Raw genomic sequence first — 53,845 nt, 5'->3', positions numbered from 1 at the left:
ATGTGCCGCCGCCACTTGGCAACCTTGCGCGCCACGGATTTCGGTCGTTCCAGCGTGCTGACATAGCTGGCGCCGTCCTCGACCAGCTGAGGCTGGGCGTGGGCCACGGCGGGGGCAGCGTGCGGCCTGGGCAACACCGCGTCGGCAGGACGGCGCTTGGCAGCGAGCGCGTGGATCCGCTCCGCGCGCGGATGATCGCCATAGCGCTCGAGCCACTGGACCAGTTCCTGGAAGCTGGCCTTGTAGTCCCGGTGATCGAGATAGCGCTCGGCCAGGAGGTGGCCCTGCAGCATCCGGTTGTCGACCAGCCGGAGCAGCCGGTCGACCATGTCGTAGCGCTCCTCCGCCTGCAGGGCAAACAGGCGCCGGTACATGTCAGCGTCGCTGGCCGAGAGCGGGCGCGGCAGCACGGTCCTGTCCGGCATTTCCCGAAGGAAGCCCGGGCTCAGCCGGGCCAGCTGGACATCACCCTGCTGCGCGGCCGCCGCCGGCGCATCCGGTATCGCGACATCATCGGCCAATGCCGGTGTGGCGAGCGGGATGCCCGCCAGGAGCATGCCGGTGAAGAGGTTGGAAGCGAGCCACGATCGCACCGACCAGGCGCGACCGGGTGGTCGTTCGAGCGCCATGGGATTTCCCCCTGTCGTGCCGCCCGGCCCCGCTGGCCGGACGCGCTGGTCCACCCGTTTGCGGTGAGCTAGTGCGGCCTCCCCTCCGGGCCACCCTGGCCCGAGATTGCGTCCAGACGCTGGCTGAGCTGCAGAAGGTCCCGCCAGACCAGCTTCTTCTGGGCCGGGTTGCGCAGGAGATAGGCGGGATGGAAGGTCACGAGGGTCCCGATCGGCGCTGGCGACCAGTCGGGGTGCCAGCTGCGCAGCGTGCCGCGCAGCCGGGTCACACCGGCTTCCAGCCCGAGCAGGGTGCGCGCGGCAGTGCCTCCCACGAACAGCACGATCTTCGGCTGCACCAGTTCCAGCGCCCGCTCCAGGAAGGGCTGGCAGACCGCCACCTCCTGCGGCGAGGGGGTGCGGTTGCCGGGTGGCCGCCAGAACAGGCAGTTGGTGATCCAGAAGCGGGAGCGGTCCAGTCCGATCGTCGCCAGCATCCGGTCCAGGAGGCGGCCGGACGGGCCGACGAACGGCTTGCCCTGCCGGTCTTCCTCGGCCCCGGGTGCCTCGCCGACCAGCACGAGCGGGCTCATGGGATTGCCGTCGGCAAAGCACAGCCGGGTGGCAGTGCGCCGCAGCGCACATCCTTCGAAGCCGGCGAGCGCGGCTTCCAGGGCGGTGAGGTCGGGGCAGGCCAGGGCGAGGCGGCGGGCAGCGGCGACGTCGCCCGTCTCGGGGCGGCGGGCGGGCGGTGCGATCGCCTGTGCCGGCATCCCCGGCAGGAGGTCGGCCAGAGGACGCAGGCCGGTAGGTTCGGCGGCTTCCGGCAGGGGCGAGGCGGTCGAGGGGAGGGCAAGGCTGCGTTCGGCCGGGTCACCGACCAGATCGACGGCGCCTGCGGCCTGCTGCCAGGCAAGCCAGGCGCGGAGCTGGTGCAGCCCGCGATCCACCGCCTCTTCTTCCCCCAGCCCGACCTGCAGACGCATCCACAGCTACTGGCACAGCTACCGGCATCGCCTGGAGCTGCACCGGCGGCCCGCTTCCTGCTCCACCTCCGGCCGGCCTCTCACCACGGGTGAACCGGCCGGCACCTAGACTATCCGTCGACGGCACCAGCCGTCGACCGCATCCTTCCGTGGCCCCGATCGGGGATCAGATGTCGCGGTAGGGAATCGGCCGGCCTTCGCGATCGGCCACCAGCTTGCCGCTCTCATCCTGCGCCGCTATGTAGCGACCATGGCCCACCGCGGTGCCGACATAGAGCGCCGGCTTGATCTTCTTGCCGTCGATCATCTTGGCGGGCTGGGCGGCGCCACGCGCCGTGGGGTCGTTCTTGCTCTTCGAGGTCTTAAGCATGGGTTCGGATCCGATAGCGCGACGTCGGTACGACAATAGCCTGCCCAGGACCGGCAGGTCGGCTGCGGGTCTCTTGACCGGATCGCCCGGCCACGTCAAGCGTCGGGGTCCGACGCCGGCACCGTGACGCCACGGCGCGCCGCTGCCGGGTGGCCTCGAATCCGGTGGGATCGGCCTGGTCCGCGGCCGGGACTGGGCCAATCCGTTCGCGACCTTCATCCCCACCACCATCGCCCAGCAGACAGCGCGGAGAAGCGGTTGAACGGCCTTCCGGGTGCTCCTGTCATGGAGCCGCATCTCGCTGCACCAGCCCTGGGCCGGCCGGTCGGACCGAAGCGCCGGTCCCGCCTGCCGGCCCTGCTGAGCGTGCTCGTGCCGCTGACCGCGGCCTGCGCTCCTGCCCTGCAGGCCAGCAATGGCGCGCTGGACGACCTGTCGCCGGCACCCGCGCTGATGGCAACCGCCCAGTCGGTCGAGAGCAGCGCCATTGGCGACTACCTGGTGGGCCAGTACGCGATGGACGCGGGCGACGTGGTGCAGGCGTCCGATGCGCTGGAACGAGCGCTCGCAGCCGACCCCGACGACCTGGACCTGCGCCGGCAGGTCTTCCTCCTGGACGTGGCCCGCGGCGACCTGCCCGGGGCCAGGGACCAGGCGCGCCTCCTGACCGAGATCGACCCCGGCGCCGACGAGGCCCACCTCGTCCTGTTCATCGACGCGCTGCAGGGCGGCCGGATCGCCGAGGCGCGCCGTGCCCTCGGCGCCCTGCCCGAGCGCAGCATCGGCGGGCTGATCGCCCCGGTGCTGCAGGCCTGGCTCGCCGTTGCCGAGGGTGATCCGCAGCGTGCGCTCAGCCGGCTGCCGGAGGTGGCGCCGGATGACCCGCTGTTCGCGGTGCTGACCTACCACCGCGCGGCGATCCAGGCCCTGGCGGGGCAGGCGGCGGCGGCCCGGGCTACCCTCCAGCCGCAGGCGCAGGAGGGCCAGCAGGTCCCGGTGCGCATGGCGCTGCTGACCGCACGCCTGATCTTCGAGGTGGACGGTCAGGCGGCCGCGCACCGCTATCTCCAAAGCGCGGCCGCCTTGCACGAGCAGCCCGCCGTGTTCGGCCGCGCGGTCGAGCATGTCTCGGCCGGCCAGCCGCCGGTGGCGGTGCTGGCCAGTGCCGGCGAGGGCACGGCCGATCTCCTGCTCGCGATCGTCGAGGCCCTGCGCCAGCAGGGAGCCGAGGGTCGCGCCATCGTCTATGCCCGGCTGGCGACCTGGGCAGCCCCCGAGGACGGCGAGGCGGTGCTGACCCTGGCGAGCCTGATGACCGCCCAGGGCAGCCCAGAACTGGCGATCGAGACGCTGGCGCAACTGCCCGGGGATTCGTCCTGGGCCTGGGACGCGAAGCTCGCCACCGTCGATGCCACGCTGGCGGCCGGCCGGCAGGACGATGCCGAGGACCTGCTCGAGCGCATGGCCGCAGAACGGCCGGAGCGGACCGATGCCCTGGTCAAGCTCGGCGACCTCGCGCGCAGCGGCGAGCGCTATGCGGAGGCGGAGCAGGCCTATGACCAGGCGATCGCGCGGGTGGCGGCACCGTCCGCCACCGACTGGCGCCTGTTCTACGCCCGGGGCGTGGCGCGCGAGCGGCTGGGTCGCTGGCCGGAAGCCGTGGCCGACTTCCAGCGCGCACTGGAGCTGGCACCGGACCAGCCGCTGGTCCTGAACTATCTGGGCTATTCCTGGGTCGATCGCGGCGAGAACCTGGAGCAGGCACTCGGCATGCTGCAGAAGGCCGTGGAACTGCGCCCGCGCGACGGATTCATCATCGACAGCCTGGGCTGGGCCTATTTCAAGATCGGCCGGCTGAACGAGGCGGTGAGCTGGCTGGACCGGGCCGTGGAGGCGGAGCCGGGCGACCCGGTGATCAACGAGCATCTGGGCGACGCCTACTGGCGGACCGGCCGGTTCCGCGAGGCACGCTTCCAGTGGCAGCGCGCCCTGACCCTTTCGCCGGATGCGGAGCTGGCCCGGCTGCTGCGGGACAAGCTGGCCAATGGTCTGGAATCTTAGACGGCAGGCGGCCGGGGGCACGGCGCCGGCCGAGACCGGGGCCGCCCGCAACGAGCTGGCGCCGGCCAAGATCAATCTCGACCTGCTGGTCACCGGGCGCCGCCTGGACGGCTATCACGAGCTGGACAGCCTCGTGGTGTTCGCGCCGGTCGGCGACCGGCTGGAGTTCGAACCGGCGGATACGGGCGGGCTGAGCCTGGAGGTGAGCGGGCCGTTCGCGCCGGCCGTGCCGCGGGACGGGAGCAATCTCGTCCTTCGGGCAGCGGAGCTGCTGGCCAGGCGCACCGGGACAGCGCTGTCCGGTCGGATCCGGCTCGACAAGCAACTGCCGGTGGGCGGCGGGCTCGGCGGGGGCAGTGCCGATGCCGCTGCCGCCCTGCGCCTGCTCGACCGGGTGTGCGGCACGAAACTGGGCAATGCCCGGCTGCGCGAGCTGGGTGCCGAGCTGGGTGCGGACGTGCCGGTCTGCGTCTATGCCCGGCCGGCGCGCATGCGCGGGCTGGGCGAGCGGCTCGACCCGGTGCGTGGCCTGCCGGCCCTGGCGCTGCTGCTGGTCAATCCCGGCGTGCATGTCGCGACCCCGCAGGTGTTCCGCGGGCTGCGCGAGCTGGGCCCGGAGCGCGAGGGCGGGCTGCAGCCTAATGGCGGCCCGCTGGTGCTGGCCCAGTACCTAGCGGAAAGCCGCAACGACCTGGAGGCACCGGCCGTGGCGCTGGCCCCGGCCATCGGCAAGGTGCTGCAGAGCCTGCGCGTCCTGGAGGGCTGCCTCCTGGCGCGGATGTCGGGCAGCGGCTCGACCTGCTTCGGCCTGTTCGCCGACGGCGTCCGCCTCAAGCGTGCCGCCACCATCCTGCGCGCGGCGGTGCCGGGCTGGTGGATCGAGCCGGTCCTGATCGAGCCCGGCCCGGAGTCCTGAGCGGCCAGGCCTGGCTGCTGCTAGCGGTTGAGCCCGCCTGCCGTTCGGCGTATCTCCAGCGCATCGTTGGGGCGTCGCCAAGCGGTAAGGCAGCGGATTTTGGTTCCGCCATGCGGAGGTTCGAATCCTCCCGCCCCAACCAGCTTTCTCGGGTGCATGAGTCTTTGAAATCCGAGAGGGCTCAAAGACTGACTTCAGCGCTCCAGCTTGCGGATCGCGGCGTCGGCCAGCTTCTTGGTGGGCTTCAGGTAGACGTCGATGATCCGCTGGGTCTCGGTGATCGAGTGCCCGGTGATGGACGCGATCTCGGGGATCGTGCAGCCGGCCTCGGCCAGCATGCAGACCGATGTGCGGCGCAGGTCGATGAAGGCCACGCCGGTCACGCCGGCCTTGCTCTGCGCCCGGCGCCAGGCGTTGCGGAAGACCGGATCGCGCCAGGGCGTGCCCTTGTTGTGCAGGACCATCAGGCTCTCGCGCTTGAGCCCGTTCAGGTGGTCGGCCAGCGGCCCGGAGATCGGGATCGAGACGCGCTTGAGGGTCTTGCTCTGCTGGATGTCGATCCGGCCGTCCCGGATGTCCGTCCAGCGCATCGCCAGCACGTCGCCCAGCCGCTGCCCCGTCCAGATGCCGAGCATCATGGCGGTGCGCATCTGCTCCCCGGCCACGGCGGCGAACGCCTGGATCTGCTCGGGCGACCAGATGGCGTCGCGGCTCTTGGGCATGCTGATGCCCGGGTTGGAGGCCGGGTTGCTGGCGAGCTCGCCGATCCGCACCGCATGTGAGAGCAGGATGCGCAGCACCTGCATGCGCATCGGCCCCTGCCGGGCGCCGATCTTCAGGCAGACCGAGCGGTAGGCGTAGACCGTGCGGGCGGTGATCGCCCGGACCTGATGGTTGCCGGCCCATGCCTTGATGGCGTCCAGGTGCCGGGCATAGTCCTTCTTGGTGCGCTCCCGGAGCTTGGTCCAGGCATCGGAGGCGCGGTACTCGCGGATCAGCCAGGCGAGGCTGCCGCGGATGGGTGCTGGCTCCTTCAGCGGCGTCTCGGCCAGGCCCTGGCGCCACAGATCGAGCTGGCGATTGAGCTCGTCAGCCTCGCGGTAGGCGTCGCGCCGATCGTCCGGCAGGCGCTTGCTGGTCCAGCCCTGCTTCCGCAAGGCCGTGCTCGGCTGCCAGTACAGCACCCCCGCGTTCTCGACGACGTACCGGGGCCGATGCCATAGCTTCCGCTTGGGCGATGAGCTCGGCTTCCTGGGCCGAGATGTCGTGGTCCGAGGCACGTCCGCCTGCTCTCCGCCTGATCTCGTCGATGGAAAAGCGGCGCCCGCCGCCGGGGAGGTGCAGGGGCGTCAGGCCCGCCAGGACGCGGCGGGCCTCGGACAGGTCCTGGATGCCCAGCATGTAGGCGGCCTCGACCTCGCCCACGGCAAGGCGCTCGCTCATGCCGCCGACCTCCTGTCCTCTGTCCAAACCTGCCGCTCGGTGAGCATGGCCGAGCACTGGTCGATCTCGTCCGGCTCCGGCGGCGCCATCCAGACGCGGCCGGTGGAGCGCTGGGTGAAGCGCATGCACTCGTGGCGCACGCGGCAGACGACGCCGAAGCTGCTGCCCTCACAGCGGGCCACGTCGCGCATCAGGAGGCGGTCGAGCGTGCTCATGGCTTCCTCGCATCATGCTGCACGGCCGCCGTGATCGCGGCTCTCACGCGATCCGGCCCGCCGGCCTGGTAGGTCTCCATCGCCTTGAGGCAGGCGGCGTCGCTCAGCCGGTAGTCCTGGGCGGCGAGCTGCCACCAGATGCGCGCCTGCTCCTCGGCCAGCACGTGCGGCAGGTTGCGGCGGATCCAGGCGGTGAGGGCGGTCAACGGGGGCATGGGTGGGCCTCCAGCAGCTTCGCCGCTCTGGCCACGCGCTCGTCCTGGGCAGCCAGGCGCTTCAGCTCCTCGGCATTGGCCTCCAGCAGGGCAGGGATGGCGTCGGCCGCCTCCGCTGCCCGCCAGTAGCTCCGCAGCATGTGCAGCCAGGAGCCGGGCGTGGTGATCATGGAGATCGTCTTGCCGCGGTGGTCGGTCAGGAAGGCGTCGATCACTTCCCACCTGCCCCCAGCAGGTCGGCCTGCTGCTCATTCTGCGGCGGGAAGAACTCGTCGCGCCGCTCCTTCATCGCCTCCTTGAGGACCGGGTCGGACTTGATCAGGTCCTTGTTGGCGTTCCACAGCAGCTCGAAGTCCTCGCCGTCGGCCAGTTCGTTGATCAGCTCCTTCAGCTTCAGCTTGGCCGGGCCAGGCGGGAGCATGAACACTTCACCGTCCGTGGCGGTGACCTCGACCAGGGCGTCGGGCGGCGCGGCAGGTCGGCTCTCTGTGGCCGGCGTGATGTTCTTCATCTCCGCCGGAGCCTCGCCCTGGTACTCGTCCGGGCCATAGACCCCGAGCATGACCTCCGGCAGGTGCCGGCGCGCCCAGAAGCGGGCGGCGAAGTAGCAGGACTGCTGCTCCGGGTCGGTCTTCCACAGCGTCGAGTTGCCGGCGACCGCCTGGGCCTTGGCGATCTCGATCCGGTAGATGCGCGGCTCCGTCTCGCCCTTGAGCGTGCCGCTGCAGATCACCGCCCGGCTCTGGCCGGTCCCTTCGAAGGTGAAGCGCAGGCCGCCCTGGAGGCGGCTGCTGGCGTTCACGACCGCGGTGACCAGCTTGCCCTCGAACAGGAGCTTGCCCTTCACCACGCTGGCGCACTGCGCCACCGCAAACGGGCTCATGCCCCAGCGATCGGCCTGCTCGGTGACGAGGAAGCAGTCGTCCGGCTTCCCCTGCAGGCATTCCGGCACGAGCTTGGAGCCGGCCATGATGTTGGCGATCCGGGCCATCACCTCGAACTTGTGCGGGTCGAAGACGGCGGGAGCCGGGGCGTGGAACGCCTGCTGCTCCTGGACGGTGAGGTCGGTGCTCATCGAATCATGCTCCGCTCTTCCAGGAAGAACTCGACGCCGCTCACGGTCGTCGGTCCATCCTTCTCCAGGGACTTCTTCAGCGACTGGCCATTGATCTTGATGTGCATGCGGATAGCCCGCGCCACGGCCTCGTCATCGAGCAGCGCGCCGACCAGACCGAGCGCCCCGACCTTGTCCACGACCCGGAACGCCACCTCGGTGCGCAGCGTGCTCATGGAGCCCGTGCTGGTCCGGGTGCGCGCCAGATCGGCGGAGGATGCCGCGGCCGCCTTCTCTGCAGCCTGGACGGCCGCCTGCGCCTGCAGGGTCTTCGCCTCCTCCTGCAGCACCGCCGACAGGTCGTCGTCGGTCTTCATGGCCGCTTCCCTTGCCGCCAGCTCGGCAGCGACCCGGGCGGCTTCCTCGCGCGCCAGGCGGGCCTCTTCCTCACGCCGAGCGCGCTCCTCAGCAGCCTTCTTGCGGTCGCGGTCCTCGATCTTGCGGACGACCGACTTCATGGCCCCTTCGAGATCGGCGGTCAGGCCGTTCTTCCAGGTGTCCACGGCGCGGCCGCCGTCGAGGTAGGGCTGCTTCTCCGCCTTGTGGATGTCGGCCACGCGCTTGATGTGCGGCCGGATCTGCTTGGCGACGAAGTCGACCGCCTTGGCATGCGTCAGGTCGTCGAGCTCGGCCGGCACGCGGCCGGCGGCCTCGACCAGGTCGCGGGCCCGGGTCAGCACATCGCCGTAGTCCTGGTCGAGCCGGCCGATGACGCTCTCCGCGTCGATGCCGGAGTTGTGGCCCATCTGGGCCGCTGCGGTTGCCATGTCGGGTTCCTAGAACAGGGTGGGTTCGAGGCTGAGGTCGACCTTCTCGCGGGCGCGGTGGACCAGCGGCCCGTGGCACAGAGCGTCGAACTCGCGTTGCGTGATGGGATGCAGGCCCGGCCAGACATCGAGGATGTGGCCGCGGTGGTGGGTGGTGGCGTCGGGCGTCCACATGCAGAGCAGGGGCGCTCGATCCGCACGCCGGCCCTCATCGTCGAGGGCGGGCTGGAGGAAGAGCTTCACCGGCTGCCAGGCCCCGCCCTTGACCAGCCTGCGCTTGTAGAGGCCGGGCGCCGGGCGGGTGATGTCCTTCACCGAAGGAACTGCCACACCAGGATCCCCACCAGCGCCCAGGCGGCCCCACCGATCAGGTACACCGGCCGGTGGTCGCGCTTGCGGTCCGCTTCCTCGCGGGCATCGGCCAACTCAGCACGCAGCCGGTTGGCGCTCACCCGCGCGGCGTCGAGCATCGAGATGAGCTGGTTGCGGTGGCCGGTCAGCCGGGCGTTGCGCTGCCGCAGCTCCAGGATCTCGCGCGAGGCGGCGATCGCCTGGTTCTTCCAGAAGCGGAAATGGGCAGGGCTGCCTTCCTCGTGGAGCGGGACGGGGGCGAGGTTGTCAGAGGGGATGCCGCTCATCTCAGTTCTCCGCGAACAGGCAGGCGAGCTCCGGGGTCATCAGGACCCACACGGACCAGGCACCGGTGTCAGGGTTGAGCGTCAGGATCACGGGCTTGGCGCCGATGTCGGTCTCGCCCTCGGAGCGGATGAACTGCCCGATCTTGGACGTGACCCGCAGGACCTCCTGGACTGGCTGGCAGATCGGCTCGGCGGCTTCCTCGGCCATCGCCGGCGTCGCCAGCAGCAGGGCGGCGAGCAGGGCGCTACGCAGCATCGCGGGCCTCCCCGAGCATCTGGCTCAGCCGGGCTTCGGCATAGGCGGCGGCCTTGCGCCGGTTGCGCAGGACCGTCTCGACGATGTGCTGCGCTCCCGACAGGGTGTTCGCCGCCTCGGTCAGCGACCGAGCATCGTCCTCGTGCTCGGCCTCGATCTCCGCGGCCACGTTCAGCTGCAGCTCGTGCCACAGGTCCTGCATGGCATCGTCGATCTGCTGGAGGGTCTTGGCCATCAGTGCACCTCCCAGGCCCGGGCGCGCTCGGCGTCCAGGTTGATGGCGCCCAGCACGTTCTCCTCGAGCTGCGCGCGGGCTTCCTCGACGCTGGCCAGGCTGATCGTGCGGAGGATGGCGTAGGCGTTCTCCAGGAGCGCGTAGGCGTTCTCCAGGCGCTGCAGGTCGGTCTCCACGACCTCGGGCAGCTCGCGCTCAGCCGGCAGGCCGGGGCGGTCCAGGAGGTCGAGGCGGGTGTGGATGCTCATGGCTCACGCCTCCTCGATCAGGAGGTCGATCAGCGGCCAGGCCACCATGACGTTGATGATCGCCCAGGCGGCGGCGATGCCGGCGAGTATCTGGAGTGCTTGGAACATCTCGTCTCCCCATCCGCGGTGCGGTGGTCGATGGGGAGATCGTATCGCAAAAGATTGCGAGGTCAACGATAATCGCAAAACTTTACGATGCCTTGAGCCGCAACAGATTGCGCATCTGTGGTTTCCGGGTCGGATACCTGGGCTACCGCAAGGGTCCCCTGAGGGTCCCCGCAGGGCTACCAAGGTATCCCGAATGGAAACCCTGCGGGACCTGGCACGGCCAGGTGCGGAAATGCGCGCTCAGAACGTCGATTTACGCCCGGCTAATTCAGATCCCGAGCAGAGCCGCGATTTCGTGCCGATAGCTGATGGCTGCGAACGCAAGAGCGACCACGAGAAGGCCCCAGATGCCCTCCGCGATCTCATTGCCGAGAACGAACAGAGCAGTGGCCGCGATGGCCAGCACCCCCAACCCAAGGATGCCCCAGCCCAGAAGCGGCGTCAGATCGACCGTCTCCGGCGCAGCCAGATCCAGCGTGTAGTCGCCGAGCTTGATCTTCATGGGGGACCTCGAAATGACAACGCCGCCCGGAGGCGGCGCTGGTGAGCGGGCTTGCTGGAGACCGTCAGGCTTTAAGGCGGCGAAGAAACCGACGGGGAGCCGGGACCCTTCCACCAGTCATACAGGCCTAGCTCCGACCGGTCAGTCGAGCTGGGGATCTGAATGATGATGGGCTGCGGTGCAGCGGCCGGCTGCGCGGCCTGTTGCCTCCCCTCGGCAACCGCCGAGAGCATGGTCTGCGCGGCTTGAGCCCAGCCATAATATAGGGCCACGCCGGTCCCGATGATGGTGAGGATGAGGCCGAGCGCCAGGCCGGCGGCAGTGATTGTATGTGCAAGGTTGTTGGACTTAACCTCGTCGATTCTGGCATCGACGTGCCGCCGCAGCTCCGTGACTGACTCACCCTGCTTGCCAACTGCCGCAGTCACCGCACGCACATCGTTGGCAAGGCTGGAGATGGTTGCCTCAAGGGTAGCAAAGCGGCCTTCGAGGCGACTGATATTCGCCTCCTGGCGAGCCTCCATGGCCTCCAGTTTCGCTTCGAACTCCGGCCTCGTCACCGCGTCGGCCACGGTACCCCCTTCGTCTCTATGCAGAGGAAATAGGGACCGGGGGTTCCATTGGGAAGCATCATTCGCCGGGGCGCCGCGCTGAGCCATCAGGGGAGCCCCGCGACGTCAGCGTTCACAAATGCAGCAAACCCGCAGTTGGAGCAATGAACCTGCAGATAGCCATATACTGGCCCTCCTAAATGAGGATTGCCTTCTGAAGTCAAGTTTACCGGCGCCATCATTCTGTCTGCAATGAGCCAAGCAGCAGCCCCACACATTGGGCAACTTCTTTCACCCCACTTTTCTGTAAGGTGTTTATGCGCCTTATCCATTTGCTCTACCGACATAATCGTCGGGTCTTTCTTCTCCGTCTCGTCCGTCAAACAAAATCCCCCGCCGTCAGGGTGGTCACGCCGAACAGCGTGATCGTGCCCGAGAACCCGCCTGGTGCCGCCTCCTGCAGCACCGCGAACTTCCCGATGTCGATCGTCAGGCTGTGCTTCGTCTCGCCCATGAAGGACTGCCAGTTGATCGAGATGGCCTCGTCCGCATCGGTCAGGATGCCGTTGCCGTTCGTGTCGAGGTCGGCGAAGTCGAAGGTGTAGTCGTAGGTCTCGCCAGCCGCGTAATCGTAGAAGATCGCGGATAGCTCCAGTTTGTCCTGGCCCCGCTGGAAGTCGGAGATGACGTCACTTGCGGTAGTAACAAGCTCCTCTGGATCCCAGGACATGGAATCGGTGGCATACTCAAAGTTGTACTCGAAGGTGTCCGCGCCATCCCCGCCCGTCAGGATGCTCCTGCCGCTGTCGGTCTGGCCGCTGATCAGCCGGTCATCCCCGCTGCCGCCCATGAGCCGATCCGCCCCCGTGCCGCCGAAGAGGGCATCGTTCCCGGCGCCGCCGTCCAGGCGGTCGTTACCGAAGCCGCCGTGCAGCTCGTCGTCGCCGGTCTCGCCGCGCATGTTGTCAGCACCGTTGCCGCCCCAGGCGCGGTCGTTGCCGGCACCGCCGAACAGCAGCACCGCACCATCGGTGAACCCTTCCTCCTCGGTGTTGAAGGGCATGATAATCCGATCATCCCCGGTCCCGGCGTAGACGGTGTCGTTGCCGCCCCCGCCCAGGATTAGGTCGTTGCCATCCCCGCCATAGATCAGGTCGTCACCGAGGCCGCCGTAGAGGTCGTCCGGCCCCTGCTGGCCCGAGAGCGTGTCGTTGCCGGCGTCGCCCCAGATCCGGTCGCGGTTGTCACCGCCGAACAGGATGTCGTCGCCATCCCCGCCGCTCATCAGGTCGAAGCCGGCATCGCCGTAGATGCGATCGTTGCCGGCCTCGCCGCGCAGCGTGTCGTTGCCCAGGCCGCCCTGGATGAAGTCGTCGCCGCCGCGACCCTCGATCAGGTCGTTGCCGGCCAGGCCCTGGATGGTGTCGCGTCCGGACGTGCCGAACAAGCGGTCGTTACCGACGGTGCCGGTGATCTTTGCCACGGTGAAGGCCCCTTGAGGTGGTTGGTGTAGGGGCTGAGGGCTCTGGCTTTGCTACTCTTTTGGCTTCTTCGGGGGACGAGACTTTGCGCTTTTCTCAGCCTCTTCGGCCTTCTCGATCGCTTTTGTCAGCTCTTCCATACGAGCGGCCATCGTCTGAGCGAATGTGAAAAAATCTACCTGCACGTTCTTGATGGCCTTTAAAATCAACTTCGAGTTATGCACGCCATCATCCCCGATCTGGCTGGAAAGATCGGAGGAAAGCACAGAATGCGGCGAGGTAGGATCTCCTTTTGCAAGGAATTCCTCCTCAGTCATCCCGAGCTTTTTACATATTCTTTGGATGGTTTCCGTATTTGGTCCCTTACCGTCCTTCCACGCTCTAAGAGTTCCCTCGCTCACGCCGACCGCATTCGCGAAGGCGTTCCGCGTCGAGCCGCTGGCCTGCCAGATCGCTTCGGCGGCTAGGTAGTATTTGCTTGCGGTCATGAGCGCATCATTGCCGCACCAAACCGCGAACGCATTCGTAATGGGATGCGAGCCGCTTGCATCTTCGCAAAACTTTGCGATATGCTCCGCGACATGCACAAGATCGACGCCCACATCGAGGAAGTCAGGAGCCGGCTGCTCGCAACGGGCATTCCGTGCGCTCGACTGTCCGTGATGGCAGGCCTGACGCCCAACGCTCTGCGTCGGCTCAAGGCCCCAAACTGGAGCTGCAGCATCAAGACGCTGCGGAAGCTTGAGGATCTGCTGAGCCGTCTCGAACAAGAGACCTCCAGTGCCGATCAGGTGGCCGCATGACCATTACCGGTACGTTACCGAACGGTAGTGATCAATATCACCGTCGGTATACGCCGGCGCGCCTGATGGCCGGCACACCACATCCGGATGCGCCGCGATGAGCGCGCCCCAGCTCGAGCGCGTCGCCGACCTGCAGGCCCTGGTGCTCGGCGCGCTGAAGCACATCGGGAAGTCCGTCGAGAGCGGCCACCGGCACAAGGCGGCCAGCCAGCTCCGTGAGCTGCGGATTGCGCTTGGCGACGATGCCGCGGCCCTGCCTGCCCCAAAGTCGGCGCGGGCCAGCAAGGGCATCGACTGGCCGTCCGAGTTGGCCCGCGCCGAGCGCGAGGGCCTGAGCCAGACGGCACTCGCCCGCAAGCTGGGCGTGGTCCAGGCGACGGTTTGGGCGGCCTGCCGGCGCTACGGCAAGACGCTGCCGGTCGATCCGGCCGCTCCGGCGAACCGGTTCAAGAACTGGCGGTCGGGGATGTCCAAGGCGGAGGTGGCGCCCAAGCCCGAGCCGCAGCCGCAGGAGCCCGCGCCGGTCGAGCCCAGGAAGCTCTCGGCGGCTCCCAGGCCCACTCTCCCGGTCAGCCAGCCGCGCTCGATCATGGACGGCTGGAAGCGCAACCGGATCCGGACCCTGCTCATGGGCACCCGGAAGCTCGACGAGATCGCCACCCTGACCGCGCTGCCGCTGGCGGTGGTCGAGGCCGAAGCCGTCGCCTGGAGAGAAGGGCGGTGAGCCCCACCACCGTCATCGGCGAGCAGGCTTCCCCCGGCCTGCTCACCGCTGCCGGATGGCAGCACGTCGAAGAGGCGTTTCCTCCCACCACTGGCCCGTCGTCCTTCGGGGCGGCGGGCTCCTTTTTGGAGCTGAGATGAGCCAACCAGACATCACGGTTGCTGAGAAGACGCTGCTGGGCGACCTGCGGGATGCCGTCTTGCAGGAGATCAAGGCGGCCGATGGCCGGCCTTGGGCGATGCTGGGCGAGAAGGCCCAGCGTGCGATGGTCGAGCGTGTCGAGGCCCGCCTGTTCGTCTCGATCCGGGCCGCCGTGCGCATCATGGCCGCTCGCGAGTGGCCGGTGGTGATCGCCGACGTCGAGAGCGTCACGATCAAGGACGGCCTCAAGATCGTGGCCAAGGCCAGCGCGACGCAGGCGAACGTCGAGGCCCTGGCATTCGGCACCGGCTCGGCCCTGATCGTGCGTGCCGATGCCGCCGACTACTTCGGCAAGCATGACGCCGCGATCGACCTGGACGAGCCGCAGCTCCCGATGGACGACGCTGCGTGACTGGCGCCGCCCCTGACCTGTTCGCGCCGGCGCCCGTGTCCCATTTCGCTGCGCGGAATGAGGCGGCGCCTTCGGTGCTCCGCATCGAGGTCCCCGGCGAGCCGCGCGGGAAGGGGCGGCCGCGCATCGGCAGGCTCGCCAACGGCCGGCCGATCGCGTTCACCGACGCCAAGACCGTCAGCTACGAGAACCTGGTGCGCTATGCGGCCAAGGAAGCGATGGTCGCCGCCGGTCTCACCATGTTCCCGGCCGGCGTGCCGCTGACGATCCGCATGCTGGCGAGCTTCACCGTGCCGGCCAGCAAGTCGAAGGCCTGGCAGCGCGCGGCACTCGCCGGCGGGCACCGGCCGACGAAGAAGCCCGACCCTGACAACGTCCTGAAGGTCATCGACGCGCTCAACGGCGTCGTCTGGCACGACGACGTCCAGGTGGTCGAGGTCTCCATCAGCAAGGTCTACGCGGCCGAGCCCGGCCTCGTGATCGAGGTGAGGCCGCTGTGAGCTCGCTGGGCGACGCCATCGTCTACGGCCTCGGCATGGCCACGATCTTCCTGGGCGCCGGCTGCCTCGGGCTCTTGCTCGGCAGCTGGATCATCGCGGCGATCGATCGGCGGGAGCAGGCCGATGATTGACGCGCCCACCTTCCGCGCCCGGCCGCACGACCCGGCCCGCCCGCGCTTCGGCTACCCGATCGCACAGTGGCACCGCTGGCTCGCCTGGCGCCCGGTCAAGTGCTGGGATGGGCGGATCGTCTGGCTCCGCATGGTCTACCGGCGGCGCTGCCAGCTGTATGGCTACCTGTCGCCCAGCTTCCCTCACCAGTGGTGGCAGTACGCCATCGAGAGGCCCTGATGGCACCCCGAATCCGATCCCAGCACCCGGGGCAGTGGACAGACGAGGACTTCGTGTCCTGCTCGCCGTTCGCCCGCCTCCTGGCCCTCTCGCTCCGCAACCACGCGGACGACTTCGGCGTGTTCGAGTGGAAGCCCATCCAGATCAAGATGCGCTGTCTGCCGGCCGACAACGTCGACGTGCAGGCGCTGCTCGCCGAGCTGGAGGCGAACAACCAGGTCCGCCGCTACGAGGTCGACGGCAAGGCCTACGGCGCGATCCGCAACTTCTGCCGGTTCCAGCGGCCGGAGAAGGCCAGTCGGCTCTATCCGCGGCAGGACTGGGTGCCGGCCTACTGTGCCGAGCGTGGGGCGGAAGAGAAGCCCGAGGGCAGGCCGAAGACCAAGATCGACGACCCGTCGTCGAACGATCGGCGACCAGTCGGCGACCAGTCGGGGAAAAAACTCGCATCGGAACCGGAACCGTATCCGGAACCGAATAACCCTGAAGATCTCGACTCCCTACACACCGCCGCCGCTGTCGCGCCGACGGCCCCGCCGCCCGATCCCGAGCCGCCTCGTCGCTACGCCTGGGAGGGGATGATCATCCGGCTGGTCGAGAAGGATCTCGAACGCTGGAAGGCCTCGTTCACGAACCTCGACGTGGTGGCGGAGGTCGCCGCCCTCGATGCCTGGCTCGCCTCCGACGACGCGACCGATCAGCAGCGCCGGAAGTGGTTCCACCTCGTCGCCGGGGCACTGGCCCGCAAGAACGCCAAGCCGCCCGACGGTCGGGCTCCACCAGGCCGGCCCCCTCGGCACTCCGAACGAGCGATGATCCAAGACCTCATGGAGAGGTTCGGCGATGAGCGGTACCAAGGCACAGACGATCCTCCAGGCCCTCTTGCGCTGCCGCAAGGAGACCAGGGCCCGTACCACTGACGCGCCGGAGTTGGACCTGTCCGTGATGGTCGAGCGCCTGGTGCGCTACGACCTCCAGCGGGTCCTCAAGGCGCTGGACGAGTGGCCGACCCGGTCGGAGTGGTGGCCGACCACCCGTGAGCTGATCGTCCTGATGGACGAGCTGTTCACCCCGCCGTCGCCGCCGGCGCTCGGCTCGCCGGAGCACCGCAAGGACAGCGGCAGCAGGGTCGACGAGGCGCGGATCCTTTCCAGCGCGATCGGCCAGATCGCCCTGCACAACGAGGTCGGCCAGAGCCTGCTGGAGTGGGTGCGCAAGAACCCGAACGGCACGCCGGACCGCGAGCTGATCGACCGGCTGGCGCGCCTGAAGGTCGAGAACGACCGGACCGCGGCGCTGCTGGCCGGTACCGCGATCCCGAAGGATGAGGCGGAGCAGAAGATCCGGTCGATGCCGAAGGAGCTGGCCGCGAGCCTGATCTCGTTCCGGCAGGCGATGGTCGAGCGCGAGGCCCAGCTGCGGGCGCGGTGGTTGCGCGAGGAAAGGCGGGTGGCGTGAGGAGGCACGCCATTAACCGCCCGTAAAGAACCCGCGCAACGAGCGTAGCACGGCGAGCACAGCTCCCAAGGTTACTACTCCCTTAAGCCGCCCGCACGTGATCTTGGTGACCTCCACCCAGTACCAACGCTGCGCGTAACTCGGGCCGAACTTGCCCGAGAGCTTAGCAGCTGCCTCCATGAGATCGCCCGCGATTGCATCCCTCTGCTCCCGAGGTGTGATCAGATAAAGAAATTTCTCAGCCCGGACCGGAACCGAAAAGTCATTCTTTGCCTGATCCGGCTCTTCATGCTCCGCGTCCATGCGTGACAAAGAAACTTTGATGTCAATCGCGCGGATTACTGCAGAGGCCTTAGCGACTTCTTTCCAATGTTCCTCTCTGATCCGATACGTTTCTAATACCATACGCTGATGCTTATTCAGCAACTCCAAGTCGGATGCCACTGAGTATTCAAGAAACTGCAGACGTTCGTCGGCCTTCTTTCGGTCGTCGCTCATCCCGCGCGGCCTCCCGCGACGGCAAAGCCCTCCAGCTGGCTCTGCAGCCCTGCCGACGCCTCCTGTAGGGCGCGCAGACCGGGCGCAGTGAGTTCGTATAACCTCTTCGCCCGCCCGCCCCGTTCAGGCGTGGGATCGCCTTCACGCGACGTCAGCAGGCCATCGTCTTCGAGCCGCTGCAGGGTTGTATAGATCGCTCCGAACGACGGCTCACGCCTAGACTGTGCCGAAACCTCTTCCCGGATTGTGACGCCGTATGCGTTTCCGCGCCTTTTGTGGACAGCCATTAGTACGCTCCAGCTTAAGCCGCCTGGTCTGATGGACATGCGTCGACCCCTTGGATATTTTTCTGTTTGTAGGACATATCATTCGCCGCTCACCAGAGCAAGCATGCGCTGGCCGTGCTGGCCACTCCCAGCTTGCGCATTGCGGAGGTGGAGCGGCAGGTGAGTGCATGACCAGCACTGTGCCGGGGCAGACCCGGATGCCGGAGCGTCGGAGGCTGGAACGCGCCCCAGAAATCCCCAACCCCTCCGGCAATCCGCAAGATCCTCAGAGCACAGCCAAGTCCTGAGACCATCTCATCTGGTTATGACATATGGCGTTGACGGTCCGCAGTTGTTATACATAGGCTTGTCCACAGTGATGAGCCAGCCTCATGGATCGCAAGCCCTCAGCGCATCGCACGAGAGACGACGATCCAGTCGTCCAGGCGCTGGCTGATCAGCAGAAGCGGCTGGACGAAGACCAGCGCGCCAAGAGCCGGTTCCTGAAGCAGGGCGGGCCCAAGACCCGCATCCTCGGTGGCACACGCTAATGCTGGACGGTCACACCGACGTGGCCGACCCGATCGAGGGGTGGGCCGACATGCACCCGGACAGGCGCTCGATGCCGGATAGCACGCAGGTAGCCACCTTGGGCCACGTCCGGGACATGATCGCCGCGGTGCGCGAAAGCCAGATCCGGATCGAGCGGCAGATCGAGGAAGGGCTGGACCGTCTGGAGACAGACGAGGACCGGCGCTGGAAGACGCAGGACGTCCGATCGGAGAAGAACGAGCGGCTGATCGAGCAAATCAGCACACGGGTCGGCAACCTGGAGAACGAGCGCACCCGAGTCTACGCGATCTACACGGTGGTGCGCTGGATGGCCGGCATCGGCGCCACGATCCTGGTCGGCGGCTTCTGGATGGCCTGGTCGGCGCTCGATATCGGCGGGGCCATGCTGGAGAGCAACGCGCAGGTGGTGAAGACCATCCAGCAGGCGACGCAGCAGCGCCAGGAGCAGAACCGGGCGCTGCTCGGCGAGATCCAGGATCTCAAGACGCACGAGGCGGGCAGCAAGTGAAGACCGTCCACACCATCATCGACGAGATCCTGTCCGTCGAGGGCGGCCACTCGAACGACCCGGACGACCCGGGCGGCGAGACCATGCACGGCATCACCGAGGCCGTGGCCCGGCAGTCCGGCTACTACGGCCCGATGCGCGACCTGCCGATCGAGTACGCCCGGGACATCTACCGGGGCCGCTACGTCACCATCCCGCGCTTCGACCAGGTCGTGGCGATCGACCCGGACATCGGTGCGGAGCTCGTCGACACCGGCGTGAACATGGGCCCGCACCGTGCGGCCGAGTTCCTCCAGCGCTGGCTGAACGCCTTCAACTACGACCGGCGCTACCCTGAGCTGTTCGTGGACGGCCGCATCGGGCCGGTGACGCTGGAGGCCCTGAAGGGCTTCGTGCAGTGGCGTGGTGCCGAGGGCCGCAAGGCGCTGCTGTGCGCGCTGAACGCGCTGCAGGGTGCCCGCTACCTGGAGATCGCCGAGGCCAAGCCGAGCCAGCGGAAGTTCGTCTACGGCTGGGTCACGAAGAGGGTGATGCAGTGATGCCGGCGAACCTGTGGAACATCGTTTGGGCGCTGCTCGCGGTCATTCTGATCATCTACCTGCTCAAGGTGCTGGTGGGGGTGCTGTGATGCTGTGGCTCCTCCCGCTGATGTTGACCCCCACGTGGATCGCTTTGCTCGCCGACCAAATCTGGGCGGGCAGCTTGGCGGGGTGTGTGGGTGTCGTGGTGTTCTGGCTGGCATCCGTCGCGCCGGCGGCGGTGCTTAGCAGCGCCCCGGACAGCATCTGATGGCCAAGCTCCACCCCCGCGTCCTGGACACGATCAAGGTGCTGGCGCCGGCGCTCGGCACCGCGATCGCGCCCGGCATCGGCACGGTGGTCGGCGGGCTCGCGGCCGAGGTCCTGGGGAACGTGCTCGGCGAAAAGGGCAAGACGCCCGAGATCACGATCGAGCGCATCAACAGCCGCGTGCTGAAGGACATCCAGACCATCGAGGGCGAGGGTCGGCTGGACGCGGCGCTGCGCGGTGCCGATGCCGAGTTCGCCAAGGCGCTGCTCGAGCACGACGTGGCCCTCCTGCGGCTCGACAACGACGACCGGGCCGACGCCCGCAAGCGCGAGGTGGCGACCGGCGACTGGTTCCCCAAGCTCCTGGCCTTGCTGATCGTCGCCACCTTCGCCGCCAGCGTCGCGGCCATGTGGACCGTGCCCATGGTCGACGGCACGCGCGACATGGTGATGATCAGCATCGGCGTGATCAACACGGCCTTCGGCGCGGTGGTGACCTACTACCTGGGCAGCTCGGCCGGATCGAAGGCGAGTGGCGAGGTGGTCCGCAAGATCGCGGCAGGCGGTCGATGACCAGCGACCTCGCCATCGGCCTGTTCGCGCCGCTGCTCCTGGTGTGCCTGGTCGTCCTGATCCTGGCCGCGGCCGGCAAGCTGCCGCTCGGGCGGAGGGGGCGGAAGTGACCAGGCCGCTGAACGCCAAGCAGCTCCGCTTCGTCGAGGAGTACCTCTGCGACCTCAACGGCACACAGGCGGCGATCCGCGCCGGCTATGCCGCCAAGTGGGCCGAATCCACTGCGAGGGACCTGCTGCAGGACCCGCGCGTCACCGCCCGCGTCACGGAGCTCCAGGAGCAGCGCTCCAAGCAGTCGGAGATCACCGCCGAGTGGATCGTAGGCCGCATCCGGGAGGTGGCCGAGCGCTGCATGCAGGCCGTGCCGGTGCGCGACCGCAAGGGCAACCCGGTCCTGGTCGATACGCCCACCGGCGAAGTCACGCCCGCCTACACGTTCGACAGTGCCGGCGCGAACAAGGCGCTGGAGCTGCTGGGCAAGTACCGCGGGATCTTCACCGAGAAGCACGTGGTGACCGGGCGCTACGTCATCGAGGGGCGGGCCGAAGCATCGGACATGGACGAGTGGCTGCGCAGCACGAGCGCGGGCTCGTAAGGGTATGGCGCCCGCACCCCGGCCCTCAGGAATGGCTGCTGTCCTGCCCGGCCTTCGAGGTGCTGTTCGGCGGGGCCCGCGGCGGCGGCAAGACCGACGGCATGCTGGGCGACTGGGCCTGCCATGCCTCGCGCTACGGCCAGCACGCGATCGGCAAGTTCTTCCGCCGCGAGCTGGAGCAGCTCAAGGAGACCATGCACCGGGCAAAGGCGCTCTACGGGCCGATCGGCGCCGTGTGGCACGAGAGCGATAAGATGTTCACCTTCCCCGACGGCGCCCGGCTCGGCTTCGCCTATCTCGACAACGACGCGGACGCCGAGAAGTACCAGGGCCACAGCTACACGCGGGTCTATGTCGAGGAGCTGCAGAACTTCCCCGACCCGCTGCCGATCGCCAAGCTGCGCGCCACGCTGCGCTCCGGTGCCGGCGTGCCCTGCCGGTTCCGGGCGACGGCCAATCCTGGCGGCCCCGGCCACCAACACGTCAAGGTCCGCTACATCGACCCAGCGCCCGGCGGCATGGTGCCGATCTACGAGCGGGACGAAGAGACCGGCATCACGCTCGACCGGATCTACATCCCGTCGAAGGTCAAGGATAACCCGTCGCTCGATGCTCGGTACATCGTCCAGCTGAAGATGCTGGGCTCGGCCGAGCTGGTCCGCGCCTGGCTGGACGGCGACTGGGACGTGATCCAGGGCGCCTTCTTCGACAACTGGCGCTCCGACCGACACATGATCAAGCCGTTCGCGATCCCGAAGCACTGGCCGCGGATCCGCGCCTTCGACTGGGGCTCGGCCAAGCCGTTCGCGGTGATCTGGGCGGCCCTGTCCGATGGCTCGATCCCGGCCATCCCGCGCGGCTGCCTGGTGGTCTACCGCGAGTGGTACGGCTGCCCGGACGGCCAGGCCAATGTCGGGATCAAGCTGAAGAACGAGCTGATCGCGCAGGGCATCGTCGCGCGCGAGGAGGGCGAGGAGATGGCGGACGCGGTCGCGGATCCGGCCATCTTCGCCGAGGAGGGCGGCCCCTCGATCGCCGAGGTCATGCACCGCGAGGGCTGCAGGTTCCGGCGTGCCGACAACAAGCGCCCGCCGGGCTGGCAGCAGATCCGCTCGCGCCTGGAGGGTGATGGCGACGGCCGGCCGATGCTGATGGTGTTCGACACCTGCCGGCACCTGATCCGCACGCTGCCAGCACTCCAGCACGACCAGCACCGGCCCGAGGACGTGGACACGGACGGCGAGGACCACGCGGCCGATGCGCTGCGCTACCTGTGCATGACCCGGCCCTACCACCGCCCGCAGCCCGTCGAGAAGCCGCGCGAGATCGACACGCGCATCCCGACCTTCAATCAGCTGCTCGAGATGCACGAAGCGCAGCGGGGGAGCCGCATATGAGCGAGGCCGAGAAGAAGCCCTCGTCCGACGAGGAGCTGCGCCGCGTCTGGATGCAGAAGATCGAGCGCGCCGACCGGGCGATGGAGCCGTGGCGCGAGCGGGCCAAGAAGGTCACCAAGCGGTTCAAGGACGAGCGGCCGAGCCAGGGCAGCACCGCGCGCCGCTATGCGCTGCTCTGGTCGAACGTCATGACGCTCGGGCCCGCCGTCTACAGCCGGCCGCCGGCGCCCGTCGTGGCCGGCCGGTGGAAGGACGGCGACCCGGTCACGCGCCTGGCCGCCGAGTGCCTGGAGCGCTGCCTCACCTATCTCGTCGAGGACACCAAGTTCGACGAGCGCCTGGTGACCGTGCGGACCGACTACCTGCTGGCGGCCCGCGGCGTCGCCTGGGTGCGCTATGTCGCTGAAGTCGAGACGGAGGAGACGCCGGCGCCCAAGGAGGGCGAGGAGCCGGCCGCACCGGTCGAGCGGCTCAAGCACGAGACGATCGAGCTGGACCACGTCGCCTTCGACGACTTCGGCCACGGGCCCGGCCGCACCTGGCAGGAGGTCGAGTTCGCCTGGCGCCGGGTTTACCTCTCGCGCGATTCGCTGGTGAAGCGGTTCGGCGAGGAGATCGGCAAGGCGGTGAAGCTCGACCAGAAGGCCGAGGGTGCCCACGAGGAGGACCCGCCCGAGAAGGCCGTGGTCTACGAGGTCTGGAACAAGGCCAAGCGCGAGGTGCTGTGGTTCGCCAAGAGCTACGACAAGGGCCCGCTCGACCGCCGGGACGACATGTACGGGCTCAAGGACTTCTGGCCGTTCCCGCTGCCGCTCTACGGCACGATCGCCAACGACAAGCTGGAGCCGGTGCCGGACTACGTCTTCTACCAGGACCAGGCCGAGGAGATCGACGAGCTGACCATGCGCATCGGCAAGCTGACCGACGCGCTCAGGATGGTCGGTGTCTATGCGGCCGATGAGAAGACCGACCTGTCCCGGATGCTGAAGCCCGGCCAGGAGAACGTGATGATCCCGGTCGATGGCTGGGTAGCGTTCAAGGAGAAGGGCGGGGTCAAGGGCCTGATCGAGTGGCTGCCGGTCGACATGGTCGTGCAGGTGCTGGAGGGCTGCTACCAGTCCCGCCGCCAGCTGATCGAGGACGTCTACCAGATCACCGGCATCTCCGACATCGTCCGGGGGGCCAGCGACCCGCGCGAGACCGCCACCGCGCAGCAGCTCAAGGGGCAGTGGGGCGCGCTGCGGATCCGCGACCGGCAGTCGGACATCCAGCGCTTTTGCCGGGACATCGTCCGGATCATGGGCGAACTGGCCGCCGAGAAGTTCGGCCAGGATACGCTGGCGGCCATGTCGGGCATGCAGTTGCCGACCAAGGCCGAGCTGGAGGCCCAGCAGCAGCAGATGATGCTGCAGGCACAGCAGGCGGCGCTGATGGCGCAGCAACAGGGGGCAGAGCCGCCGCCACCGCCTGAGCCGCCGGCGCCCCAGCCGACCTGGGAGGACGTGATCGAGCGGCTTCGGGACGATCCGGCCCGGCGGTTCTCGATGGAGATCGAGACGGACAGCACGATCGCGGCCGATGAGGACGCGGAGAAGGCGCGGCGCACCGAGTTCCTGACGGCCGTGGGCGGCATGCTGCAGCAGGGCCTGCCGGTCGTGCAGATGGCGCCCGAGGCCATGCCGATGATCGGCGAGATGCTGCTGTTCACGGCGCGCGGCTTCCGTGCCGGCCGCCAGCTCGAAGAGGCGATCGAGAAGTTCGTCCAGAGCGTCCAGGAGCGCATGGCGCAGCCGCCGGCCCCACCGCAGCCGACGCCGATCGAGCAGGCCAAGATCGAGGAGGGCCAGCAGAAGGTCCAGATCCAGGCCTTCGACGCCGAGACCAAGCGCATGAAGGTCCAGGGCGATCAGCAGATGGCCGCCAACGACCAGATCATCCAGGCGGCCGGCCACGACCTCGCCGCGCAGGAGCAGGCCTTCGGGCAGCAGGCCCAGCAGGAAGACCGCGCCATCCGGATCGATGAGGCGAATGCACGGCGCGACCTGGAAGGCCGGAAGGTCGATCTCCAAGCAATGCGAGGCTTCACAGCACAATGACCCGGACGACCTACGTCATTCGCGACGGAAAGCTTGTTGAGAAATCCTCAGTGTATTATGACAGATCAGGTCCGCGAGGGCCTGCTGTCATCACCGACACGATGGACCTCATGCACAACCCCGCAGACGGCCGGATGTACGACAGCAAACGCGCGTTTCAGCGTGCGGTGCGGGCGGCTGGCTGCGAGATCATCGGCAATGAGCGGCCAGCGCCGCGGCGGCATGAGAGTGCCCCGGGCCTGGGCCAGACGATCGCCGAGGTGGTGCGGGGAGAGCGCCGGTGAGCGGGCTGCGCGAGGCCCTGGAGGCCAGCTTCCGCGGCGAGAGCGCGCCGATCGAGGGTGAGGCCACCGAGGTCGACACCTCCATCGACGCCGGCCAGCCTGCCGACCCCACCACCGACCCAGCGCCCGCGTCCGATCGCGATGAGCGCGGCCGGTTCAAGGCCCGTGAGGCCGCCGACAAGTCCACCGCGACTGACCAGACGCCGCCCGAGGGGGCGGACGCTGGCAAGGGCGCCAGTCCGACCACCGCCAAGGCCCCGCAGCAGGAAGGCCAGCCCGCCAAGGGCAGCCCGATCGCTCCGCCCGAGGGCTGGTCGGACACCGCCAAGGTGCAGTGGAACCGCCTGCCGCGCGCCGTCCAGGAAGAGCTGGGCAAGATGCGGCAGGGCGCCGGGGACTTCGAGCCGATCCTCGCCCCGCACCGGGAGCGCTACGCCTCCTTCGGCATGAACGACCAGCAGGCCATCCAGGCGCTGCTGGCAGCCGACGAGATGCTGAACCGCGACCCGGCCGGGACGATCAAGCGGCTCGCCGAGAACTACGGCGTCAACCTCGCACAGCTGGCAGGCACGGGCGCTGCTCCAGGCTCGCAGGACGAGCCCGAGTATGTCGATCCGCAGCTCAAGGCGCTGCAGGACGAAATCGCGACCCTGAAGGGCTACTTCCAAACCCAGTCCGACGCATCGGAAGCGCAGAACCGCACGCGCATCAGCAACCAGGTGTCCGCGTTCCGCGACAGTCATGAGCACTATGACATCGTGGCCCCGCACATGGCGAAGCTGATCAGCTCGGGCGCTGCCGAGGGCCTCGACGACGCCTACGAGATGGCATGCTGGGCCAACCCTGCCGTGCGCGCCGAAATGGTGCGTGCGGAGCAGGAGGCCCAGGCCAAGCGCAAGGCAGACGAGGCGGCCGAGCGGACCAGGGCGGCGAGGCTGGCATCGGGGTCGGTCACCGGGTCGCCGGGCGGGCGTGGTGCCCCTCATGGCGATCCAAGTGCCATCCCCTTGCGCGACGTGATCTCGGCCCAGTTCGAGCAGTCGCGGGTGTGACATGACCCATGCCTTCGCCCAACCTCAGCGAAATCATCACGACCACCCTGGAGCATCGTAGCCGCAAGCTCGCGGACCAGATCTCCAAGAACAACGCCCTGCTGTTCCGCCTGAAGAAGCGGGGCACGATGAAGCCGGTCGGTGGCGGCCGGAACATCGTGCAGGAGCTCGAATACGCCGAGAACGGGACCTACAAGCGGTACTCGGGCTACGAGATCCTGAACATCTCGCCGCAGGACGTCTTCACGGCGGCCGAGTTCGAGTGGAAGCAGGCGGCCATCAGCGTCTCGATCTCCGGCCTGGAGCAGATGCAGAACCGCGGCGAGGAGCAGATGATCGATCTGCTCGAGGCCCGGATCGCGAACGCCGAGCGGAGCTTCGAGAACAACCTGGCGGCCGACTGCTATTCGGACGGCACGGCCGACGGCGGCAAGCAGATCGGTGGCCTGCAGCTCCTGGTCGCCGACGACCCGACCACCGGCACGATGGGCGGCATCAACCGCGCCAACTGGCCGTTCTGGCGCAACCAGGTGTTCGACGCGAACTCGGATGGCACGGGTGCGGTCACGCACCAGAACATCCAGGGCTACATGAACCGCCTGTACCTGAAGTGCGTGCGGCAGACCGACAAGCCCGACCTGATCATCGCCGACGACAACTACTTCACCGCCTACTGGGAAAGCCTGCAGGCGATGCAGCGGATCACGTCGGCGGAGCTGGGCGAGGCCGGCTTCCACACGCTGAAGTTCCAGGGTGCCGACGTGGTCTATGACGGCGGCCAGGGCGGCTTCTGCCCGACCGACCACATGTACTTCCTGAACACGAAGTACATCCATTTCCGGCCGCACCGGGACCGGAACATGGTGCCGCTGGGCGGCGAGCGCGCCTCCGTCAACCAGGACGCCATCGTCAAGCTGATGGCCTGGATGGGCAACATGACCATCTCCAACGCCGCCCTCCAGGGCGTGCTGAAGGCCTGAGGAGGAGACGACGATGCCCCTCAACACCACCCCGATCCTGGGCGTGAACCTCTCGGCAGTCACCGAGAAGCCGACGCACCGGCTCGGCACGGCGACACTGGCCGACGATGGCCGCAAGTGGGTCTACGCCTACTCGGCCGCGACCAGCATCACCGCCGCCCAGGCCCTCACGCTGAACAGCTCGACGTTCAACGTCAGCTCGGCCGGCTCCGGCACCTACGACAGCCCGGTGGCGGTCCCGGCCGCCCGGTACTTCTGGGCGCGCCAGACGGCTCTCTGATCCAACGGGGCGGCCTTTGCGGGTCGCCCCTCCCGCATAGGAGGGCCAGATGGCCGAAGCAGGAGTCTACCCGCGTTTCTACAAGCGGGCCGTCCAGAACAACCGCCGGACCGCGGAGGAAGGGCGCCCGATCTTCGAGGAGCGCGAGTACGTCGAGATCATCATCGCCGGCGACAAGGGCACGGTCGTGGACCGGCCGGTGCGCGATGACGACAAGCAGCGCTTCGGCGCCGAGTACCAGGCCTTCCTGCAGGGCCAGGACGCGCCGCTGGTCGGCACACCGATCGAGCAGTGGCCGCTCCTGAACAAGTCGCAGGTGGCGGAGCTGAAGGGCATCCACGTGATGACCGTGGAGGCGCTCGCCGCGCTCTCGGACAGCCAGCTGCAGAAGCTCGGGCCCGGCGGCCGGTCGCTCAAGTCCAAGGCCGAGACCTGGCTGCAGGCCGCTGCCGGCACCGCGCCGCTGGTGGAGCTCCAGGAGGAAGTCGATCGGCTCCGGGCCGACAACGACATGCTCAAGGGCCAGATCAAGGACCTCGGCAGCGTCGACCCCAAGAAGGTCGAGCAGCTGCAGGCCGAGAACCAGAGCCTGAAGGCGCAGGTCGAGAGCCTGACCGACGCGAACAAGGACCTGGAGAAGGACCTCAAGCGCGCTCAGACCAAGATCGGCCGGCTGGAGGATGATCTCGAGCAGGCGACCAAGCCGGCGCCGAACAAGAAGGCGGCCGGCTGATGACGCTGCGCTCGCTGATCCAGGAGGCCGCGGCCGTGGTCGGCCTGCCCCGCCCGGCCAACGTCTTCAGCTCCCCGGACATGGCCGTGCAGCAGTTGCTCTCGCTGGCGCAGCGGGAGCTGAAGACGCTGGCGGCCGAGCACGATTGGCCGGCCCTGGTGGGCGAGCACACGTTCACCACGGTGGCGGCAAGCGAGCAGCCGAACGGCCTGCCGCCGGACTTCGAGCGCTTCATCAACGGCACGATGTGGAACCGGACCCGCAACGTCCGGGTGAACGGGCCGATCGACAGCCAGGCCTGGCAGCGCGCGCAGATCGAGCCGGGCATCCTGATCTCCTCGCTGGCGTGGCGGCTGCGCGGGGCCAAGCTGCACCTGCTGCCGGTGCCGCCGGCCGGCGAGACGATCGCGTTCGAGTTCGTGTCCAGGCGGCTCGTTCAGGCCGGCGGCTTCAAGCGCTGGGTGTTCGAGGCCGACGACGACGAGTGCCTGCTGGACGAGAACCTGATCACGCTCGGCGCCGTCTGGCGGTTCAAGGCGGCCAAGGGCCTCGACTATGCCGAGGACCTGGACAACTACGAGCGCGCCAAGGCGCAGGCGATCGGCCAGACCGGCGGCGCTCCGGTGCTCCGGACCGACTGCGCGACGCTGACCGGGCCGTCCGATCCGCAGATCCCCGAGGGCAGCTGGGGGGCGGCGTGAGGCAGGCACTCCGCCGCAACGCTGCCCGGCAGGCCGTGTCCATCCCGGACACGATCCCGGCACCCGTCGGCGGGCTGGACACGCAGTCGCCGCTGGCGGCCATGCCGCCGGAGAGCGCGATCCTCCTGGAGAACTGCATCCCGCGGCCGGGCTATGTCGAGCTGCGCCGGGGCTTCCGGCCGTTCGCCACCGGCCTCCTGCAGCCGGTGCAGACGCTGATGAGCTGGCGCGGCCCCACCAGCGCCAAGCTCCTCGCCGCGGCCGGAACCAACATCTTCGACGCGACCGCCGGCGGCATCATGGACACGCCGCTGGCCACCGGCTTCACCTCGGCGCGCTGGAACTATGTGAACGTCGCGAATGCGGCGTCCGACCACTACATCGTGGCGGTCAACGGCCAGGACAGCCCCAGGCTGTTCAACGGCACGGCGTTCTCGACCGCCACCTTCACCGGCACCGGCATCGACCCGTCCAAGTGGATCGACGTCACCTCGATCCACAACCGGCTCTGGTTCATCGAGCGCGACAGCATGCGGGCCTGGTACCTGCAGCCGCTGGCGATCCAGGGTGCCGCCGCGGCCTTCCCGCTGGACGAGGTCTTCACCAAGGGCGGCTCGCTGCTGGCGGTCGGCACCTGGTCGTCGGCGGCCGGCCTGTCGATGGCGGCGCGCCTCGTGTTCGTCACCACCGAGGGCGAGATCGCGGTCTATGAGGGCATCGATCCTTCTGATGCCGAGCTGTTCACCCTGGTGGGCGTCTACCAGGTGGACACGCCGATCGGCCGGCGTTGCCTGGTCAAGAATGGTTCGGATCTGGGCGTCTTGACCTCGGGCGGGCTGGTCCCGCTCTCGCAGGTCCTCTCGCTCGATCGCGCGGCGCAGCGCCGGGTGGCCTTCACGCAGAACGTGGCCACGCTCTTCCAGGAGCTGGCGGCCCTCTACGGCTCCATCCCGGGCTGGCAGACGCTGGCCTGGGCACGCGGGCAGCTGGTGCTGGTCAACGTGCCTCAGGTGACCGATGGGCGGGCGCTGCAGCTCGTGATGGACACGGTCACCGGGTCGTGGGCTCGCTGGAACGGGCAGCCGGCGTGCTGCTGGGCCTCGTTCAACGAACGGCTGTTCTTCGGCACGTCGGCCGGGACGGTGATGGAGGCGAACGTCGGGCGCTCCGACGACACGGCCCCGATCGTCTACGACATCCAGCCGGCCTTCAACTACTTCGGCCGGCGCGGCCAGCAGAAGCGCTTCACCATGATCCGGCCGGTGCTGCGGTCCAGCCAGCCGATCAACGTGTCCGTGGAGATGCTGACCGACTTCGAGGTCCGCGTCCCGGTCGCGATCCCGACCGTCGTCGACAACGCGCAGTCCGCGTGGGGGGTGGCGAAGTGGGGCATGGGCAAGTGGGCCGGCAGCCGCCGGGCGCGCAACGAATGGACGGGCGCCAACGGCCTCGGGGTCTGCGGCACGCCCAGGATGCGGATCTCGACCTTCGGGGCGAACGGCAAGGGCACGATCGAGCTGGTCGGGGTCGACGTCCTCTACGAGGTGGGGGGCGGCCTGTGAGGATCGTGGTCACCCCGCAGGACAAGATCGGCCAGTGGATCGCCGAGCGCCTGCCCGAGCTTCGGGACGAGGTCGAAGGCGGCAAGTTCGCTGCGTTCGGTGTGGTGGACCGGACCGGCCGGATGCTCGGCGCCGCGCTCTACTACCGCTGGTTCGAGCCCGGCCGGTCGATCGAGCTGACCTGGGCGGCCGACAGCCCGCGCTGGCTCTCCTACCAGATCATCCGCGCGATCCTGGCCTATGCCTTCGTGACCATGGGGTGCCGCCGGATCGACGGGTGGGTGCTCACGTCCAACCAGCGATCGCTGCGGCTCGCGAAGGGCCTGGGCTTCCAGATCGAGGGGCTCCGCCGCCGCACGCGCGGCGATGAGGACGCCTACCTGCTCGGCCTTCTCGACGATGAATGGCGGGTTGGCCGCTTCGGCCCGGTTGGAAGGAGCGCCGCATGACCAAGCTCATTGGCAGCATCTTCGGCAGCGAGAAGGCGCCCAAGGCGCCATCCACCGCCGAGACGATGGATCTGGTCAAGCAGCAGGGCGTCGAGAACCGGAACACCGCCAAGCTCAACCAGCGCATGAACATGGTGAACCGATCCGGGCCATTCGGCTCGGTGACGTACACCGCTGGTCCGAACGATCGCTGGTCGCAGAACGTCGGGTTCGACCCGGTCATCCAGTCGATGGTCGATCGGTCGGTGGCGGGCTCGAACCTGAGCACGGCCGGGCTGCCGGCGCTGAACCTGCCGGGCATCCAGAACACCAGCGATGTCGAGGACGCGCTCTACCGCCGCGGCCTGTCCCGCCTGGAGCCGGAGCTCGATCGCAACCGCAACCGCACTGATTCCATGCTGGCCGCCCGGGGCATCACCAGCGGCTCGGCAGCCTCGACTAAGGCCTATGACGACCTGGCTCGGCGCGAGACGGACGCGCTCGGTAGCCTGCGGGACAGCGCGATCCTGGGTGCTGGGCAGGAGCAGTCGCGGCTCTACGGCCTGGCGGCGGACCGCGCGGGCAGGGCGGCGGCCAATCGGGGGCAGCTGTTCGGCGAGAACCTGACGCTGGCGCAGCTCCCGTTGCAGACAGCCGGTGGCCTGATCGGGCTGGGCAACGCGCTGATGAACGGCTCGCAGCCGGCGCAGGTCGGTGTGGCCGGCACCGATCTCGTGGGCGCGCAGCAGAACGCCTACCAGAACCGCCTCGCTGCCTCGCAGGTGAACGCCAACAACGACCAGCAGATGTGGGGGAACATCGCGCAGATCGGCTCGGCGGCCATCATGTCGGATGCCACGGTGAAGACCGACAAGCGGCCGGTGGACGTGGCGGCGATCCTGGCAGCGGTCAGCGGCTTGCCGGTCGAGCGGTGGCGATACCTGCCGGGCGTCGCCGACGGCGGCGAGCACATCGGGCCTTACGCCCAGGACGTGCAGGCGGCCTTCGGGGTGGGCGACGGCAAGACGCTCTCCCCGGTCGACCTGTTCGGCATCCTCTTCGCGTCGGTCCAGGCGCTGACGGCAGAGGTCGCGGCTCTGAAGGCCGAGCGGGAGGCGCGCTGATGGCCTCCACCTACATCCCGGCCACCGTCCAGAAGGCGCGGCGTGATTCCGAGCTGCAAGACGCCCTGCTCGCCAGAATGGTGCAGCAGCCGATGCGGCACACCGGCCCGGGGACGGCCATCGCGCAGATCGCCGCGAGCTACTTCCTGAAGAACCGTGCGGACAAGGCCAGCACCGCCTTGGAGCAGGCCGAGGGCAAGGCCGCCGCTGATCGGACCGCGGCGCTCAGCCGGGCGTTCGGTGGCGGCGATCCGGTGGTGGATGCCATGGCCGGGCGGCAGGGCGGCCCCCAGCCGCTGTTCCCGGGCCAGGGTGGCAGCGGCGGCCCGCCGGCAGCCGGCGGCGGCATGGACCCGGTCGTGGCAGCACTACTGAACGACCCGCAGACGGCCGACATGGGCCAGGAGCTGGCGGTGGCTGGCCTGAAGGCGAGGGCGGAGCAGGCCGGCAAGGCGCCGACCACCCGGACCTTTAAGCGCGATGGGGCGGACGTCACGCAGGAGTTCGACCCGGCAACGCGGCAGTGGACGGAGATCGGGACCAGCGCTCCGGACTGGCAGAACCCGGCCTACGTGCAGACGCAGAAGGACATCCGCGCCGCTGGGCGGCCGAACGTCAACGTCAGCCCGAATATCAACATGCCGTCCACTGCCCAGGCCACGCGAGTGCAGCAGTGGTTCGGCGACCAGTTCGCCAGCATCCAGGAAGGCGCCCAGGCGGCGGACCGCGAGATCGCGAACCTGGAGCAGATGGACCGGCTCCTGGAGAACATCGAGACCGGCGCCATGACGCCGATGCAGCTGGCCGGCTCGCGCGCCCTGGAAAGCATCGGCATCGACACGGCGCAGCTCGGCTGGGGCGAGGGCAACATCGGTGCCGCCGAGGCGGCCCAGGCGCTCGCCAACCAGATGGCGCTTCAGGCCCGCGACCCGAGCAGCGGCCAGGGCATGCCGGGTGCGATGTCGGATGCCGACCGAGTGTTTCTGACGCAGATCAACCCGGGCCTCGCGACCACCCGGACCGGCCGCAAGCTGATGATCGACTTCCGCAAGCGCCAGGCCGAGCGGAAGCGCTACATCGCACAGCAGGCCCGGGCCTACGGCGAGCAGAAGGGCGGCCTGGATAGCGAGTTCTTCTCGCAGATGCAGGCCTATGCGGACGCGAACCCGCTGGCCCCGCCGACGCTGACCGATCCGGCCCAGGCAGCCGATCTGCCGAGCGGCACGGCCTTCATCGCGATGAATCCTGATGGCTCCTACGAAGTCCGGGTGAAGCGCTGATGGCCGGCTGGGACGACGTCTCCACCCTGGCCGATGCACCGGCCGCGCCGCGGACGCCGCCGCCGGTGGCGCCAGCTCGTCGTGGCGGGGCTGCGGTCCCCGGCAACATCGACCTCGGCAATCGGCCGGTGGTCCGCAACGATGACGGCTCGATCAGCACCGTCCGATCCATCTCGGTGAACGTGGATGGGCGTGAGGTCCTGATCCCGACCGTGTCGGACGACGGCCGGATCATGACGGACGATGAGGCCGTGCAGGCCTACATGCGGACCGGCCGCCACCTCGGAATGTTCGACACGCCCGAGGCCGCCAGCGCCTATGCCGAGCAGCTGCACAACGATCAGGCGCAGCAGTACCTGCCGCAAGCTTCCCCGCCGCCGGCTCCGACGCAGCGTCCCGACTGGCGGATGCCGGCGCTCACGGCCCCGATGCCGCCCCGCTTCCAGGGGCTGCCCCAAGGAGCCGCACAGCCTCAGACGGCTGCCCCGGCTCCTGCCCCCGCGCCGGCCCCCACGGCACAGGAGAACCCTTGGGACGCGATCTCGGACGCTGCCGAAGCCCCGCCGCCGGCGCCCCGCCGCGAACAGCCTGGTTTCATCGACCGCGCGATCAACTATGTGACCGGCGCCGACGAGAAGGAGGACCTGCCCGAGTTCCTGACCGCGCTGAAGCCGTCCGAGGCCGGCCAGGAGGGCAAGGCGACCGCGGCGCAGATCGATGCGGTGAAGAACGCGATCCTGACGACGCCGGACACGAAGGCGCGGCTGGACATCATCCGCAAGAGCCTACCGGGCGTGGAGGTCGACCAGGATCGCTACGGCAACCCGGTGATCCGCTACCAGGGCCAGCGCTACTACCTGAACCGGCCGGGCCCGTCGCAGATGGACCTGATCGACACGACGGCCGAGGTGACCAAGTACCTGCCGGCCGGGCGGCTGGCGGGTGCCGGGCGGAACATCCTGACCAGGATCGGCCTGGGCGGCCTTGGGGCGGGCGCGACTTCGGTGGCCGAAGATGTCGCCGCTATGCCGCAAGGCTCCGAGCGCGGGATTGATCCTGTCCGTGCTGGCCTGGCGACCGCTGGCGGTGCCGGCGGCGAACTGCTGGGCGCCGGGTTGCAGCGCCTGGCGAAGTGGTGGCGCCCGGGCCTGGTCGAGCCGGACGGCACGCTCAACGCCAAGGGCCGCGAGGCGGTGCAGCGCGCCGGCGTCGACCCGGACACGATCTCGCCCGAGGTCGCCAAGCAGCTAAACGACCTGCTGGGTAAGGCAGACGCCGCGGCCCTGGCCGATGCCGGCGTGGCGACGCAGGGCGTGAACCGGGCCAAGGCCGGTCGCTTCGAGGTGCCGCTGACCCGTGGCCAGGCGACCGGCCGCGCCGACTATCTGGCCGACGAAGAGGCGATGCGCTCGGGCGCCCGCGGCGGCAACGCCGCCTACGACACCTTGAGCCGCTTCGACCAGCGGCAGGCAGAGGCGCTGAAGGACGCCTCGCGCAAGCTCGGCACCGAGTTCGGCGGCGGCCGGCCGATGCCGCAGACCACGCAGGACGTCGGCGAGCTGGTGGCGCAAGGCGTGCGCGGCCGGGCCTCCGACGCCGACGATGCCGTCCGGGCCGCCTATCGCAACGTCGACATGAAGGGCACTCGGTTCGATGCCGGATCGGCCGGCCAGTTCATGCGCGACACGGTCCGCCGCATCCGCGCCGACGAGGTGGTGGACAGCCAGCTGACCCCGCACACCGCGAGCGTGCTGGGGGAGATGAACCGGATGGCCAAGGCGGCCGAGAAGGCCGTCGATCTGCGCGCCAACCCGACGATCTCGCTGAAGCAGGCCGAGACCTTCCGGCGCCGCCTGGCGCTGCGGATCGAGAAGACCAAGGCCGACCCGCAGTTGCGCTCGGACAATCGGCTCCTGAACAGCATCCGGGCCGACCTGGACGCCTGGCTGGACGATGCGATCGATACCGCCCTCCTGAAGGGCGACGACAATGCCATGGACTTCCTCAAGGAGGCCCGGGCGCTGCGGCGCTCCTATGGCGACAAGTTCGAGATCCGGCCGAAGGACGCCGACGCTGGCAAGGTGATGCAGCGCATCCTCTCGACCGACACGACGAACCAGGAGGTCGCGAACTGGCTCTACGGGGCTGGGGAGCTCGGCTCCTCCACCTCGAGCAAGCGCGTGCTCGAGCGCATGGGCAAGGCGCTTGGCGAGGACAGCCAGGAGTGGGCCGCGATCAAGCAGGGCGCCTGGGTCCGGATGATCTGGGGCAACAAGGCCCAGAGCCTGGGCGAGATGCCCAAGGACACGATCATCAACCGGATCAACAACGCCCTGAACGGGCGCGGCAAGGAGATCACCGAGCGGCTGTTCACGCCGGCCGAGCGGGCGGCGATCGCCGAATTTCGGGACGTCCTGAAGCTGACCACCACGCCGCGCCGGCTCACCAACCCGAGCGGCTCCGGTGCCTATGTGGAGCGGGCGATGCGGCAGATGACCAGCCGGATGGCCAGCGCGACGCTGGGCGCCACCGTCGGCCCTGGTGCTGGACTGGCCATGGAGGCCGGGCAGGCCGTGGCGGCGGGCAGTGCCGGCAGGCGGGCGGCCAAGGCTGCGGTGGGGGAATGGGCGGTCCGGCCGACGCCGCTGCCGGTGATCGGCGCTAGCGGTGCAGCCGCAGCTTCGTCGGGGCAGGATAGATGACCGGCATCCGGCTCTCCCGCCACCTGGCCACCAGGAACATCGCGCCGCCGAGTGCCGCGATGATCGGGATGCCCCACCAGCCGAAGATGGCCAGCAGACCGAACGACAAGGCCCAGCCGATTGCCCGGGCGACGTTCTTCGACATCCAGTCCTCGCAGCAGTTCAGGAGCCGCCATTATGCCACGTAACGGTGCTGGCGGCTATGAGCCGCCCAGCAACAGCTGGAACCCGGCAGTCGAGCTGACCGACATCGACCCTGCCGACTTCAACGAACTGCTGCAGGACCTGATCCAGGCGATCTCGCAAAGCCTGGCGGCCGACGGCCAGACGCCGGCCACGGCACGGATCGCGTTCGCGCTCGGCATAGCACTCTCGGCCGGGTCGACCGGCAACACGGCGATCCAGCGCACCGGCTACCCGGACACCGGCATCACCTTCCCGGACGAGGATGGCATGGCCCTGGTCGCCGGGGCTGTGGAGATGCTGCGTGCGGTACCGTACGGGCTCCTGATCGGCGCCGGGAACACCGCCCAGCGCCCCAGCGCCGGCAGTGGCCGGGCCGCGCGCACCATCCGCTACAACAGCGACCTGGAGCGCCTGGAAGGCGGCGAGAACGGCACCTGGAGCGTGCTGGGCGCACCCACGGGCACGATGTGCGCGTTCGCCGGCACGTCGCCGCCGGATGGCTGGCTGTGGTGCTCCGGTGCCGCGGTGAGCCGCTCGACCTATGCCCGGCTGTTCAACGCCATCACGGTCACCCATGCGGCAGCCCAGCGGGTCTCGGGCTCGCCCAACGTCGGCGGGCTGACCAGCACCGGCTTCATGCAGCCCGGCATGCCGCTCAGCGGGCCGGGCATCCCGAGCGGGGCGACCGTCTCCAGCGTGCTGAGCGGCACCAGCATCCAGATGAGCGCCAACGCGACCAGCAGCGGCACGGGCACGCTCGTGACCGCCCCTTGGGGCGTGGGCGACGGCTCGTCGACCTTCAACCTGCCAGACCTGCGCGGCTTCAGCTCGGTCGGCCGCACCGACATGACCGCGTCTACCGGCCGCTCGATCTTCGCCGGCACCGCCAGCGTCCTGAACGGCCAGCGGCCGGGCGCCACCGGCCTCGGCATGGCCGTGACCAACTTCATCATCCGCACCTGAGGAGAGCACGATGGCGCGCCCCGGCAACCGCGAGAGCCCCGACAGCACCAGCCCCCGCTGGCGGCCGATCGTGCCGCACGACGACAACCTCCTGCAGGACGGCGAGACGCGCGCGATCTACGTGGGCTCCACCGGCGACGTGGTGGCGATCGACGAGCGCGGCGTCGAGGTCACCTTCAAGAACGCCCAGGCCGGTTCCAGCCTGCCGATCCGGACGGCCCGGGTGAAGGCCACCGGCACCACGGCGGGCTTCCTGGTCGGGCTCTTCTGAGATGCTGGGTCTCGCCGTCAGCCTGCCGGTCATGCGCCTGGCCAAGCGGGTTCCGCCCCGGGTGGAGGCGGAGTTCGTCGGCACACCGGTGACCGGCGAGGCCCCGCTCGAGGTGGCCTTCACCAACCTGTCGAGCGGCCAGCCGACGACGTGGTCCTGGTCGTTCGGGGATGGCGGGACGTCCGATCAGCAGCACCCGGTGCACACCTACGCGGAGCCTGGGGCCTATACCGTCTCGGTCACGGTGTCGGGCACGCTCGGCGCCTCGAACATGACCAAGCCGGCCTATGTGGTGGTGGTCAAGCCTCCGCCCCCGCCGCCGCCGGCCGCCGAGTTCCTGGCGCATCCGGCGTCCGGAGAATGGCCGCACGAGGTCGCCTTCACCGACCTCTCGACGGGAGAGCCCACGTCCTGGGCCTGGGACTTCGGGGACGGGGGCACCAGCACCCTGCAGAGCCCCGTGCACGAGTACACGGTGGCCGGTCTCTACACGGTCAGGCTGACCGCCACCAACGACCATGGCTCGGACACCGAGACCAAGGCCGACATCATCCTGATCACCGACCCGCCGCTACCGGCAACGCCGCCGGTGGCAGGGTTCATCGGCTCGCCACGGTCCGGCCACCGGCCGCTCGTGGTGCAGTTCACCGACGCCTCGACGAACACGCCGACCGCGTGGGCCTGGGACTTCGGTGACGGCGGCAGCAGCTCGGCGCAGAGCCCGGAGCACACCTACACCGCGGCTGGCACCTACACGGTCGAGCTGACGGCGACGAACGCCGACGGCAGCGATACCGAGACCAAGATCGGCTACGTGGTGGTGACCGATCCTCCGCTGGTGCCGCCGGTGGCCGACTTCATCGGCAACCCGCGCCAGGGCAACGCGCCGCTCACGGTGGTCTTCGCCGACGCTTCGTCGCGCGGCCCGACCGCCTGGAGCTGGGCGTTCGGGGACGGGGCGACCAGCAGCGACCAGAACCCGACCCACACCTACGCTGAGCCTGGCGACTACTCGGTGGCCCTGATCGCCACCAATGCCGACGGCGCCGATGCCGCGGTGAAGCCCGGCTACATCACCGTGCTGGAGCCCCTGGCCCCGGCCACCGCCCTGCTGGACGAAAACGCGCAGCCGATCCTCGACGAGGCGGGGCTGCCCATCCTGGATGAGAGCTGATGCCTAAGTTCGGCGGATACACCGAAGCCGGGACGCTCGACGGCTCGGAAGTCCTGGTGGTCAAGAAGGGGACGGATACCCGGCGGACCACGGCGGGCGATGTCGCCGGGCTGGTGACCCTGCCGGAGCAGCACTTCGACGCTGCCGACCCGACGGGCGACGACGGCACGGACGGCGACACCTGGACGAACACGACCAGCGGCGACGTGTTCAAGAAGGAGGCCGGGGAGTGGAGCCTGAAGTGGAACGCCAAGGGGCCGCCGGGCGATGACGGCCAGGACGGCGACGATAGCACCGTTGCAGGCCCGCCCGGGCCACCCGGCGCGCTGTTCCTGGGCGTGACGCGCTGGGAGAACGACGACACCCGAATCGGCGCCGACTTCAGCAAGCCCGGCCTCTACACACTCTCTCGGCTGGCCGATCCAGAGGCCGACCCGCCGGTCACCGCGAAATGGGACTTCCTGCGCTCCACCCCGCCGGCCATCCCCTACCGCGATACGCTCACGACCGACACGGTGGTGGAGGTCACCTCCGCCGACCTGTGGCGGGTCCTGTTCATCTACGGCGCACCGGCGAACAACGCCGAGGTCACGGTGAACATCCCGCGGGACATCTGGATGGGCCCGGACCTGGCCCCGCTCTGGATCCAGATCGGCACCAACAACCCGGTCAAGTTCGTGGCAACCGCGCCGGAGGGCCAGACGGTCAACTTCCGCAACCCGGCCAATGGCCAGACCTCCAACACGTTCACCATCGCCGCCGGCAACCGGTGGAAGTGGGTGAACATCCTGACCCTCGGCAACGTGCATCGGGTGCTCTGAGATGCTGTCTGCTCTGATGCTCGGCGGTTCGCGGTTCACGCTCTCGTCGGGCGGTACCACCGATCCGGGAGAGCAGCCGGATACCAGCCAGATCGCCAAGTGGGCGCGGGGGCTGGGCAGCAATATCCCCAGCTCGCAGTTCGGCGACTTCAGCGCGCACAGCTACTACTGGCAGTTCACGGCGCCGATGACGGGCATGCTGGAATGGTGGGACTGGTACACGCAAGGTGCCCGCGCGAACGCCGAATGGGGAGACCGACACTCCTACGGCAACTACGGCCGGTATCGGCTGGACGTGTACGAGATCGACGATCCAGCGGCTTCGAACTGCCTGACCGACACGACCCGGACCTATGTCGGGGAGAGCGGAGACTTCTGGCCCGGCCGGATCGTTGACGGCTTCGATGGCGTGGACAGCCCGCGCTTCTCCGGTCCGGGCTCCTACTCGAACAGCCAGAGCCCAGCGAACGGCATCATGGTCGGGAGCGCTGGGGCCTATCTGCAGAGCTACAACACGAAGACAAAGCGCGGGGAACTCGGGAAGAACTTCAAGGCCTCAGAAGACCCGGCGATGCCGTCGAACCACACCAGCCAGACCCTTTATGTGGGCAGTGGCTGGGTGATCGTGCCGCTCAAGAGCAAGGACGCCGACGGCAACCTGACCGTCACCGGCATCCCGGTGACCAAGGACAAGGTCTACCTCGTCCACTGCCGGAACATCGGTAGCAGCCCGAGCGCGAACAGGACCCACGACAACCAGTTCATGGCCGACCACAACCCGATGTTCGGGGTGTCCGGCATCTCCATGCCCATGGACCCGCATCTGGCGATGTACGGCGCAAGCGGTGCGCGCGATTGGCGGCGCATCCCGGCGATCAGCTACTCGATCGATGGCATCATCTTCGGCAACTCGATCGGCCTGAGCCGCAGCAACGGCGGCAGCGCAAAGAACCCAGGCAACTACACCAAGATCGTCGGCAACACCTGGGTCCGCCAGCAGTGGACGCCGATCGCCGGGTACGACGAAGAGTTCGTCCGCGTCTGGGTGCATGTCTGCCGACACACTGGCACCGAACAGGGGCTGCAGGGCCGCTTGGTGCGCGCCTCGCAGAACACCAACAGCAATGCCTTCCCTGAGGCGCTGGGGGCGTCGGGCTTCGCCACGATCGACGACGACTTCGACGGCTGGTTCGACTTCCCGAAGGCTACGGCCAAGCAGGTCGACATCGGCTCCAACTATCGCTGGGGTGACGATGCCAACAGCAATCCCGGCACCAGCGTCCGCCCCTGGATGAGCGCGGCCCTGCCGAGCAAGGCCCGGATCCAGCGCGGCTATCACTATGCCCTGGAGCTGCGGAACAAGAGCAACTCCAGCACCAGCGGCTATTGGATCGGCGACACGATCGGCCCGGGCAACCGGCTGAACCGGACCCGCGGTACTGGCCGCGACGCGATCTACCCGCTGGGCGTCTTCCCATGCATCGACACCGGTGACGGCCTGTCGGGCTGGGAGCTGCGCAACCACGCGCAGACCTCGTCCAACGCCGGCAGCAACTGGTCGGTCCTCTACACCGAGGGCCAGGTGTTCCCGATCTGGCTGGAGCCGGCATGACCCAGCAGCACCCGACCGACCCTGTCCTGGGGATCAATCTCGACGCGATCAGCTCGCGGCCACAGATGCCGCTGGGCACGACCGCCATGGGCCTGGCCGGCCAGAAGCACGTCTACTGCTTCACGGCCGAGGAGATCGAGCCGGGCGAGAAGTTCGTCTTGGGCGACGGCTACACGGCCGAGAAGGACGAGGAGGGGCCGTACGAGGTTCCGGCCACCGTCCCGGCCTGGTCGTTCTTTTGGGGCTTCGAGTGGATCATCCCCACCGACAGCCCACCCCCCGGCTTCAAGTTCATCGCGATCGGCGATGGCCCCTACGTCCTGGCAGTGGACGGCAAACCCCTCGTGGTGGAGATCTGACGATGGCGCTGAGGCCTGAGGATGTGATCGATCTGAAGTCGCCGGGCGATCATGCTGGCGTCTTCAATGCGCTGCGCCCCGTCACCCGCCGCCGCCCGCACGGCTTCCGCATTCAGTTCGGCCGCATGTCGCTCTACGGCAACAACGACATGACGCATCAGGCGACGATCGAGTTGGCCGCGCCTGCGGATGACGTCGAAGCTATCCAGGTGATCATCGGCAACGGCGGCGGCACTACCGGCTTCGGCGTGCGGGTCTGCGCGCAGTCGATCCCGAACAAGTCGGACCTCAACGGCGACCCCGGCGCGTTCGTCACGATCACAGGCACGGACATTGAGACGCTGGGCACCACTCCCTGGCTGGCTCCACCCCCGCCGACGCCCACCGCGCAGCGGCGCGCCTACAGTCTGTCGGACTGGGCGGATATACCCTCAGTGGCCCGCGATGACGGTGGCTTTGGCGCCTTGTACGTCATCCGTTGCTACATCAGCAGCAATTCCCCGCTCTGGTTCCTGGGCCAGACCGGCGACGACTTCACGAGCTGGGCCGCGCATCCCTCCCGGATGTGGGCCATGCGGATCAACAGCGGCAATTGCACGCCAGATGGCGGCACGCCGAGCAACTTCGTCAGCTCCACCAACGTGAGCCGCAGCCCGATCCTCGGCATCCGCTACCGGCGGCGGACGGGCAAGGTAATCACCCTGATGAACCAGGGGGACAGCATCGACGAGAGCCAGGGGGCCGGCCTGACTCGCCAGTGCGAGGGCTGGATGTTCAAGGCGGCCCAACAGCTTCAGGCGCAGTATCCGGCCTATGCATTCGAGGTCGCCAACACCGCATGGAGCGGCAGCACCTATCGCTCGTTCGGCCGGCGGCTCGGCGATGTGCTGGGCGCGGGCCTGGTGCCGGATGTGATGGTCTTCCCCTGTGGCAGCCCGAACGATCCGCCAGATCCTCCGGCCCTGATCACCAAGGCGATCACCGGCCGGGCCGAGGGCTACATGAGCGAGATGCTGCGGCTGTGCCGGCAGTACGAGACCCGGCCGATGATTCGTTCCTGGCTGCCGACCGACACGACGGTGCATGACTGGAACGGCACCGATGCCGAGCGCCGCCGCTGGAATGCCGAGTGCAAGGCGCGGCCGGACTTCGACTTCCTGGACTTCAGCAGCGTGAGCGATGGCGCGATCGATGGCGATGGACAGGTGCCTTATGCCAACGGCTTCACGACGGATGGCATCCACCCGAACGACGCCGGCGTGACAGCAATGGCGCCGCTAGCGGCGGCGAAGATCGCTGAGGTGCTGCGCCTTTGACGAGCAAAAACTGAGGCCGAGTCCTCTGGCTGTTCGTCATGCTCAGCAAGAGCGCTGCGGTGGCTGACGAGCTGGTCCGATCCGACAAAGTTGTGGTCACTCTCATCCATGGCGCCCGTAGCATGCAGATGCTGGCCGTCGGCAACCCGGATGGTATCTGCCCGAACAGCTGCGGGCTGCGTATTTTTAGAGCTCGTTTGCCACCGCGATCCAGCGGGCGCGCGGGTTGGTCAGTATTAAGAGGCGTCAGAGGAGTAGAAGTTAGGCTGTCCGTCTTTATCCATTCCGACCGCTGAGCAATATTAGAAAGTTCTAGCGTCCTGAAAATGGCGTCTCAGCATCAAATAATCCATAGGCACATCGCCATGATCTCTTGAAATCTCAGCTGTACCATTCCTTGGTCTGGATTGAATATCATACATAAAACCGGTCTGATAAAATTCATTCTTTTGGAAAGATGTATAAAATACACAACCCATGAGACATGGAGAAATAGATATTCGATCAACATTGTAAAATTTCTTGAAGTACGATCGACTTTGCTCTGAATCTTCATTTGTCATGAGGACCGTCCAGTCGACTATATACTCGTCTTCCGGAAATATGGTTGTTCCAATATCACCCATACCACTTCGAAAACCATCACAGAATTCTGCATGCCGCTTAACAGGTTCTGTAGTTCCTGTCATGCAGCAAAACAAAGGTGCTATTCCTGCCCGTAAAGCAGGAGTCCTTCCAAGATTTCGTATGAAGAACCGCACCGGCAAGGTAAGTCCATCCGCTTCCCATCGAAGCGGTCCTATCAGCTCTATTTTAACAGATAGCCATGGGCGATTGTCAGCGACAAATGCGTTGCGGCTAAGTTCTACTGCTTCGCGCGAATGGCTTAAGCTGCGTAGAACAAGAATTGCAGCTATTATCGAGGCTAGCAGTTGGCCAACGCCTACCCAAAGCACTAGTTCTGCCGAAAAAGCCATATCCTCCTGCGCTAGCAGATCTCGTCGTGCACGGCAGTCCTCATCGTAAGGACATAACAAGCTTGACTCGGCGGCCAAGGGATCGGGAGTTGCCTTCAGTTGTAACGAAGAGGTCTGCTGGCCTACCGCAGGTATAGGTAGGATTAGGCATATCAAGATAAAGAGCGGCATTGTTACTCTGGAAGCAAGAGTTTTCATAGCTACCGGCCGTACAGACAAGAATGGCGTGTTCTGCAAAGAAATACGTTACCAGGGCGCACGTATTGCGTCAGAATATTGGGATATGCTTCATCTGTTGGCTCGATTATGTTGCTGGTGAGCGCGCCCTGTGACCAAGGCACCTGGCGCAGCTCGGGAACATCTCCTCAGGCTTCCCCGTGCGAAAAGCCTGCCGAAGGCCGGTGTAGGCAGCGCCGCGCCAGATGCTCAAGATGTCGCCGGCGCTCGCGTTGCCCAAACTATGGCCGCTGTGGTCGACCGCGCAGCAGGGATGGACATCGCCATTCTCGGCGACCGTGAGCGTGTTCCAGGCCCAAAAGCATCCGCGGCGCTTCTCACGCAGGTCCTTAAACCGGCGCCGCTTGGAAGCAACGATCTCTGCGCTGTCTACATCTCGAACGATTTCGTAGCTGTCGAAGCCATACTGCCGGTATCGCTGCTTCACCTCCGGCATCTCGTGCCGGTTGTGCTCGAAGGCGACAAACTTCCAGATCAGGCGCGGCCTCGCGCGGCCCAGCCGGCACTTCGTCTCGGCGAGCAGGGCGACGTTCTTGAGGACCAGGTCGAAGCGGCCGCCGCGCCGGTAGATCTCGTAGGTTCGGGCGGAAGCCCCATCGAGCGAGATGTAAATCGTATCGACGCCCGATTTGACGAGCCGCTCAGCACGTTGTGCCGTGATTGGCATAGATAGATTGCTAGGGAATGAGACGGCGACGCCCAGCTCGTGTGCGCACTCGATCATATCGAGGATGCCGCGCCCGAGCAGCGGCTCACCGCGATAGCTCAGGCTGACGCCCATCAGTGTCGGCGCAAGCGGCTCCAAAATACGGCGAAAGCGATCTACCGGCATGTGCATGTCGTGTCGTAGCGTAGCCGTGAAGTTGTCCTCGCTTTGCTGGCAACCAGTGCAGCGAAGCTGGCAAAGCGGCGTCGGCTCGATCTTGACGTAAGGCGGTAGGCTGCGGGGTGAGCTTATGACGAGACGGTGTTCAATTATGTTCAGAATGAGGTTGGAGAGCTTTCTCATCGTGAGATACGGCAGGAGTGTGGAAACATGCCGTCGGAAATAGCCTAACCGGCCTACCTGCTTCATTATCATATTGTTCATCCCGGAAACGCGGGAGAACATGATCATGATGATTGGCAGCTGCCGAGCGTGACGGAGTGTCACGGTAAGCCGGAGGGATACCCCTATCCCTTCGTCCCGCACTGCGAGCACCTCAGCTTCGGCTCGATGTCACCCAGGTAGCTGGCATGCCACCCGAGGCCCAAGAGCCGGCCATACGGGATCCAGCACTCGTGGCCGCACGCCCGGCAGCGGATGACCAGGCCGCGGGCCTGGAGGACGGGGTAGCGGTGGAGGTGGGAGCGGGTGGGCATGGCCGCTGGAGGGCGATTTCGGCCCAAAGACTGCGGGGAAAAGCCCCTGGTTTGTCAATGGTGGTCGGTGGCGCGTTTCACTCTTTGAAACCTCACCAAGCTCCTGAAATCATACAATAGATGTGCGGATTTTGGTTCCGCCATGCGGAGGTTCGAATCCTCCCGCCCCAACCAGGCTCTGCCCGCATCCTTCCACGGCTCTCCGGCCTCCGACCTGCCGCCCCTGGATCGATCCGGCCGGAACCCCCACATGCGTCGGGTGGTTTTCGCGGCTGTACGCCGAGGTCGATGCATGAAGAATCCGGATCCCCGCGCCTGGATGTGGTCCAACGCGGTCGAGATGCTGCTCCGCGCCGAGCGGATGCATCAGCAGAAGTTCCAGCCGGTCCACGGCCGCGCCCGCGCCCCGGCCTGGGAGCCGCCGGTCGACATGCTGGAGACCGACCATGAGCTGCTGGTGCTGGCCGCCCTGCCGGGCGTCGATCCGGAGCGGATCCAGGTCGTGATCGACAACGGCGTGCTGGTGATCGCCGGCGAGCGGGTCCTGCCGCAGGAACTGCGCTTTGCCCGGATTCACCGGCTGGAGCTGCCGCAGGGCCGGTTCGAGCGCCAGTTGCCCCTGCCGCCCGGACGCTACGAGGTGATGCGCCCCGCCGTCGTCAACGGCTGCCTCACCGTCGTCCTGCGCAAGCTCGCCTGACCGGGAAACGTCGTCATGATCCCCCATTCCCCGTTCCTGTCCGCGGCCGATGCCGGTGCCGGCGGTGCCGCCAGCCAGTTGCCGGAGCTGGCGCCGGACGAACTGCTGATCCTGCCGGTGCGCGGCTTCGTGCTGTTCCCGGGCGTCGTGATGCCCGTCGTGATCAACCGGCCGGGCTCCGTCGCGGCCGCCCAGGCCGCCGTGCGCCAGGGCCGCCCGGTGGGCATCCTGATGCAGCGCGATGCCGAGGCGCCGGAAGCCAATCCCGGCAACCTGCACCGGATGGGCGTGGTCGCGAACATCCTGCGCTACGTGACGGCGCCGGATGGCTCGCACCACCTGATCTGCCAGGGCGAGCAGCGCTTCTATGTCGAGCACTTCGTGCGCGAGCAGCCGGTCCTGGTCGCCAGGGTCCGGCGGCTGGAGGAGACCGACGAGCAGTCGCAGGACATCCAGGCGCGCTTTCTCCACCTGAAGGGGCAGGCGACCGAGGCGCTGCAGCTCCTGCCGCAGAGCCCGCCGGAACTGCTGGCCACCGTCAGCAACGCGGCCTCGGCCGCGGCGCTGACCGACATGGTGGCCGCCTATATCGACGCCTCGCCGGACGAGAAGCAGGACTTCCTGGAAACGCTCGACCTGCGCGCCCGAATGGACAAGGTCGCCCGGCTGCTGGCCCAGCGGATCGAGGTGTTGCGCCTGTCCCAGGAGATCGGCAAGGCGACCAAGGCATCCCTGGACGAGCGGCAGCGCGAGGTCCTGCTGCGCGAGCAGATGGCGGCCATCCAGCGTCAGCTCGGCGAGGGCGACAACGCCAAGTCCCAGGAGATCGCCGAGCTCGGCGAGGCGATCGGCAAGGCGGGCATGCCGGAAGAGGTGGAGCAGGCGGCGCGCAAGGAGCTGCGCCGGCTGGAGCGGATGCCGGACGCATCGGCCGAGTACGGCATGATCCGGACCTATCTGGACTGGCTGATCGAGCTGCCCTGGCAGCTCGGCGAGGAGCCGCCGATCGACATCGCCGAGGCCAGGCGGATCCTGGACGCCGACCATTTCGGCCTGGAGAAGATCAAGCAGCGGATCGTCGAATATCTGGCGGTGCGCAAGCTGGCACCGGAGGGCAAGGCGCCGATCCTGTGCTTCGCCGGGCCGCCGGGTGTGGGCAAGACCTCGCTCGGCCAGTCGATTGCGCGCGCCATGGGCCGCAAGTTCGTGCGCGTCTCGCTGGGCGGTGTGCATGACGAGGCCGAGATCCGCGGGCACCGCCGCACCTATGTCGGCGCCCTGCCGGGCAACATCATCCAGGGCATCCGCAAGGCCGGGGCGCGCGACTGCGTGATGATGCTGGACGAGATCGACAAGATGGGCTCCGGCATCCAGGGCGATCCGTCGGCGGCGATGCTGGAGGTGCTGGACCCCGAGCAGAACGGGACGTTTCGCGACAACTATCTGGGCGTGCCGTTCGACCTGTCGCGGGTGGTGTTCATCGCGACCGCCAACATGCTGGACACGATCCCGGGCCCCTTGCGCGACCGGATGGAGATCATCAGCCTGGCCGGCTACACCGATGCCGAGAAGCTGGAGATCGCGAAGCGCTACCTGGTGGCGCGCCAGCTCGACGCGAACGGGCTGAAGCCCGAGCAGGCCGGCATCGACGACGCGGCAATCGCCGAGATCATCCGGGCCTATACCCGCGAGGCGGGCGTGCGCGGGCTGGAGCGGGAGATCGGCCGGGTCATGCGCCATGTCGCGGTGGCGGTGGCGGAGGGGCGGACGGAGCCCACGCGGATCGGCAAGGCCGATCTGGCCGAGGTGCTGGGGCCGCCGCGCTTCGAGGACGAGGTGGCCATGCGCACCGCCGTGCCGGGCGTGGCGACGGGGCTGGCCTGGACACCGGTGGGCGGCGACATCCTGTTCATCGAGGCGACCCGCACGCCCGGCACCGGCCGGCTGATCCTGACCGGGCAGCTGGGCGAGGTGATGCGCGAGAGCGCACAGGCAGCACTCAGCCTGGTCAAGAGCCGGGCGGGTGAGTTCGGGCTGGAGCCGACGGCGTTCGAGAAGAGCGACATACACGTCCATGTCCCGGCCGGGGCCACGCCCAAGGACGGGCCGAGTGCTGGGGTGGCCATGTTCATCGCCCTGGCCTCGGTGCTGACCGGGCGCACGGTGCGCAGCGACACGGCGATGACCGGCGAGATCAGCCTGCGCGGCTTGGTCCTGCCGGTGGGCGGGATCAAGGAGAAGGTGGTGGCGGCGGCCAGAGCCGGGATCACGCGGGTGATGCTGCCGGCGCGCAACCGGCGTGACTATGACGACATCCCCAAGGATGCTCGCGACCGGCTGGGATTCGTCTGGCTGGAGCGGGTCGACCAGGCGGTGGCCGAGGCGCTGGCGGCGGCACCGGTCGAGCGGGAGGAGCCGGCCGAGGTGGGCGTCTAGCCGCGACCGTTTGAGGCCAGGCGGCCTGCCTTCGGGGGACTTGTGGCTGCGGAAGTGGCAGGATAAGCGCTGCGCGCCGGAATGCTGGCGCGCAGCGCGGCGTCTCGCCGTGTCGTATCTTCTTGGACTGCAGGACGGAAGCTGGACGCCATGACGACCCATGCGGGCAAGGTCGCCCTCATCACCGGAGCCACCGGGCAAGACGGCGCCTATCTGGCCCAGCTGCTGCTCGACAAGGGCTATATCGTCCACGGGATCAAGCGCCGCTCGTCCTCGTTCAACACCGGACGGATCGAGCATCTCTACGAGGACCCGCACGTCCCGCACCCGCGCTTCATCCTGCATTATGGCGACATGACGGATTCGACCAACTTGATCCGCGTGGTGCAGGAGACGCAGCCGGACGAGATCTACAATCTGGCCGCCCAGTCGCACGTCCAGGTCAGCTTCGAGACGCCGGAATACACGGCGAACGCGGATGGGATCGGCACGCTGCGCCTGCTGGAGGCGATCCGCCTGCTGGGGCTGACGGAGAAGACCCGATTCTACCAGGCCTCGACCTCGGAGCTGTACGGCAAGGTCCAGGAGGTCCCGCAGAGCGAGACTACGCCGTTCTACCCGCGTAGCCCCTATGCCGCGGCCAAGCTCTATGCTTACTGGATCGTGGTGAACTACCGCGAGGCCTATGGGATGCATGCGTCCAACGGCATCCTGTTCAACCATGAGAGCCCCTTGCGCGGCGAGACCTTCGTCACCCGCAAGATCACCCGGGCAGTGGCCGCCATCCATCTGGGCCGGCAGAACAGGCTCTATCTGGGCAACCTGGACGCCAAGCGCGACTGGGGCCACGCGCGTGAGTATGTGCGCGGCATGTGGCTGATGCTGCAGCAGGACGAGCCGGACGACTATGTGCTGGCGACCGGCCAGACCAACACGGTGCGCTCGTTCGTGGAGAAGGCCTTCGCCCATGTCGGCGTCACCCTCGACTGGCAGGGCGAGGGCGTGGACGAGAAGGGGATCTGCCGGAAGACCGGCAAGGTCCTGGTCCAGGTCGACCCGCGCTACTTCCGCCCGACCGAGGTGGACCTGCTGATCGGCAACCCGGAAAAGGCCCGGCGCAAGCTCGGCTGGAAGCACGAGACCGACATGGACGCGCTGCTGGCCGAGATGGTCGAGGAGGACCTGAAGGTGATGGCGACCGCACCGGTGATGCGGGATGCCTGAGGCCATCTTCTCCCTGAAGGGCAAGCGGGTCTGGGTGGCCGGCCATCGCGGCATGGTCGGCTCAGCGATCGTCCGGCGCCTCCAGCGGGAGGACTGCGAGGTCCTGACCGTGGACCGCGATCGGGTGGACCTCAAGGACCAGGCGCAAACGCGCGCCTGGATCCTGGACACGAGGCCGGACGCAATCTTCCTGGCAGCCGCCAAGGTCGGCGGGATCCTGGCGAACGACAGCTTTCCGGCCGACTATCTCTACGACAACCTCATGATCGAGGCGAACATCATCGAGGCGGCGCACCGGGCGGAGGTACAGAAGCTCCTGTTCCTCGGCTCGTCCTGCATCTACCCGAAGTTCGCACCCCAGCCGATCACCGAGGACAGCCTGCTGACCGGGCCGCTCGAGCCCACCAACGAGTGGTACGCGATCGCCAAGATCGCCGGGATCAAGCTGGCCCAGGCCTATCGCCGGCAGCACGGGCGCGACTTCATCTCCGCCATGCCGACCAACCTGTACGGGCCCGGCGACAATTTCGACCTCCAGTCCAGCCACGTCCTGCCGGCCTTCATCCGCAAGGCGCACGAGGCGAAGCTCGCCGGCTCGCCTGAGATCGTGATGTGGGGGACCGGCACGCCCCGGCGCGAGTTCCTCCATGCCGATGACTGCGCGGACGCGCTGGTCCATCTGATGCAGGCCTATTCCGGGCACGAGCACGTCAATGTCGGCTCGGGCGAGGACGTGACCATCCGCGAGCTCCTGGAGCTGGTCTGCCGGGTGGTGGGCTACGACGGGCGGATCGTCCAGGACACGAGCAAGCCGGACGGGACGCCGCGCAAGCTGATGAGCGCGGACAAGCTGCGCGCCTCCGGCTGGCAGCCGCGGATCGGCCTAGAGGAGGGCGTGCGCGCCACCTATGGCTGGTTCCTGGATAACGAGAGGCGCGCTTAAGCCTCCGGCAGGATCGATCGCCGGCTGTCGCTGACTGCCGGCCTGCCAGCGCTGGTCATGCCCTGTCATGGCCGCAGGCCCGCCCGTTTGACCCTCAGCGGATCGCCTGCGTGCATGAGTCGACATGCTCCCATCTCACCGGCCAGAACTCGCGCCCGAAGTGAATGCATGAGCGATTGTCGCATTATTGATGACATTCTGGAAATTCTCTCAATATAACAGTGCCAGAAACCGCCGCCTCAAGCGGGTATAAATGGGCACGTGCTATGCCATGGCATCGCGATACCTCAAGACGGGGCTGGCCACGCCTGCGCAGGCGTGGCTTTCTGACGATGGCCGGATCCGCAGCAGTTGTTGCCGCCGCCCCGGCGCACGCGCGCGGGACGCCGACGGTCAGAGACCTGATCCCGGGATATGACGACCCCCCGTACAATGGCGACCTGCCACCCCTGCCGCCGACCTGGACCAAGCGGGCACCACCCTGGCGGACCGGTCGGCGCCGGCGGGGCAGGCCAGGCAGGCCGGGGCGGCCACCGGCGGGAGGCGGGCAATGATCCTCCCGGAATATCGCCTGATCGGCTGCCCCATCTATGCCTGCACCCAGGCCAACATCCGCTGGCAGCGCGGGCATTATTTCTCCTTCCAGGCACCGAAGGACGGGGTCGTCACCAAGTTCATGTGGCAGACGCAGGGGGCCCGGAAGCATGCCGAGCCGGACGACGCCCATAGCGGCGGCAATTTCGGCTGCTACCGGATCAACTTCTATCGCTGCAACGACTGGACCCAGCCCAAGGGCACGCTGCTCGCCTCGGGGGTCGTGACGCCCGGCGAGGTCGGCTACTATCCCGGCCGGCAGGTGGGCGGCTTCGACGCGTTCAATGCGAACGCCACGCGCTTCGGCGTCGCGAACAGCCCGGAACTGGTGGGCGGCCTCCATGTCCAAGCCTGGCTGAACCGGACCTCGCTGCGCGGCAGCGAGTATGTGTACAGCGGCACTGCCTATGTCTGGATCGACGTGACCGCGAACGGCAGCCCGTGGCTGGTCACGGCGGGCGAGTGGATCCTCGCCGAGTATGTCAATCTGGCGGCGAGCCCGACCACCAATTTCTCGTTCGACAACAACGCGTTCTCGGCATCCGCCGCCCATCCTGGGACGGAAGGGTCGAACTCGCCGCTCGACCGGCTCCTCGCGGTGCGCGAGTACCTGCCCGCCACCGAGCAGCCCAGCACCGATGCCAGTGCCGGCGGGGCGCGCGGCATGACGCCGGTCTTCCTCCTGGGCTATGACGACGACACCTGGTACGGCCAGCCCTGGTACTACCGAGGGCGTTACCGCGGCGGGAATTCCAGCGCCGGCCTGTTCGACGAGGATCCGGTCGACCCCACCAAGCCCCGCCCGGAGACGTCCACGCGGGGGCCGGCGCTCATGGTGTACGGGCAGCGCCGCCTGCGCCAGATCCTCACCCCACCGGCCGACTTTCCCGGCGAGGTCGTGGACGAGATCTACGTCCATGCCTGGCGGTGGACCAGCCTGATCGGCTACAACCTCAACCGGCGGCTGGGCGTGCGCATCATGCGCGTCACCGGCGTGGCCGGGCGCAACCTGACCCTGGGCCTGAAGCAGGTCTGGCCGCCGCCGACCGCCTCGGGCGACGACGTGTTCCGCGTCGCCGGGGCCGGGCCGTTCAAGGCCTTCCCGGAGAACAGCTTCGCCGCGTTCGGCCGCGACGTGGTGGCCGGCAAGACGCTGACGATCACGCCCTCCAACCTCACCTCGCGCAACTCGCCTACGCTCACCGAGTTCGAGCGGGCCGTGCCGATCATCCCCTATGGCCGCCTCACGATCGACCCGCCGCTCGAGATGGCGGCCCATTACCGCTACATCGTCGAGATCATGGCGGAGGACGGCGCCTGCTACGCGATGCAGCTGCAGAAGAACCCGCACCGCTACTTCAACCTCTACCGCAAAAAGTCGGACGGGGCCTACGACACCAGCCAGGGCCGGGCGCTGATGCCGGACGGCACGCGCCGGCCGGAGATCAAGATCCCCCAGGTCTGGGCCTGTCATCCCCACTCCGTGCCGACCATCAGCGAGGACGACGCCAACAATTCCGGCCGCTTCTACAACGCTTCCGGAAAGCTCTACGACACCAGCATGGCCTGGTTCGAGTTCAACGACCACATGCTGCCGATCAGCCTGATGCCGGTGGCGTGACCAGCAGGAGAGCAACATGGCCATCATCCTAGGCACGCTCGGCGACGACCTGCTCGACGGCACGGACGGGGACGACATCGTCCTGGCCAGGGCCGGCAACGACACGGTGCATGGCCAGGGCGGCAACGACGTCATCGGCCTGGACAGCGGCAACGACATCGCGTTCGGCGAGGCCGGCGACGACACGATCATGGGCGGCGACGGCAACGACCGGCTGGATGGCGGCGAGGGCGACGACAGCCTGAGCGGCGGGGCCGGGGACGACCGGCTGGTAGGCGGTGCTGGCAACGACCGGCTGCAGGGCCATGGCGGCGACGACGACCTGCGCGGCGGCCTGGGCGACGACCACATGGTGGGAGGCGACGGCGACGACTATCTGGATGGCGGCGGCGGCGCCAACATCCTCTATGGCGGGGCCGGCAACGACACCATCGCCGTCTACAGCCGGGACCAGGTGACGGCCGGGGACGGCGACGACCTGATCGAGATCGGCGGCTATGACAGCCTGGACGCCAGGATCTCCCTGGGCCGGGGCGCCGACAGCTTCACCATGGACTATTCCGGCGGGAACCAGGAGTTCGCCGGCGGAGGGCGGACGGTGATCACCGACTTCCGCCATGGCGAGGACCAGATCGGCGCGCTGCGTTTCGCGATCTCCGACGACGATCGACCCGAGATCATCGGCTTCGAGGCGCTGGACAGCAACGGGGATGGCGTGGTCGGCGAGGGCGATGCGGGGGTGAGCCTGGAGGATGGCGGGCTGACGATCGACCTGGCGCCGGCGCTCACCGAGCTAGCTTCGGTGGGACGGCCGGGATTCGAGGTGACGGACCCGATGATCCTCAGGCTTCTGGGGGTGACGGAGCTGTCGAGCGCCGATTTCATAGGGCTTGTTTAATTCAGGTGTAGCATTTCGCTTCAGATCTCGAAGCACTGCGCAACATCCCGCCCATGGATGAGAATTTGGCCGGGACATTGTACTCTGTTGCATTTGTATTGCGCAAACCTAGTACGCCAAACCCAGAAAGGTAGATGATGGCGCAGATCACGGGCACCGCCGGGGCAGACATCATCATTCCTACGGCGCCAGACCCCTTGTTGAGGACCACATCTAACGACGATGTTGTCCTTGCCCTTAGGGAAGATGACTTTATCGACGGTGGTATTGGTGATGATGTTCTTGATGGAGGGCCCGGTAATGACATTCTCTACGGTGGCGCGGGCGAGGACACGGCTTCCTATGGGACCGCGGCTTCTGGAGTGACGGTGAGCTTGGCATTGAGTGGCGGCCAAGCGACCGGAGGGGCAGGCAACGACACACTGGTAAGCATCGAGCGGCTGATCGGCTCGGTCTACAATGACACGCTGATCGGTGATTCTGGTCAGAACATGCTGAGTGGCAATGCTGGCGATGATGTGCTGCTTGGGGGTGCGAGCAACGACGTGCTCGAAGGCGGCGCGGGCAACGATGTGCTTGATGGTGGCGCGGGCGACGACGTGCTTGATGGTGGAGGGGGCATCAACAC

Annotated in this window: 66 protein-coding genes and 1 tRNA gene (1 of these 67 cut by a window edge); 43 read left to right on the top strand and 24 right to left on the bottom strand. The window is 67.8% G+C overall.

Annotation, left to right across the window (positions count from 1 at the left end; translation table 11 throughout):
- The 3 genes from HLA95_RS14715 to HLA95_RS14705 all read right to left on the bottom strand — a co-directional run.
- Positions 1–629 carry the 5' portion of a lytic transglycosylase domain-containing protein gene (locus tag HLA95_RS14715; protein WP_222183705.1) on the bottom strand. 1,249 nt of this gene lie to the left of the window's left edge, so 629 of the gene's 1,878 nt are visible here — the first part of the coding sequence; the start codon lies at positions 627–629; the stop codon falls past the left edge of the window.
- Positions 630–697: 68 nt separating this feature from the next.
- Positions 698–1,594, bottom strand: a complete 897-nt coding sequence (locus tag HLA95_RS14710; RefSeq protein ID WP_222183704.1) for a uracil-DNA glycosylase — start codon at positions 1,592–1,594, stop codon at positions 698–700.
- Between the two features lie 166 nt (positions 1,595–1,760).
- Positions 1,761–1,964, bottom strand: a complete 204-nt coding sequence (locus HLA95_RS14705) for a hypothetical protein (protein WP_191062472.1) — start codon at positions 1,962–1,964, stop codon at positions 1,761–1,763.
- 258 nt (positions 1,965–2,222) lie between these two features.
- Between HLA95_RS14705 and HLA95_RS14700 the strand changes: the two genes are divergently transcribed.
- The 3 genes from HLA95_RS14700 (at position 2,223) to HLA95_RS14690 (ending at position 5,083) form a co-directional block, all read left to right on the top strand.
- On the top strand, positions 2,223–4,025 hold the full coding sequence (locus HLA95_RS14700; RefSeq protein ID WP_222183703.1) for a tetratricopeptide repeat protein: 1,803 nt from the start codon (positions 2,223–2,225) through the stop codon (positions 4,023–4,025).
- Positions 4,009–4,941 (top strand): 4-(cytidine 5'-diphospho)-2-C-methyl-D-erythritol kinase, encoded by a 933-nt coding sequence (locus HLA95_RS14695; protein WP_222183702.1) that lies wholly within the window; start codon positions 4,009–4,011, stop codon positions 4,939–4,941. Before HLA95_RS14700 ends, HLA95_RS14695 begins: the two co-directional genes overlap by 17 nt.
- Positions 4,942–5,008: 67 nt before the next feature.
- A tRNA-Gln gene (locus HLA95_RS14690) sits at positions 5,009–5,083 on the top strand.
- A 52-nt stretch (positions 5,084–5,135) separates the two neighbouring features.
- On the opposite strand, the gene HLA95_RS14685 is transcribed toward HLA95_RS14690, so the two are convergent.
- From HLA95_RS14685 to HLA95_RS14610, 16 genes are all read right to left on the bottom strand, one after another.
- Positions 5,136–6,098 (bottom strand): tyrosine-type recombinase/integrase, encoded by a 963-nt coding sequence (locus tag HLA95_RS14685; RefSeq protein WP_191061041.1) that lies wholly within the window; start codon positions 6,096–6,098, stop codon positions 5,136–5,138.
- A complete protein-coding gene (locus HLA95_RS14680; RefSeq protein WP_191061042.1) occupies positions 6,031–6,384 on the bottom strand; it encodes a hypothetical protein in 354 nt (117 codons plus the stop codon). The genes HLA95_RS14685 and HLA95_RS14680 overlap by 68 nt, the downstream gene beginning before the upstream one ends.
- Positions 6,381–6,599, bottom strand: coding sequence for a hypothetical protein (locus tag HLA95_RS14675; RefSeq protein WP_191061043.1), 219 nt, complete (start codon positions 6,597–6,599; stop codon positions 6,381–6,383). Before HLA95_RS14675 ends, HLA95_RS14680 begins: the two co-directional genes overlap by 4 nt.
- Complete coding sequence (locus tag HLA95_RS14670; RefSeq protein ID WP_191061044.1) at positions 6,596–6,814, bottom strand: hypothetical protein; 219 nt, start codon at positions 6,812–6,814, stop codon at positions 6,596–6,598. The genes HLA95_RS14675 and HLA95_RS14670 overlap by 4 nt, the downstream gene beginning before the upstream one ends.
- Positions 6,802–7,029, bottom strand: coding sequence for a hypothetical protein (locus HLA95_RS14665; protein ID WP_191061045.1), 228 nt, complete (start codon positions 7,027–7,029; stop codon positions 6,802–6,804). The genes HLA95_RS14670 and HLA95_RS14665 overlap by 13 nt, the downstream gene beginning before the upstream one ends.
- Positions 7,026–7,889, bottom strand: coding sequence for a recombinase RecT (locus tag HLA95_RS14660; protein WP_191061046.1), 864 nt, complete (start codon positions 7,887–7,889; stop codon positions 7,026–7,028). Before HLA95_RS14660 ends, HLA95_RS14665 begins: the two co-directional genes overlap by 4 nt.
- Entirely contained in the window at positions 7,886–8,695 is an 810-nt protein-coding gene (locus HLA95_RS14655; RefSeq protein ID WP_191061047.1) for a hypothetical protein, read from the bottom strand. The genes HLA95_RS14660 and HLA95_RS14655 overlap by 4 nt, the downstream gene beginning before the upstream one ends.
- Positions 8,696–8,704: 9 nt before the next feature.
- Positions 8,705–9,025, bottom strand: a complete 321-nt coding sequence (locus tag HLA95_RS14650) for a hypothetical protein (protein WP_222183700.1) — start codon at positions 9,023–9,025, stop codon at positions 8,705–8,707.
- On the bottom strand, positions 9,007–9,333 hold the full coding sequence (locus tag HLA95_RS14645) for a hypothetical protein (RefSeq protein WP_191061272.1): 327 nt from the start codon (positions 9,331–9,333) through the stop codon (positions 9,007–9,009). The genes HLA95_RS14650 and HLA95_RS14645 overlap by 19 nt, the downstream gene beginning before the upstream one ends.
- A 1-nt stretch (position 9,334) precedes the next feature.
- Positions 9,335–9,589, bottom strand: a complete 255-nt coding sequence (locus HLA95_RS14640; RefSeq protein ID WP_191061273.1) for a hypothetical protein — start codon at positions 9,587–9,589, stop codon at positions 9,335–9,337.
- Complete coding sequence (locus HLA95_RS14635) at positions 9,579–9,824, bottom strand: hypothetical protein (protein ID WP_191061274.1); 246 nt, start codon at positions 9,822–9,824, stop codon at positions 9,579–9,581. Before HLA95_RS14635 ends, HLA95_RS14640 begins: the two co-directional genes overlap by 11 nt.
- A complete protein-coding gene (locus HLA95_RS14630) occupies positions 9,824–10,072 on the bottom strand; it encodes a hypothetical protein (protein WP_191061275.1) in 249 nt (82 codons plus the stop codon). Before HLA95_RS14630 ends, HLA95_RS14635 begins: the two co-directional genes overlap by 1 nt.
- Before the next feature lie 376 nt (positions 10,073–10,448).
- Complete coding sequence (locus HLA95_RS14625; protein WP_191061276.1) at positions 10,449–10,682, bottom strand: hypothetical protein; 234 nt, start codon at positions 10,680–10,682, stop codon at positions 10,449–10,451.
- 71 nt (positions 10,683–10,753) lie between these two features.
- On the bottom strand, positions 10,754–11,254 hold the full coding sequence (locus HLA95_RS14620; RefSeq protein ID WP_191061277.1) for a hypothetical protein: 501 nt from the start codon (positions 11,252–11,254) through the stop codon (positions 10,754–10,756).
- Between the two features lie 358 nt (positions 11,255–11,612).
- Positions 11,613–12,716, bottom strand: a complete 1,104-nt coding sequence (locus HLA95_RS29160; protein ID WP_222183699.1) for a calcium-binding protein — start codon at positions 12,714–12,716, stop codon at positions 11,613–11,615.
- 51 nt (positions 12,717–12,767) lie between these two features.
- Positions 12,768–13,484, bottom strand: a complete 717-nt coding sequence (locus tag HLA95_RS14610; protein WP_191057784.1) for a helix-turn-helix domain-containing protein — start codon at positions 13,482–13,484, stop codon at positions 12,768–12,770.
- A gap of 130 nt (positions 13,485–13,614) precedes the next feature.
- On the opposite strand from HLA95_RS14610, the gene HLA95_RS14605 reads away from it, so the two are divergent.
- The 8 genes from HLA95_RS14605 (at position 13,615) to HLA95_RS14575 (ending at position 17,103) form a co-directional block, all read left to right on the top strand.
- Complete coding sequence (locus HLA95_RS14605) at positions 13,615–14,241, top strand: hypothetical protein (RefSeq protein WP_191057785.1); 627 nt, start codon at positions 13,615–13,617, stop codon at positions 14,239–14,241.
- Complete coding sequence (locus HLA95_RS14600) at positions 14,238–14,381, top strand: hypothetical protein (RefSeq protein WP_191057786.1); 144 nt, start codon at positions 14,238–14,240, stop codon at positions 14,379–14,381. The genes HLA95_RS14605 and HLA95_RS14600 overlap by 4 nt, the downstream gene beginning before the upstream one ends.
- Positions 14,378–14,794: a hypothetical protein gene (locus HLA95_RS14595; RefSeq protein WP_191057787.1), complete on the top strand. Its 417-nt coding sequence runs from the start codon at positions 14,378–14,380 to the stop codon at positions 14,792–14,794. Before HLA95_RS14600 ends, HLA95_RS14595 begins: the two co-directional genes overlap by 4 nt.
- A gap of 74 nt (positions 14,795–14,868) precedes the next feature.
- On the top strand, positions 14,869–15,294 hold the full coding sequence (locus HLA95_RS14590) for a RusA family crossover junction endodeoxyribonuclease (RefSeq protein WP_191057788.1): 426 nt from the start codon (positions 14,869–14,871) through the stop codon (positions 15,292–15,294).
- Complete coding sequence (locus HLA95_RS28285; protein ID WP_255513105.1) at positions 15,291–15,425, top strand: hypothetical protein; 135 nt, start codon at positions 15,291–15,293, stop codon at positions 15,423–15,425. The genes HLA95_RS14590 and HLA95_RS28285 overlap by 4 nt, the downstream gene beginning before the upstream one ends.
- On the top strand, positions 15,418–15,645 hold the full coding sequence (locus tag HLA95_RS14585; protein ID WP_191057789.1) for a hypothetical protein: 228 nt from the start codon (positions 15,418–15,420) through the stop codon (positions 15,643–15,645). The genes HLA95_RS28285 and HLA95_RS14585 overlap by 8 nt, the downstream gene beginning before the upstream one ends.
- 53 nt (positions 15,646–15,698) lie before the next feature.
- Positions 15,699–16,565, top strand: coding sequence for a hypothetical protein (locus HLA95_RS14580; RefSeq protein ID WP_191057790.1), 867 nt, complete (start codon positions 15,699–15,701; stop codon positions 16,563–16,565).
- Entirely contained in the window at positions 16,489–17,103 is a 615-nt protein-coding gene (locus HLA95_RS14575; protein WP_191057791.1) for a hypothetical protein, read from the top strand. The genes HLA95_RS14580 and HLA95_RS14575 overlap by 77 nt, the downstream gene beginning before the upstream one ends.
- Before the next feature lie 12 nt (positions 17,104–17,115).
- Here the strand turns inward: HLA95_RS14575 and HLA95_RS14570 are convergent, their stop codons facing one another.
- Both HLA95_RS14570 and HLA95_RS29155 read right to left on the bottom strand, forming a co-directional pair.
- Positions 17,116–17,601 carry a hypothetical protein gene (locus HLA95_RS14570; protein ID WP_191057792.1) on the bottom strand — a complete coding sequence of 162 codons (486 nt, stop codon included), beginning with the start codon at positions 17,599–17,601 and terminating at the stop codon, positions 17,116–17,118.
- Positions 17,598–17,888, bottom strand: a complete 291-nt coding sequence (locus tag HLA95_RS29155; RefSeq protein ID WP_222183697.1) for a PadR family transcriptional regulator — start codon at positions 17,886–17,888, stop codon at positions 17,598–17,600. Before HLA95_RS29155 ends, HLA95_RS14570 begins: the two co-directional genes overlap by 4 nt.
- 371 nt (positions 17,889–18,259) lie before the next feature.
- Here HLA95_RS29155 and HLA95_RS14560 point away from each other — a divergent pair, with 371 nt between their 5' ends.
- From HLA95_RS14560 to HLA95_RS14475, 18 genes are all read left to right on the top strand, one after another.
- Positions 18,260–18,418, top strand: coding sequence for a hypothetical protein (locus tag HLA95_RS14560; protein ID WP_191057794.1), 159 nt, complete (start codon positions 18,260–18,262; stop codon positions 18,416–18,418).
- On the top strand, positions 18,418–18,948 hold the full coding sequence (locus HLA95_RS14555) for a hypothetical protein (protein WP_191057795.1): 531 nt from the start codon (positions 18,418–18,420) through the stop codon (positions 18,946–18,948). The genes HLA95_RS14560 and HLA95_RS14555 overlap by 1 nt, the downstream gene beginning before the upstream one ends.
- Positions 18,945–19,487 (top strand): glycoside hydrolase family 108 protein, encoded by a 543-nt coding sequence (locus HLA95_RS14550; RefSeq protein WP_191057796.1) that lies wholly within the window; start codon positions 18,945–18,947, stop codon positions 19,485–19,487. Before HLA95_RS14555 ends, HLA95_RS14550 begins: the two co-directional genes overlap by 4 nt.
- A gap of 249 nt (positions 19,488–19,736) precedes the next feature.
- A complete protein-coding gene (locus HLA95_RS14545; protein WP_191057797.1) occupies positions 19,737–20,309 on the top strand; it encodes a hypothetical protein in 573 nt (190 codons plus the stop codon).
- Positions 20,310–20,415: 106 nt separating this feature from the next.
- Positions 20,416–20,904 (top strand): terminase small subunit, encoded by a 489-nt coding sequence (locus HLA95_RS14540; protein WP_191057798.1) that lies wholly within the window; start codon positions 20,416–20,418, stop codon positions 20,902–20,904.
- Positions 20,874–22,301 (top strand): terminase large subunit domain-containing protein, encoded by a 1,428-nt coding sequence (locus HLA95_RS14535; RefSeq protein WP_191057799.1) that lies wholly within the window; start codon positions 20,874–20,876, stop codon positions 22,299–22,301. Before HLA95_RS14540 ends, HLA95_RS14535 begins: the two co-directional genes overlap by 31 nt.
- Positions 22,298–24,397: a hypothetical protein gene (locus tag HLA95_RS14530; protein ID WP_191057800.1), complete on the top strand. Its 2,100-nt coding sequence runs from the start codon at positions 22,298–22,300 to the stop codon at positions 24,395–24,397. The genes HLA95_RS14535 and HLA95_RS14530 overlap by 4 nt, the downstream gene beginning before the upstream one ends.
- 110 nt (positions 24,398–24,507) lie before the next feature.
- Complete coding sequence (locus HLA95_RS14525) at positions 24,508–24,681, top strand: hypothetical protein (RefSeq protein ID WP_191057801.1); 174 nt, start codon at positions 24,508–24,510, stop codon at positions 24,679–24,681.
- On the top strand, positions 24,678–25,733 hold the full coding sequence (locus HLA95_RS14520) for a hypothetical protein (protein WP_191057802.1): 1,056 nt from the start codon (positions 24,678–24,680) through the stop codon (positions 25,731–25,733). Before HLA95_RS14525 ends, HLA95_RS14520 begins: the two co-directional genes overlap by 4 nt.
- An 8-nt stretch (positions 25,734–25,741) precedes the next feature.
- Positions 25,742–26,713 (top strand): phage major capsid protein, encoded by a 972-nt coding sequence (locus HLA95_RS14515; RefSeq protein ID WP_191057803.1) that lies wholly within the window; start codon positions 25,742–25,744, stop codon positions 26,711–26,713.
- 13 nt (positions 26,714–26,726) lie between these two features.
- Positions 26,727–26,993, top strand: coding sequence for a hypothetical protein (locus tag HLA95_RS14510; protein WP_191057804.1), 267 nt, complete (start codon positions 26,727–26,729; stop codon positions 26,991–26,993).
- A 49-nt stretch (positions 26,994–27,042) separates the two neighbouring features.
- On the top strand, positions 27,043–27,726 hold the full coding sequence (locus HLA95_RS14505) for a hypothetical protein (RefSeq protein ID WP_191057805.1): 684 nt from the start codon (positions 27,043–27,045) through the stop codon (positions 27,724–27,726).
- Positions 27,726–28,427, top strand: a complete 702-nt coding sequence (locus tag HLA95_RS14500; RefSeq protein ID WP_191057806.1) for a hypothetical protein — start codon at positions 27,726–27,728, stop codon at positions 28,425–28,427. The genes HLA95_RS14505 and HLA95_RS14500 overlap by 1 nt, the downstream gene beginning before the upstream one ends.
- Positions 28,424–29,989: a hypothetical protein gene (locus tag HLA95_RS14495; RefSeq protein ID WP_191057807.1), complete on the top strand. Its 1,566-nt coding sequence runs from the start codon at positions 28,424–28,426 to the stop codon at positions 29,987–29,989. Before HLA95_RS14500 ends, HLA95_RS14495 begins: the two co-directional genes overlap by 4 nt.
- Positions 29,986–30,438 (top strand): GNAT family N-acetyltransferase, encoded by a 453-nt coding sequence (locus HLA95_RS14490; RefSeq protein WP_191057808.1) that lies wholly within the window; start codon positions 29,986–29,988, stop codon positions 30,436–30,438. The genes HLA95_RS14495 and HLA95_RS14490 overlap by 4 nt, the downstream gene beginning before the upstream one ends.
- Positions 30,435–31,541, top strand: a complete 1,107-nt coding sequence (locus HLA95_RS14485; RefSeq protein ID WP_191057809.1) for a tail fiber domain-containing protein — start codon at positions 30,435–30,437, stop codon at positions 31,539–31,541. The genes HLA95_RS14490 and HLA95_RS14485 overlap by 4 nt, the downstream gene beginning before the upstream one ends.
- Positions 31,541–32,821 carry a hypothetical protein gene (locus HLA95_RS14480; RefSeq protein ID WP_222183695.1) on the top strand — a complete coding sequence of 427 codons (1,281 nt, stop codon included), beginning with the start codon at positions 31,541–31,543 and terminating at the stop codon, positions 32,819–32,821. Before HLA95_RS14485 ends, HLA95_RS14480 begins: the two co-directional genes overlap by 1 nt.
- Positions 32,821–35,523, top strand: a complete 2,703-nt coding sequence (locus HLA95_RS14475) for a hypothetical protein (protein WP_222183693.1) — start codon at positions 32,821–32,823, stop codon at positions 35,521–35,523. The genes HLA95_RS14480 and HLA95_RS14475 overlap by 1 nt, the downstream gene beginning before the upstream one ends.
- On the opposite strand, the gene HLA95_RS14470 is transcribed toward HLA95_RS14475, so the two are convergent.
- Entirely contained in the window at positions 35,483–35,668 is a 186-nt protein-coding gene (locus HLA95_RS14470) for a hypothetical protein (RefSeq protein WP_191057843.1), read from the bottom strand. The two genes, HLA95_RS14475 and HLA95_RS14470, sit on opposite strands and share 41 nt — an antisense overlap.
- 32 nt (positions 35,669–35,700) lie before the next feature.
- Here HLA95_RS14470 and HLA95_RS14465 point away from each other — a divergent pair, with 32 nt between their 5' ends.
- Genes HLA95_RS14465 through HLA95_RS14435 form a run of 7 tightly spaced genes read left to right on the top strand, consistent with a single transcriptional unit; the run spans position 35,701 to position 42,225 of the window.
- Entirely contained in the window at positions 35,701–36,672 is a 972-nt protein-coding gene (locus HLA95_RS14465) for a phage tail protein (RefSeq protein WP_191057844.1), read from the top strand.
- 10 nt (positions 36,673–36,682) lie between these two features.
- A complete protein-coding gene (locus HLA95_RS14460) occupies positions 36,683–36,943 on the top strand; it encodes a spike base protein, RCAP_Rcc01079 family (RefSeq protein WP_191057845.1) in 261 nt (86 codons plus the stop codon).
- A gap of 1 nt (position 36,944) precedes the next feature.
- Positions 36,945–38,117, top strand: a complete 1,173-nt coding sequence (locus tag HLA95_RS14455; RefSeq protein WP_191057846.1) for a PKD domain-containing protein — start codon at positions 36,945–36,947, stop codon at positions 38,115–38,117.
- A complete protein-coding gene (locus HLA95_RS14450) occupies positions 38,117–38,938 on the top strand; it encodes a hypothetical protein (protein WP_191057847.1) in 822 nt (273 codons plus the stop codon). Before HLA95_RS14455 ends, HLA95_RS14450 begins: the two co-directional genes overlap by 1 nt.
- Position 38,939: 1 nt before the next feature.
- Positions 38,940–40,550, top strand: a complete 1,611-nt coding sequence (locus HLA95_RS14445; RefSeq protein WP_191057848.1) for a hypothetical protein — start codon at positions 38,940–38,942, stop codon at positions 40,548–40,550.
- On the top strand, positions 40,547–40,909 hold the full coding sequence (locus tag HLA95_RS14440; RefSeq protein ID WP_191057849.1) for a hypothetical protein: 363 nt from the start codon (positions 40,547–40,549) through the stop codon (positions 40,907–40,909). Before HLA95_RS14445 ends, HLA95_RS14440 begins: the two co-directional genes overlap by 4 nt.
- A gap of 2 nt (positions 40,910–40,911) precedes the next feature.
- Positions 40,912–42,225, top strand: coding sequence for an SGNH/GDSL hydrolase family protein (locus HLA95_RS14435; protein WP_191057850.1), 1,314 nt, complete (start codon positions 40,912–40,914; stop codon positions 42,223–42,225).
- A 302-nt stretch (positions 42,226–42,527) separates the two neighbouring features.
- Here HLA95_RS14435 and HLA95_RS14430 read toward each other — a convergent pair whose 3' ends face one another.
- Together HLA95_RS14430 and HLA95_RS14425 are read right to left on the bottom strand one after the other, a co-directional pair.
- Positions 42,528–43,202, bottom strand: coding sequence for a hypothetical protein (locus HLA95_RS14430; RefSeq protein ID WP_191057851.1), 675 nt, complete (start codon positions 43,200–43,202; stop codon positions 42,528–42,530).
- Between the two features lie 304 nt (positions 43,203–43,506).
- Complete coding sequence (locus HLA95_RS14425) at positions 43,507–44,556, bottom strand: radical SAM/SPASM domain-containing protein (protein ID WP_191057852.1); 1,050 nt, start codon at positions 44,554–44,556, stop codon at positions 43,507–43,509.
- A gap of 537 nt (positions 44,557–45,093) precedes the next feature.
- Between HLA95_RS14425 and HLA95_RS14420 the strand changes: the two genes are divergently transcribed.
- From HLA95_RS14420 to HLA95_RS14390, 7 genes are all read left to right on the top strand, one after another.
- Positions 45,094–45,501 carry an Hsp20/alpha crystallin family protein gene (locus HLA95_RS14420; protein WP_159718935.1) on the top strand — a complete coding sequence of 136 codons (408 nt, stop codon included), beginning with the start codon at positions 45,094–45,096 and terminating at the stop codon, positions 45,499–45,501.
- Positions 45,502–45,516: 15 nt separating this feature from the next.
- The gene (gene lon / locus HLA95_RS14415) at positions 45,517–47,937 is read left to right on the top strand and encodes an endopeptidase La (protein WP_191057853.1); all 2,421 of its coding nucleotides are present in this window, start codon (positions 45,517–45,519) and stop codon (positions 47,935–47,937) included.
- Between the two features lie 150 nt (positions 47,938–48,087).
- Positions 48,088–49,161, top strand: a complete 1,074-nt coding sequence (gene gmd, locus HLA95_RS14410; protein ID WP_191057854.1) for a GDP-mannose 4,6-dehydratase — start codon at positions 48,088–48,090, stop codon at positions 49,159–49,161.
- Positions 49,154–50,104 (top strand): GDP-L-fucose synthase, encoded by a 951-nt coding sequence (gene fcl / locus HLA95_RS14405; protein ID WP_306422310.1) that lies wholly within the window; start codon positions 49,154–49,156, stop codon positions 50,102–50,104. Before gmd ends, fcl begins: the two co-directional genes overlap by 8 nt.
- Before the next feature lie 550 nt (positions 50,105–50,654).
- Entirely contained in the window at positions 50,655–52,319 is a 1,665-nt protein-coding gene (locus HLA95_RS14400; protein WP_191057855.1) for a hypothetical protein, read from the top strand.
- A 16-nt stretch (positions 52,320–52,335) separates the two neighbouring features.
- Positions 52,336–53,217, top strand: coding sequence for a calcium-binding protein (locus tag HLA95_RS14395; protein ID WP_191057856.1), 882 nt, complete (start codon positions 52,336–52,338; stop codon positions 53,215–53,217).
- A gap of 134 nt (positions 53,218–53,351) precedes the next feature.
- The coding region (locus HLA95_RS14390) for a calcium-binding protein (protein WP_306422309.1) at positions 53,352–53,845 on the top strand (494 nt) is incomplete at its 3' end.

Origin of the sequence: Geminicoccus harenae (assembly GCF_019800005.1) — a bacterium.
Lineage (GTDB): Bacteria > Pseudomonadota > Alphaproteobacteria > Geminicoccales > Geminicoccaceae > Geminicoccus > Geminicoccus harenae.
This window is presented reverse-complemented; position numbering and strand designations above follow the sequence as displayed.

Bases quoted from the DNA above. Each gene is read 5' to 3' on its own strand.
- HLA95_RS14585 (WP_191057789.1), top strand. From the start codon at position 15,418: ATGATTGACGCGCCCACCTTCCGCGCCCGGCCGCACGACCCGGCCCGC.
- HLA95_RS14570 (WP_191057792.1), bottom strand. From the start codon at position 17,601: ATGAGCGACGACCGAAAGAAGGCCGACGAACGTCTGCAGTTTCTTGAA.
- HLA95_RS14660 (WP_191061046.1), bottom strand. From the start codon at position 7,889: ATGAGCACCGACCTCACCGTCCAGGAGCAGCAGGCGTTCCACGCCCCG.
- HLA95_RS14425 (WP_191057852.1), bottom strand. From the start codon at position 44,556: ATGATCATGTTCTCCCGCGTTTCCGGGATGAACAATATGATAATGAAG.
- HLA95_RS14500 (WP_191057806.1), top strand. From the start codon at position 27,726: ATGACGCTGCGCTCGCTGATCCAGGAGGCCGCGGCCGTGGTCGGCCTG.
- HLA95_RS14710 (WP_222183704.1), bottom strand. From the start codon at position 1,594: ATGCGTCTGCAGGTCGGGCTGGGGGAAGAAGAGGCGGTGGATCGCGGG.
- HLA95_RS14470 (WP_191057843.1), bottom strand. From the start codon at position 35,668: ATGTCGAAGAACGTCGCCCGGGCAATCGGCTGGGCCTTGTCGTTCGGT.
- HLA95_RS14640 (WP_191061273.1), bottom strand. From the start codon at position 9,589: ATGCTGCGTAGCGCCCTGCTCGCCGCCCTGCTGCTGGCGACGCCGGCG.
- HLA95_RS14485 (WP_191057809.1), top strand. From the start codon at position 30,435: ATGACCAAGCTCATTGGCAGCATCTTCGGCAGCGAGAAGGCGCCCAAG.
- HLA95_RS14555 (WP_191057795.1), top strand. From the start codon at position 18,418: ATGCTGGACGGTCACACCGACGTGGCCGACCCGATCGAGGGGTGGGCC.
- HLA95_RS14675 (WP_191061043.1), bottom strand. From the start codon at position 6,599: ATGAGCACGCTCGACCGCCTCCTGATGCGCGACGTGGCCCGCTGTGAG.
- HLA95_RS14480 (WP_222183695.1), top strand. From the start codon at position 31,541: ATGGCCTCCACCTACATCCCGGCCACCGTCCAGAAGGCGCGGCGTGAT.
- HLA95_RS14455 (WP_191057846.1), top strand. From the start codon at position 36,945: ATGCTGGGTCTCGCCGTCAGCCTGCCGGTCATGCGCCTGGCCAAGCGG.
- HLA95_RS14505 (WP_191057805.1), top strand. From the start codon at position 27,043: ATGGCCGAAGCAGGAGTCTACCCGCGTTTCTACAAGCGGGCCGTCCAG.
- lon (WP_191057853.1), top strand. From the start codon at position 45,517: ATGATCCCCCATTCCCCGTTCCTGTCCGCGGCCGATGCCGGTGCCGGC.
- HLA95_RS14460 (WP_191057845.1), top strand. From the start codon at position 36,683: ATGGCGCGCCCCGGCAACCGCGAGAGCCCCGACAGCACCAGCCCCCGC.
- HLA95_RS14605 (WP_191057785.1), top strand. From the start codon at position 13,615: ATGAGCGCGCCCCAGCTCGAGCGCGTCGCCGACCTGCAGGCCCTGGTG.
- HLA95_RS14465 (WP_191057844.1), top strand. From the start codon at position 35,701: ATGCCACGTAACGGTGCTGGCGGCTATGAGCCGCCCAGCAACAGCTGG.
- HLA95_RS14560 (WP_191057794.1), top strand. From the start codon at position 18,260: ATGGATCGCAAGCCCTCAGCGCATCGCACGAGAGACGACGATCCAGTC.
- HLA95_RS14475 (WP_222183693.1), top strand. From the start codon at position 32,821: ATGGCCGGCTGGGACGACGTCTCCACCCTGGCCGATGCACCGGCCGCG.
- HLA95_RS14655 (WP_191061047.1), bottom strand. From the start codon at position 8,695: ATGGCAACCGCAGCGGCCCAGATGGGCCACAACTCCGGCATCGACGCG.
- HLA95_RS14695 (WP_222183702.1), top strand. From the start codon at position 4,009: ATGGTCTGGAATCTTAGACGGCAGGCGGCCGGGGGCACGGCGCCGGCC.
- HLA95_RS14430 (WP_191057851.1), bottom strand. From the start codon at position 43,202: ATGGCTTTTTCGGCAGAACTAGTGCTTTGGGTAGGCGTTGGCCAACTG.
- HLA95_RS14440 (WP_191057849.1), top strand. From the start codon at position 40,547: ATGACCCAGCAGCACCCGACCGACCCTGTCCTGGGGATCAATCTCGAC.
- HLA95_RS14395 (WP_191057856.1), top strand. From the start codon at position 52,336: ATGGCCATCATCCTAGGCACGCTCGGCGACGACCTGCTCGACGGCACG.
- HLA95_RS14680 (WP_191061042.1), bottom strand. From the start codon at position 6,384: ATGAGCGAGCGCCTTGCCGTGGGCGAGGTCGAGGCCGCCTACATGCTG.
- fcl (WP_306422310.1), top strand. From the start codon at position 49,154: ATGCCTGAGGCCATCTTCTCCCTGAAGGGCAAGCGGGTCTGGGTGGCC.
- HLA95_RS14645 (WP_191061272.1), bottom strand. From the start codon at position 9,333: ATGAGCGGCATCCCCTCTGACAACCTCGCCCCCGTCCCGCTCCACGAG.
- HLA95_RS14510 (WP_191057804.1), top strand. From the start codon at position 26,727: ATGCCCCTCAACACCACCCCGATCCTGGGCGTGAACCTCTCGGCAGTC.
- HLA95_RS14625 (WP_191061276.1), bottom strand. From the start codon at position 10,682: ATGAAGATCAAGCTCGGCGACTACACGCTGGATCTGGCTGCGCCGGAG.
- HLA95_RS14450 (WP_191057847.1), top strand. From the start codon at position 38,117: ATGCCTAAGTTCGGCGGATACACCGAAGCCGGGACGCTCGACGGCTCG.
- HLA95_RS14420 (WP_159718935.1), top strand. From the start codon at position 45,094: ATGAAGAATCCGGATCCCCGCGCCTGGATGTGGTCCAACGCGGTCGAG.
- HLA95_RS14400 (WP_191057855.1), top strand. From the start codon at position 50,655: ATGATCCTCCCGGAATATCGCCTGATCGGCTGCCCCATCTATGCCTGC.
- HLA95_RS14595 (WP_191057787.1), top strand. From the start codon at position 14,378: ATGAGCCAACCAGACATCACGGTTGCTGAGAAGACGCTGCTGGGCGAC.
- HLA95_RS14435 (WP_191057850.1), top strand. From the start codon at position 40,912: ATGGCGCTGAGGCCTGAGGATGTGATCGATCTGAAGTCGCCGGGCGAT.
- HLA95_RS14635 (WP_191061274.1), bottom strand. From the start codon at position 9,824: ATGGCCAAGACCCTCCAGCAGATCGACGATGCCATGCAGGACCTGTGG.
- HLA95_RS14545 (WP_191057797.1), top strand. From the start codon at position 19,737: ATGGCCAAGCTCCACCCCCGCGTCCTGGACACGATCAAGGTGCTGGCG.
- HLA95_RS29155 (WP_222183697.1), bottom strand. From the start codon at position 17,888: ATGGCTGTCCACAAAAGGCGCGGAAACGCATACGGCGTCACAATCCGG.
- HLA95_RS14670 (WP_191061044.1), bottom strand. From the start codon at position 6,814: ATGCCCCCGTTGACCGCCCTCACCGCCTGGATCCGCCGCAACCTGCCG.
- HLA95_RS14705 (WP_191062472.1), bottom strand. From the start codon at position 1,964: ATGCTTAAGACCTCGAAGAGCAAGAACGACCCCACGGCGCGTGGCGCC.
- HLA95_RS14530 (WP_191057800.1), top strand. From the start codon at position 22,298: ATGAGCGAGGCCGAGAAGAAGCCCTCGTCCGACGAGGAGCTGCGCCGC.
- HLA95_RS14630 (WP_191061275.1), bottom strand. From the start codon at position 10,072: ATGAGCATCCACACCCGCCTCGACCTCCTGGACCGCCCCGGCCTGCCG.
- HLA95_RS14445 (WP_191057848.1), top strand. From the start codon at position 38,940: ATGCTGTCTGCTCTGATGCTCGGCGGTTCGCGGTTCACGCTCTCGTCG.
- HLA95_RS14575 (WP_191057791.1), top strand. From the start codon at position 16,489: ATGAGCGGTACCAAGGCACAGACGATCCTCCAGGCCCTCTTGCGCTGC.
- gmd (WP_191057854.1), top strand. From the start codon at position 48,088: ATGACGACCCATGCGGGCAAGGTCGCCCTCATCACCGGAGCCACCGGG.
- HLA95_RS14515 (WP_191057803.1), top strand. From the start codon at position 25,742: ATGCCTTCGCCCAACCTCAGCGAAATCATCACGACCACCCTGGAGCAT.
- HLA95_RS14525 (WP_191057801.1), top strand. From the start codon at position 24,508: ATGCACAACCCCGCAGACGGCCGGATGTACGACAGCAAACGCGCGTTT.